A 54,809-nucleotide genomic window follows, 5' to 3' on the forward strand; every position below is an offset into this window, starting at 1 on the left:
GCCCAGGTGAAGGCCCCGACCGGCTGAGGGCCCAGCCCAGGTGAAGGCCCCGACCGGCTGAGGGCCCAGCCCAGGTGAAGGCCCCGACCGGCTGAGGGCCCAGCCCAGGTGAAGGCCCCGACCGGCTGAGCGCCCAGGCCAGGTGAAGGCCCCCGGTCGGCTGAGGGCCCCGACCGGCTGAGGGCCCCGACCGGTTGAGGGCTCGGGCCGTCAGCTGGCCCGGCCCGCGCGGGCTGCGACCGGCTCCCCCGCCCGTTCGCGGGCCAGCAGCCGGCGGATCTCGCGGGCCGCGGCGCCGCCCGCGCGGTTGGCGCCGATGGTCGATGCCGACGGGCCGTAGCCGACGAGGTGGACCCGCTCGTCGCGGACGGCCCTGGTCCCCTCGACCCGGATGCCGCCGCCCGGCTCGCGCAGCCGCAGCGGCGCCAGGTGGTCGACGGCCGCGCGGAACCCGGTCGCCCACAGGATGACGTCCGCCTCCACCGTGCTGCCGTCCGCCCAGACGGCGCCCGAGGGGGTGACCCGGTCGAACACGGGCCGGCGGTCCAGCACCCCCGAGGCGAGTCCGGCCCGCACGGCCTCGTTCAGGGGCAGGCCCGTCACGCTGACCACGCTCTGCGGCGGCAGCCCCCGGCGGACGCGCTCGTCCACCAGGGCGACCGCCGCCCGGCCCTCGGCCTCGCCGAAGCTCCCGTCGCGGAAGACCGGGGGCCGCCGGGTCACCCAGGTGGTCTCGGCGGCGACCTCCGCCACCTCCAGCAGGTGCTGCACCGCCGAGGTGCCGCCGCCCACGACGATCACGCGCGCCCCGGCGAACTCCTGCGGTCCCGGGTAGTTCGCCGTGTGCAGCTGCCGGCCGCGGAAGGTCTCCTGGCCCGGGTAGCGCGGCCAGAACGGCCGGTCCCAGGTGCCCGTGGCGTTGACCAGGGCCCGGGCCGACCAGGTGCCGGCCGAGGATTCGACCAGCAGCCGCCCGTCGGCGCCCTCGCGGACCGCCGAGACGTCCACGGGCCGCCGTACGCGCAGCCCGAACCGCTCCTCGTAGGCGGCGAAGTACTCCCCGATCACCTCGGAGGAGGGCCGCCGCGGATCGGCGCCGGTCAGTTCCATGCCGGGCAGGGCGTGCATCCCGTGGACCCGGCCGTAGGTCAGCGAGGGCCAGCGGAACTGCCAGGCCCCGCCGGGGCGGGGCGCGTGGTCCAGGACCACGTGGTCGATCCCCGCCCGGGCCAGGTGGTAGGCGCTGGAGAGGCCCGCCTGACCGGCCCCGACCACCACCACGTCGACGTCGGCGTCCGCGGCCGTGCCGGCCTCCCGCGTCACATTGTTCACGGTTCTACTAACTGCGGGATGCCGCCGGATCTTCCCCGCCCGTCGCGCGCAGCGTCGCCCGTACCGGTCCGGCCGGCTGCAAGGTCAGCCCCGGGAAGGTCCCGGCCCGCTCGTCCCCGCTGTCCAGGTGGAACCGCTGCCCCAGCACCGCCAGCACCATCGCGGCCTCCACCAGCGCGAACCGCGCGCCCAGACACGCCCGCGGCCCGCCGCCGAAGGGGATCCAGGCGTGCTCGGGCACCGGATGCGCGGCGTCCGCGTCCCACCGCTCGGGCCGGAAGGCCTCGGGGTCCGGGAACCAGCGCGCGTCCCGGTGCATCGACCACGGGCTGATCCACACCCCGGTCCCCGCGGCCACCCGGCGCCCGCCGATGCTCGCGCCCTCCCCGGCCACCGCCGAGATCAGCCAGATCGGCGGATAGATCCGCAGCGACTCCTTGACCACCTGCTGGGTCCAGGGCAGCCGCGCGTAGTCGTCGTACGTCGGCAGCCGCCCGCCGAGCACCCGGTCCAGCTCCTCCGTCAGCCGGGCCCGCGCCTCGGGCGCCCCCGACAGCAGCTGCCATGCCCAGGTCAGGGTGGTCGAGGTGGTCTCGTGGCCGCCGATGTAGAGGGTGATCGACTCGTCGCGCAGCTCCTTGCGGGACAGCGGCGCGCCGTGTTCGTCACGGGCCGCGAGCAGCCGGCTCAGCAGGTCGTCCCGTTCGGCCCCACCCGCCGAGGCCGCCTCGTGCTCCCGTATGACGTGCGCGATCTCCCGGTCCAGGACGGCCACGGCCTCCCGCATCCGGCGCCGCCCCGGCGTCCGCACCCACGGCGGCAGGAAGAGCGTCACCCCGCGGAACTCGGCCCCCAGCTCCCGCTGGGCCATGGCCATCGCCGCGCACCCAGTCCCCGTAGTCGTCGCGCAGGGACTCGAAGAAGGCCAGCGGATCACGGGCGAAGGCGGGCAGGTTCCCGAGCAGGGGCCACTGGCGCGGCCCGCTCCCGGCGCCCCGGGGCAGCGTGGTGGCGGTCACGCAGGCATGGTGGCAGCCGCCGTGCCAGGGCACCAGAGGGCCGCCCCACCCGCCGCCTACCGCCCCCGCGCCGCCCGCCCCGCCCTCCGGTCCGGGGTCAGGCCACGGCGCGCGCGGTCAGCCAGTCGAAGGCCGCGTCCGCGGTGAACTCCCGCTGCCCGCCCGGGAAGAGCAGTGCGGCCTGCGCGAAGGCCTCGTCGTGCGCGGTCTGCGCCACGTACGGGACCGCCACGCAGCCCATGCCGGCCGCGCGGGCCGCCAGTGCTCCCGGCGCCGCGTCCTCGATGACCACGCAGTCGGCGGGCGAGGCGCCCAGCCGGCGGGCCGCCTCCAGGAAGACGTCCGGGGCCGGCTTGCCGTGGGCGACCTCCTCGGCGGAGACCACCGTCGTCAGCAGGGCGTCCAGACCGGTGCCGGACAGCACCGCGTCGATCGCCTCGCGCGAGGAGCCGGAGGCCACCGCCATCGGCACCCCCTCGGCGCGCAGCCGCTCCACGAACTTGCGCATCTCGGGGAAGACTTCCGTCCCCGTCCGGGCCAGTTCCAGGTAGGCGGCGTTCTGTTCGGCGAGCAGCTGCTCCACCGGCGCCTGGATCGCGTACCGTTCCTTGAGGATCTCCAGCGTCTCCAGGGTGCCGATGCCGATGAACCGGGAGTGCTGCTCCCAGGTGAACTCGGGGACCCCGTGCCGCTCCAGGGTGCGGCGTCCCGACTCGTAGTAATTCGGCTCGCTGTCCACGAGGGTGCCGTCGAGATCGAATATGACGGAAATCATCCGTTGTGCCCGTCCTGCCGGTCGTGTCCTGTCCATATCATCCTGTCAGGTTTTGCGGGCGGCTCGTCCCACGGACTCGACCAGGGGCAGCAGCCGGTGCGCGACCCGCTCGCGCAAGGCCACCTCGGTGCGCGTGCGGACGACCCCCGGCAGCTGGATCAGCCGCTGGATCACGTCCTCCAGGTGCGCGTTGTCCCGGGCCGCCACGCGGGTGAGCAGGTCCCCGCCGCCGGTGATCGAGAAGGCCTCGATGATCTCGGGAACGGCAGCCAGCGCCTCACCCACGTCGTCCAGGTGCCCCTGGGTCACCTCGATGTGCACGAAGGCCAGTACGGGGTGCCCCAGCGCCGCGGGGGAGAGCGAGGGCCCCGTCCCGGTGATCACCCCGGTCCGCTCCAGCCGGTCCAGCCGGGCCTGGAGCGTGCCGCGGGCGACGCCGAGGATGCGGGCGTACTCGCGGACGCTGGTGCGCGGCTGCTCGATCAGCAGGCGCAGGATCCTCGTGTCGAGCTCGTCCACCGCCATGCCGCGACTGTACCAATGGCCCAGTTCATCCGGTGTGCGCTCGCGGCAGCAGCCGGTGTACGACGGCCACCGCGGCCACGACGGCCGCCGCGGGGAGCAGCAGCCCGCCCACCGTCCATCCGTCCCGCACCAGCAGCGCCCCGGTCAGCCCGCCGGTGAACATCGCCAGCACCGCCAGGGCCCGGCGCAGCCAGGCCCCCGTCCCGTAGCCGAAGGCACTGTCGTGGCCCAGCGCCGAGCTGCCGATCAGAGCGGTCATGGACCGGGTGACCAGGGTCGTCGGCACCCCGGGCACGTTCAGCCGCATGCTCGTCACCGTACGGATGCCCATCGCCGTCGCCAGCAGGCCGGTCACCAGCAGATGCGCGGGGGCCGGATGGCCGAACCTCGGCGCGACGTCCCATCCGACGGCCGCGGCGGCCAGGATCAGCACGGCCTCGGCCGACAGTCCGCACTCGACCCAGCGCCACCCCCAGGCCTCCGTCGCCGACTCCATCCGCGCCCCGCACACCACCCCGACGGCGAACGCCGCCAGCGACAGCGCGGACGACAGCGCGGGCAGGTTCGCCGCCCCCGCGAGCCCGAAGGCCAGGAAGAGGACGTTCCCCGTCTGCATGGCGGTGAACACCGGCCCGAGCGCGAGCAGGCTCACGGCCTCGATCAGCCCGGTGACCCAGGTCAGGACGATCAGGAGCCCGGTCAGCGACGGAGGCACCCCACGCGCACCCACCTTCATGCGCCCGACAGTGACACGCCCGACCCGGCCCTCGGTGCCGACATGCCGGACAGGGCCTAGGGTCCGGAGGATGAGCGACCTGCTGCTGGTGAGGCACGGCGAGACGGCGTGGAGCGCCGACGGGCGGCACACCGGGCGCACCGACGTCCCGCTGACCGCGCGCGGGGTCGAGGAGGCCATCTCCCTGGCCCCGTACTTCCGGGACCGCCACCCCGCGCTGGTCCTGACCAGCCCGCTGCGCCGGGCCGTGGCCACGGCCCAGCTCGCGGGGCTCACCGGCGGAATCACCGACTCCGACCTGTACGAGTGGGACTACGGCGGCTACGAGGGCGTCACCACGGCGGAGATCCAGCGGACCGTCCCCGACTGGTCCCTGTGGACCCACGGGGTGCCGCCCGGCGACGCGGAGCACCCGGGCGAGAGCGCAGCCCAGGTGGGCGCCCGCGCGGACCGCGTCCTGGCCCGGATCGCCCCGGTGCTGCGCGCCGACGGGGGCGGCGTGGTCGTCGTCGCCCACGGCCACTTCCTGCGCGTCCTCACCGCCCGCTACCTGCGCCTGGACCCCGAGGAGGGCCGGCTGTTCCTGCTGCGCACCGGCACGGTCAGCATGCTCTCCACGGAGCACGGGCTGCCCGTGATCGCCGGCTGGAACACCCGCCCGTAGCCGGCCGGAACACCTTCCCGTAGCCCGCCGGAATACCCGCCCGTAGCCCGCCGGAACACCTGCTCGCAGCCGGCCGGAACACCCGCCCGTGGCCCGCCGGCCCACCCGTGGCTCGCCCCCGGCCCCTCCCGCCTCGCGCGGCGGCCGGGCGCGGGCGACCATGCGTACATGGCCGAAGACAGTACGGGCCCGGGCGGTCCGCCAGCCGCGGCCCCGCAGCCGGGACTGAAGGCGAACGCGATCGGGTTCCTCGACGCGCTGGTCATCGGCCTGAACTCCACCTCGCCGGCGTACTCCCTGGCCGCCGTGCTCGGGCCGATCGTGGCCCTGGTCGGCATCTACGCGCCGGGCGTGATGCTGGCCTCCTTCGTCCCGATGCTGCTGATCGCCGCCGCCTTCTACTACCTCAACAAGGTCGACCAGGACTGCGGGACCACCTTCTCCTGGGTCACCCGCTCCATGGGCCCCTGGGCGGGCTGGCTCGGCGGCTGGGCCATCGCCATGACCGGCGTGCTCGTCATCGGCTCGCTGGCGGACGTGGCGGTCAACTTCGGCCTGCTCGCCGCCGGACTCGACAGCTGGGCCGCCAACGAGGTCATCCGGCAGGGCCTCACCGTCGCCGTGATCCTGGCCATGACCGCCGTCTGCGTCATCGGCACCGAGCTGTCCGCCCACCTCCAGGACATCCTCATCCTCGCCCAGGTCTTCTTCCTCCTGACCTTCGCGGCCGTCGCCATCTACCGCGTCTACGCCGGCACCAGCACCCTCGACGAGATCGAGCCGTCCCTCACCTGGCTCAACCCCTTCGGCGCCGGCGGAGCCGCACTGACCGGCGGGCTGCTGCTCGGCGTGTTCATCTACTGGGGCTGGGAGTCCGCGGTCAACCTCACCGAGGAGGTCGAGAACTCCGCCACCGCGCCCGGCAAGGCCGGCATCTGGTCGACGGTGATCCTGCTGCTGACCTACCTGTCCGTGGGATTCGCCGTCGTCGCCTACGCGGGAACCGCCTTCCTCGCCGAGAACGCCGCCGAGGAGGAGGCCGTCTTCGCCGTGCTGGCCCACGAGGTCATGGGCGGCTGGGACTGGATCGTCCTGCTCGCGGTCTGCACCTCGGCCCTCGCCTCCACCCAGACCACGATCATCCCCGCCTCCCGCACCGCCCTGTCCATGGCCCGCCGCCACGCGCTGCCGCCGGGCCTGGCCCACATCCATCCGCGGTTCAGGACCCCGGACGTGAGCACGTGGTGGGTGGCGGGCATCGCGATCGGCTGGTACCTCGTCGTCAACCAGATCAGCGAGAACGCGCTCCTGGACTCGCTGACCGCGCTCTCCCTGCTCATCGCCTTCTACTACGCGCTCACCGGCCTGGCCTGCGCCGTCTACTACCGGCGCCACCTGCTGGAGAACGCGCACAACTTCCTGCTCATCGGCCTCGGCCCGGTGCTCGGCGCGGCCCTGCTCTGCTGGCTGCTGGTGGAGTCGGTCGGCGACATGTCGAACCCGGAGAACTCGGCCGGCGGCGTCTCCTGGTTCGGGCTCGGACCGCCCCTGGTCATCGGCATCGCGATCGCCGTCGTCGGCGTGCTCGTCATGGGCTACTGGCGGCTGCGGGACGGCAGGTTCTGGCAGGAGCGCCCCGGGGTGGCCGATCCGGACCTCGTCCGCGGCCGGAAGAACTGAGAAGAACTGAGAAGAACTGAGGAGTCCCGATGTCCGTCGTCCTCGGATACGACGAGTCGCCCGGCGCGGAGCGGGCGCTGCGCGTGGCGCTGGAGGTGGCCACCGCCTTCGGGGAGCACCTCGTCCTCGTCTACGGGGCGGCCGCCCCGGGGGCCGCGGGCGAGGAGTACCGGGCGCACCGGGAAGCCGTCCGCCAGGCGGGCCGCAGCGCCCTGGCGCACGCCGTGGAGGCCGCCGACGAGGCGGGTGTGCCTTCGACGGTCGAGGTGGTCGACGACAGGCCGGCGCAGGCGCTGCTGGACGCCGCCAGGCGGCACGACGCGCGGGTCATCATCGTCGGCACGTGGGGCGACAGCCCGATCCGCGGCGCCCTGCTGGGCTCCACCCCGCACAAGCTCCTGCACCTGTCTCCGGTCCCGGTGCTCTGCGTACCGACGGAGCACGGCGGCGAATTGATCTGAAGAGCTGTCACTAGCGACCAACTTGGCCTGAAATCGCGCCATTTCATGTGTGACTATGCTCAATGCCTGAGTGATCAAAGCGTTTTGTCGATCACAGATGGGCAGAGTGGGGCGGCCGATCAACACCCCCACGTGACCGCAAGACCGGAGAACCGATGGACAGCAACCTCGTCATCCAGCCCCACGCTGGTGGCCGGGCGTTCGACGAGAGCCAAGTGCCGCTCTACTACAGCCGGAAAACGGCTGACATCCTCCACAAGTACGGTCCGGGACCGCGGGTCCACTTCCACATGGGCCTCTTCGCCCCCCGCGAGGCGCCGAACACCACGGTCTCCCAGCGCGTGCTCAAATGCCGCATCATCGAGTCCCAGGAGGCGATCGTCGACCACGCCGCCCGCACCTGGGGCGCGTACGCCACCCCGCCCGCGAGCCTCCTCGACATAGGCTGCGGCGTCGGCGGCGGCTCGCTCTACTGGGCGCAAGAGCACGGCGCCGCCGTCACCGGCCTGACGGTCGCGGCGGAACACGTGCCCCTCGTCGAGCAGTTCGCCCGGCAGGCCGGAGTGGGCGACCGCGTGACACCGCTGCTCGCGGACGTCCACGGGTTCAGCGCGCCGCGAAGATTCGACGCCGCCTACGCCTGCGAGAGCTCCGGCTACACGGACCGCGAGCGGCTCTTCGAGGTGGTGGCCGAGTCCCTGAAGCCGGGCGGCTGGTTCGGCATCCAGGAGCACTTCATCTGCCGTCCCGAGTGGACCGACTTCATCGACAGCTATTACAAGACGCGCCTGGGCACCCTCACCGAGTACATCGCCGCCGCCGAGGCCGCCGGGTTCGAGCTCGAGCAGGACGAGGACGTCACCGACCGGGTGGCCGAGTTCTGGGTCCAGTCCATGGCCTGGAACACTGCCGAACTGGACCGGATCGAGCACACCGGAACCCCCTCCGCCTGGACCCGCGAACGACTTCGGGAGTCGACCATCACGCACGGCAAGCTGTTCCGCATCTGGCGCGACCACGCGCTGGAGACCCGACTGCTGCTCTTCCGGCTGGGCGGGGGGAACTGACCGTGCCCCCCGTGTACGCCGAGGGCTCGCACCCCTCGCGCATCGGCTGGCAGCTGCCGCCGTTCTACTGCCCGTTCGAGAAGGGCCTCATCCACCCCGCCGCGGGGGAGATCGAGAAGCGGGCCATCGCCTGGATCGACACGTACGGGTTCTACCCGGACGCCACCGAGCGCGCCTGGGGGCTGGCCACCCGCGCCGCCGACTTCACCAGCCGGATCATCCCGTACGGCGCGGTCGAGCCGATGCTGCTCTTCAGCGAGTGGAACTACTGGGCCTTCGCCACCGACGACTGGCAGGACTCCAACACCGGAGCGTCGAGCACGGCGTCCGTCGCGGACCACGGCGCCCGGCTGGTCCGCACCGTCGAGGCCCCCGGCTCCGGCCTGCTGCCGCCGGGACCGCACACCGCCGCGCTGGAGGACCTCGCGGCCCGCACCCGGGAGATGCTCACCCCCGTCCAGCTGCGCCGCTTCACCGAGGGCGTCCGCGACTGGGTGGCCGGCGCCAGCTGGCAGACGGCCAACGCCGAGCGGGGCATCATGCCGGGCCTGAACGACTTCGTGGCGGCGCGGATCTCCAGCAACGGCACCCGCTTCACCCTCACGTGGTGCGATGTGGCGAACGGGATCGCCGTGCCGGGCGAAGAGCTGTACTCCGCGCCGGTCCAGGCCCTCACCGACGCGGCCGGGTTCATCGTCAGCTGCGACAACGACCTGTTCTCCTACAACAAGGACGACCACCACGTCCCGTGGGAACAGAACCTGGTCAACGTGCTGGCCGCGCAGGACGGGTGCACCCCGGCCGAGGCCCTGCCCGCCGCGTACGCGCTGCGGGACCGGACGGTGGCCCTGTTCGTCCGGCTGAGCGAACAGCTCGGCCGCGGCGCGGGCGAGCAGCTGCGGCGCTACCTCGGCTCGCTGGAGCACTGGATCGCGGGCGATCTGGAGTACCACTGCCGGGCGCCGCGCTACGCCAGCCCCCGCAACCGCAACGAACTCCCGGTGGACGGCGCCCGGTTCGACATCACCTGGACCGACACGCCCAGCGACGCGCGCGTCGAGCCGCCGCCGGTCCCGGCCCTCGCCTGGTGGTGGCAGCAGCTCGACGCCTGACGCGCGGATCAGCGACGGCGGCGGCCCAGCAGCCGGGCCCACCACGAGACCCGCAGGGTCGGCCGCTCCCCGGTAAGGGGGGCGGCCTGCGCCGGGGCCGCCGCCGGTGCCCGGGTGGTCCCGGTGACCGAGGTTCCCCGCGGCGTGAACCGCACCGGCAGGGTGACCAGGTGACGGGACATCAGGGAGGCCGTCCACCGCAGCTCGTCCTCGGGGACGGCCAGTTCCAGGTCGGGCAGCCGCGTGAGCAGCGAGTCGATCCCGGTGTCCGCGATGGCCCGGCCGATGTCCTGGCCCGGGCACTCGTGGGGGCCGCTGCTGAAGGACAGGTGGGAGCGATTGCCGTGGACGGGCACCGACAGGTCGGGGCGGATCTCCGGATCGACGTTCCCGGGCGCGAGCCCTAGCAGCAGCAGGTCCCCGGCCTTGATCTGGGCCCCGCCGAGCTCGGTGTCGCCGATGGCCCAGCGTCCCAGGATCGTGGTGAACGGAGGCTCGTCCCACAGGACCTGCTCCAGGGCGTCGGGCAGGGTCATGTGGCCGCCGGAGAGGTTCGCGCGGAACCGGCGGTCGGTGAGCACCACCCGCAGGGTGTTCGCGATCAGGTTGGCGGTCGACTCGAACGCCGCGATCATCACCAGGCGCAGGTGCTCGACGATCTCCTCGTCGGTCAGCGACGTCGCGTGCTCCGCCATCCACGTGGTGAAGTCCCGGCCGGGCACCGCCCGCTTGCGCATGACGAGTTCGCGCAGCGTGGCCGTCACGTACGCGTTGCTGGCGACGGCCGTCTCGGTGCCCTGGAGCATGTCGCGGGCGGCCTCGACGAGACGCGGGCCGTACGAGTCCGGCGCCCCGACGAGCTGGGTCATCACCAGCATCGGCAGCGGCTCGGCGAAGTCCGCGACGAGGTCGCCCTGCCCGGACTCGACGAACTGGTCGATCAGCTGGTCGGCGAAGCGCTTGACGTACCGCCGCACCCCGCGCCGGTCGAAGCGCTCCAGCGACTCGGTGACCGCACCGCGCAGCCGCTCGTGCTCCGCACCGTCGACCAGGTGGCACACGGGCTGCCACGCCGTCATCGGCGTGAGCGGGTGGTCGGCCGGAACCCGGCCCTCCTGCTGGTCGCGCCAGTGGCGCGGGTCCCGGGAGAACCGCGACGGGGTGCGGGTCGCGTCCAGGTTCTCGCGGTGGCCGAGCACCAGCCAGGCCGGCAGGTCGCCCTGGACCAGGACGGGCGCCACCGCGCCGTGCTCGGCGCGCAGCTTCTCGTACAGGCCCATCGGGTCCGCCTCGGCCTCGGGGCCGTAGAGCCGGTGCGCGGGGCAGCCCGGCGGCGGAGTCGAAGCGGCGGGGGAGGGGGTAGTGCTCACGATGCCTCCGGGGTCACGGCGAGGGAGTGCAGATAGCGCATCAGCGTCATCAGGACGTCACGGCTGGAGTCGCGCCGCCGGGCGTCGCAGAGCACCAGCGGGACGGCCGCGGGGAGGTCGAGGGCGCTGCGCAGCTCCTCGACGGGGTACTGGGGCGCGTCGGGGAAGGAGTTGACGGCGACCACGAAGGGCACCCCGCGCTCCTCCAGCCGGCCGATCACGTCGAAGCTGACCTCCAGCCGGCGGGTGTCGACCAGGACCACCGCGCCCAGCGCACCCTCGAAGAGCCCGCGCCAGAGGAACCAGAAGCGCTGCTGGCCGGGGGTGCCGAAGAGGTACAGCACCAGTTCCTCGTTGATGCTGATCCGGCCGAAGTCCATGGCCACGGTGGTGGACGTCTTGCGCTCCACCCCCGCGGTGTCGTCGACGCCGACCCCGGCCTGGGTCATCGTCTCCTCGGTGGTCAGGGGGCGGATCTCGCTCACCGCGCCGACCAGGGTCGTCTTGCCGACCCCGAAACCGCCCACGATCACCACCTTGACCGCGTCGGCGGCCGTGGCCGGCAGTACGTCCTCGCGCCGCGGCCCGGCGGGCGACGCCTCAGAGCTTTCGAAGTCCATCGATCACTGCCTCAATCAATGCCAGGTCGGGGAGTTGGGCGCGGGCCACGGGTGCGCGGGAGAGCACCTGGCCCGAGGTGAGCAGATCGTCGATCAGGACGGTGACCACACTCACCGGGAGGCCGAGGTACGCGGAGACCTCGGCCACCGAGAGGGGCGCCTGGCACAGCCGCATGATCGCCGCGTGCTCCGGCTGCATGCCGGGCCGTGGCCCCGACTTGGCGACGATCAGCGTGACCAGGTCGAGGCCGCTGGGAACTAACGGTCCGCTGCGACCGCCGGTGATGACGTAGAGCCGCTCGGGGCTGCCGTCTTCCCAGTTGGTGCCCGGGTCCTTCACGCGGTCTGCCTGTCGCTGCGCGGCGGGCTGCTGAGGTGCTCTCCGATCCGCGCCACGAGGTCGCGCATGCGCTGGCCCATCAGGCCGGCGTCGACGCCCTCGTCGGCCAGTACCGCCAGATAGGCCCCGGCGCCCGCCGCCATCAGGTAGAAGAAGCCGCCGTCCATCTCGATGACGACCAGCCGCATCCGGCCCTTGCTGTTGGGGAGTTCGGAGGCGACCGCGCCGGCCAGGCTCTGCAGTCCGGCGCAGGCGGCGGCGAGCCGGTCGGCCGTGTCGGTCTCCGCGCCGTACTGGGCCATGCGCAGGCCGTCGGCGGAGAGCACGATGACGTGCCGGGTCTGCGGAACGCTCTCGGCCAGGTCCTTGAGCATCCAGTCCATATTGGTCTGCTGCTGACTCATGGCTGTTCCCCCTTGCTCGCCGAGGCCGGCGAGGCGTCTGTGGTCTGGCTGTCCGCGGTGTGGCTCCCTGCGGTCCGGCTGTCCCCGGACAGACCGCTCTGGAAGGCGGCCAGCCACATCCCGGGCTGTGCTTCGGCCCGCTCCGGGACCTCGGCAGTGGTCTGCTGCACGTCTTCGGGCTCTTCGGGGGCCGTGGCGCGCGCCTTGCGGCGGCGCTGCGGCAGCCCGTTCAGGGTCCGTTCGGTCACGAAGGGCACCTCGTCCACGTCCGCCGGGACCTGCGGGCCCGTGGCCGGCCGGGGCGGCTGCGCGGGCGGCGCCTCCGCCGGTTCGAGGGCCGCGCGGGGCCCCGAGGCGGTACCGATGCCGTGCGCGACGCCCGTCGCGGTCGAGACGGTGGTGATCAGCCCCTGCGGGACGACGAGCACGGCCCGTACGCCGCCGTACGCGGAGGAGCGCAGCGACACCCGGAAGTCGTACGCCTGGGCGAGCCGGCCGACCACGGCGAGGCCCAGTCGCGGGGTCTCGCCCAGGTCGGTGAGGTCGATGCCCTCCTGAGCCTGGCGCAGCATGCGCTCGGCCCGCTTGCGGGCCTCCTCGCTCATGCTCAGGCCGCCGTCCTCGATCTCGATCGCGATGCCCGAGTTCACGTCGACGGCGGTCAGGTGGACCTTCGTCTGCGGCGGCGAGTAGCGGGTGGCGTTGTCCAGCAGCTCCGCCAGCGCGTGGATGAGCGGCTCGACGGCCGGGCCCACGACGGCGACCTGCGAGACGGAGTGCAGCTCCACGCGCTGGTAGTCGATGATCCGGGACATGGCGCCGCGCAGCACGCTGTACAGCGGCACGGCCTTGTTCCACTGGCGGCCGGGCCGCGCGCCGCCGAGCACGGCGATGGAGTCGGCGAGCCGGCCGATCAGCGCGGTGCCGTGGTCGAGCCGGAGCAGATCGCCGAACACGGCCGGGTCCTGGCCGTGCCGGTCCTCCATGTCCCGCAGTTCCTGGGCCTGTTGGTGCACGATCGCCTGGACGCGGCGGGCGATGTTCACGAAGGCGCGCTGCGCCGAGTCGCGCAGGTCCTCCTCGGCGACCACGGCGTCGAGCACCGAGCGCAGCACCGCGTGGTGGGCGGCCCGGAACGCGGGGGTCAGGCCGGGCTGGTAGGTGCTGGCATCCTCCAGCGAGGCGAGCACGTCCTCCGGGAACTCGCCCTTGCGCAGGCGCGTCACCACATCGGGCAACAACGCCTCGGCCAGCCGTACGGTCTCGGTCTGCTGCCGCGACAGGGCGGCCTCCTGCACGGCGACCGTGGTGCGCAGCGCCGCCACCGCCTTGCCGCGCCGGGCGGCCTCGCCGCACGCGAGCGCGACGGCGACGAAGGCCGCGGCACCGACCCACGCCACGGGCGTGCGGGCCGGTGCCGAGACCAGTGCCACGGTGGCCACCGCCAGTGCGGCGGTGAGCAGGGCGGGCAGCGCCCATACGACGGGTGAGGTGGGCCCTGGACTGCCGGGCGACGATCCCTCTCGAACCATCAGAACCCTCAAACGATCGAATGCGAAAGATCATTGGACAACAGCCCGGGATCTTATCCGTTCAGCGCTTGGCGCTTGACAACAGGTCAGGATGCGGACCCCGCCGTTCAGTTGGCATCGCGCGTCTTGTCCTGAAAGCGATCCATGCCCAGCCGGCCGCTCCGGTGTGCCCGCCCCGCCGTCCGCGCCGCCAGGCCCCGTGGGAACCGTGCCCGCCGCCCTTGCGCGAGGCCGCCGGGGCGCGGGTCGGGGCCCCTGCGATTCGGCTGATTTCCATCGGGTGGCCGGAAGATGGCCGGAACCCGTCGGAACTCACCTGTCGGCGGGCGGCGCCGGCCGGGGCCGCAGGCGTGCGGCCAGCACGGCGACGTCGTCCTCCGCGTGCTGCGCGTCGAGCCCGTCGCAGACCGCCGTCACGATGTCCTCGACCGGCGCCCCCGGCGCCAGGCGCAGGCCCGCGAGCCTGGCCAGCGAGGTGTCGATGTCCTCGCCCCGCCGTTCCACCAGACCGTCCGTGTACAGCAGCAGGGTCTGGTCGGCGGAAATCGGCCGGGCCAGTGCCTCGTAGCCGCCGATGCCCGTGCCCAGCGGCGGGCCCACCGGTACGTCGAGCAGCTCGCCCGTGCCGTCGCCCCCGAACACCGCCGGCGGCAGGTGCCCCGCGCTCGCGTAGAGGGCGATGCCGCGCGCGGGGTCGATCCGTACCAGCAGGCAGGTCGCGGGCCGCCGCCGGTCGTCCGCCGCGGACAGCGTGTCCAGCCGGCGCAGCACCCGGTGCGGGGCGAGCTCGGTGGAGGCGACCTCGCGCAGGATGGACCGGTAGGCGTTCATGTCGACGGCGGCGTCCAGACCGTGCCCCATGACGTCCCCGACCACCAGCAGGGTGCGGCCGAAGTGCAGCCGGACGGTCTCGAACCAGTCGCCGCCGACCAGGGAGCGCAAGCCCACCGGAAGGTAGCGGCTGGCGATGTCCAGGTTCGGGTGCGGCCGGCCCGGTTCGGAGACGAGGGCCCGCTGGAGGTCGAGCGCCGTCTTCTCGGTGGCCGCCTGCCGCCGCGCGTACCCGATGTGGACGCCCGCGAGCCGCGCCGCGAAGTGCAGCGTGGCCGTCTCGTGCTCGTCGAAGTCCTGCCCGGCCCGTACGGCCAGGAGCCTGCCGTACGCCTCGCCCCCGCCCGGCCCGGCCAGCGGGACCGACACCAGGTACAGGGGCCGCCCCTCGGCCCGCCCGGTCCAGATCTCCGCGGTGCGCCCGTGCTCCAAGGGCCGGACCGCGGGCGGGTCCTCGGGGGAGGGGTCCCGCAGCAGATCCGTCGCACCGGCCTGCGCCACCCGGCCCTGGACGCCGCCCCGGCCCGTCATGTCCACGGCGGCGGCGTCACACAGCGTCCGGAACAGGAATCCTGCGAGCTCCCGGCAGGTCCCCCGCTCATCACCGGACGTCCCGATCCGCTCCAGAGCCGCCTCCACGGCGCGCAGCCGCGCCTCCAAGCCGTCGCGCTCCGACACCATGCCAGCGTCACCCGTTCCCGGCCATGCCGCCCGTCGAGGGAGGCATGCCACCACCGTTCCACGTTTCGGCCACGAATATTCGGCGCGGGCGCGGACCTGACCGCACCCGGCCGAGCCGGTCCGTTGGCCCTCCCATGGCCGAAGATCACGACCCGTGACTGGGCCAATGGCACAGTCTACCGAGGTCGTGTTGAGCCAGTGGGCCCCCAGGTGCTTATCTGTGGCGTATCCATGTACTTACGGCGCCGCGCAGCGCCGGACGGCAACGAGGCCGGAACCGGAGCGCGGCGCCTTCGCCGTGCCCGTTTCGCCGCCCACCACCCCCGGGCGGCAGCGGGCCGGCGCGCACCACTGCAAGGGGGGCGGCACACCGCCGTGAAGAGGATGTTCGTGGCTCCTGACCCGGGGCGCCTGAGACTGCGCAACTCGGCCCGTGCGGTGATCGGCGTCGGCGCCGCCGTCGCCCTCGCGGAACTCTGCGGCCTCTCCCTGACCGCCTCCATCACCGGGGGACTGGCCGCCCTGCTCGCCCTCTTCACCGTGGTCGACGCGAGCGTCCGCGCCCAGCGCGTCACCACCGCCCTGCTGCCCGTGGCCGGATTCCCCGTCCTCGCGCTGGCCACCACCCTGCACGGGGTGCCGCTCGCCCGCGACGCCGCCTTCCTCGCCGTCGTGTTCGCCGGGGTCTACGCCCGCCGCCGGGGCCCGCGGGGCCACGCCCTCGGGATCTTCGGCTTCATGATGTTCTTCGTCACCCAGTTCCTGCACGCCGTCCCCGGACAGCTGCCCGAGCTGTACGCGGCCGTCGGCCTGGCCCTGCTCGCCTCCACGGCCGTGCGCTTCGTGCTGTGGCCCATCGAGCGGCGCACCCCGCCCGCTCCCGCCCAGCCCGGCCTGCCGGGCACCGGCCTCGCCCGCCCCACCACCCGCCAGGCCTTCCAGGCCACCGCGGCCTGCGCCTTCGCCCTCGCCATCGGCCAGGCCCTCTCCGAGGACCGCTGGTACTGGGCCGTGGGCACCGCCTGGTGGATCTTCGTGAACACCGCCTCGCGCGGCGAGACCCTCGTACGGGGCTTCCGCCGCGTCCTCGGCACCGTCCTCGGCATCGCCGCCGGGCTGCTGATCGCCGTACCGCTGCACGGCGCGCCCGCCCCGACCGCCGCGCTCGTCGCCGTGTGCGTCTTCGGGATCTTCTACACCGCGGCCCCCTCCTACTCCTGGATGATGTTCTTCGTCACCGTCATGGCCGGGCTGCTCTACGGCCTCCTCGGGGTCCTGCACCCCGGCCTGCTGCTCCTGCGCTTCCAGGAGACCGCGATCGGCGCGCTCGGCGCGGCCCTCGCCGTCGTGATCATCCTCCCGGTGACCACCCACGCCGCCAACGACGCCTGGATCCAGCGCGCCCTGCACTGCGTCCGCGCCTCCACCGCGGCCGCCCTGGACCGGCTCGCGGGCAACCCCGCGGCCGACCCCGCCCCGCACGCCGCCGAACTGGAACTGCTGCTCGGCCGGGTACGGATGGCCCTCGCGCCCCTCGTCCACCCGCTGAGCCCGCTGCGCGCCCGCAAGGCCAGGGCCCGGCAGGTCCTGGCGCTGCTCGACGAATGCGCCCGGGAGGTGCGCGGGCTGGTCGCCGTCGCCGCCGACCCGCAGGCCTCGCACGACGCCCGGCTGGCCGCCGCCTGCTGGCGCGTGGAGGCCGCCGTCGAGGCGCTCACCGCGCCCGACAGCACCCCCGAGCTCATCGCTCCGCCCCGGCCCCGGCCCGCCGCGCCCGCGGAACCGGTCCTCGCCCACCTGCACGGCCTCGAGCACGCGCTCGTCGCGCTCGCCGCCCCGCTGCGCACCGACCCGCGGGCCCCCCTGGTCATCAGCGCCTGAGCAGCCCCTCCCCGGCCGCCTCCAGCCCCGCCGGCAGCCGGCCGGCGGTGTGCACCACCCCCAGGGCCTGCGTGGCCCGGGTCAGCGCCACGTACAGGTCGCTGGGCTGGAGGCCGGCCGGCTCCACCACGATCACCGTGTCGAACTCCAGCCCCTTGGCCTGGCGCGGATCCAGCAGGACGACCTCCCGGGTCAGGTCCGGCTCGGCCCCGGCCCGTACCCCCGGCAGCCCGCCGGCCAGCGAGGCGTGCAGCTCCCGCGGCGCGATCACCGCGAGCCGCCCCTCCGCGGGCAGCTCCCGCCGCACCGCCTCCGCGACCGCCCCCGCCAGGTCCTCCGCCGCCCGGGCCCACGGGCGGACCCCGGTGGCCCGTACCGAGCTCGGCGGGGCGAAGCCCGGATCGCGGTCCCGCAGTACGGCCGCCGCCACCTCCATGATCTCGGCGGGCGTACGGTAGTTCACCCCCAGCCGGACCAGCTCCCAGCGCTCGCCCACGTACGGACGCAGGATGCGCTCCCACGAGCCGCAGCCCGCCTCCTCGGCGGTCTGGGCCGGATCGCCCACCAGCGTCATCGAGCGGGTCGGGCAGCGCCGCATCAGCAGCCGCCACGCCATCTCCGACAGCTCCTGCGCCTCGTCCACGATGACGTGCCCGAAGGCCCAGGTGCGGTCCGCGGCGGCCCGCTCGGCCGCGCTGCGGTGGTCGGCCTCCTCCTGGCGCTCGGCCATCCGCTCGGCGTCGATGATGTCGTGCGCCGCGAGGTACTCGTTCTCCTCGTCCTCGAACTCGTACGACCGCGAACCCTCCGACAGGTCCAGCACCCCCTGCGCGTACGCGATGCGCCGCTGGCGCTCGCGCTCCTCGGCGGCCCGCCGCGCGCTGTCGTCCTCTCCGAGCAGCTCCGCCGCCTCGTCCAGCAGCGGCACGTCGGCCGGGGTCCAGTCCGGCCGCGCCGACGGCTCGCGCCGGATCAGCTCCGCCTCGTGGGCCGGCAGGTGCGTGGGCTCGGCCAGGAAGTCGGCGACGAGCCGCTCGGGCGTGAGGGAGGGCCACAGGGAGTCGATCGCCGCGTGCACGGCCGGGCTCATCGCGATCTCCTTGCCCAGCTGGGCCACGTCGTCCGGACCCAGCAGGTTCGGGCCGCCGTACGGGTCCGCCCCCAGCCGGTCGGCGAGCTGCGCGGTGAGCGCGTCGATGATCCGGAAGGCGAAGGAGGGCCGGGCCTGGTTGTGCGGCAGCCCCGTGGCCCGGGCCCGGTCCCGCGCCTCGTGGGCCATCGTCCGGTCCAGCAGCAGCGTCCCGTAGTCGTCGTGGTCGATCTCCAGCGCGGGCTCGGGGACGGTGTCGTACTCCTCGCCGGTGCCCGCCGGCACCGACTCCGGCAGCCCCTGCCGGTCTTCGACGACCCGCGCAAGGACCGCCGCCATCGAGCCCCGGCCCTTCACCGCGGCCGCTCCGGGCCGGTCGGTGCCCGTCGCGTGGACCCCGGGATACAGCTCGCCCGGCGTGGCGAGCAGGACGCCCGTCTCGCCGAGCGCCGGCAGCACCCCGCCGATGTAGCCCAGGAACGCCGGGCCCGGCCCGACGATCAGCACCCCGCGCTTGGCGAGCAGCTCGCGGTGCGCGTACAGCAGGTACGCGGCCCGGTGCAGGGCCACCGCCGTCTTGCCGGTGCCCGGCCCGCCCTCGACGACCAGCACTCCGCGGTGCGGGGAGCGGATCACCCGGTCCTGCTCGGCCTGGATGGTGCGCACGATGTCGTGCATCCGGCCCGTCCGGGCGGCGTCCAGCGCGGCGAGCAGGACGGCGTCCGCGTCGGCGCCCTCGTACCCGGTGCGCTCCGCGTCGGTCAGGTCGAGGATCTCGTCGTGCAGGGCGGTGACCACCCGCCCGCGGCTGCTGATGTGCCGGCGGCGGCGCAGGCCCATCGGGGTGTGGCCGGTGGCGAGGTAGAAGGGCCGGGCCACCTCCGCCCGCCAGTCCAGGACCAGCGGCGTGCGCTCCGCGTCGTCCGCGCGGATTCCGATGCGGCCGATGTGGTGGTCACGGCCGTCGGAGAACTCCAGACGACCGAAACACAGGCCGTTCTCTCCGGCATTCAGCGCGGAAAGCAGGCCGGACTGCTCGGCGACCAGGACATCGCGCTCCAGACGCGCCTGAGCACCGTTCCCGACCTCCCGCAATGCCCCCTCGACAGCGCGTTCGGCCTGGTCACGCAGGTGGTCGAGGCGGACATAGAGGTCGGTGACGAATTGCTGCTCTTTCCGGAATTCCTCGGTTGACAATTGCACTCCTGCCGCGATACAGTGTCCTCGAAAGCTTCCTCATGTCTTCGTTTCCAGGCGAAGTCATGAACCATTCAATATACGCTCTCCCCTCCCTCGGCAGCGAATTCCGCCGGGGGATTTTTTGCGTACCGTGGATCTCATGACCACCGCACACGGCTCCGCCGACGGCATCGACTACCGCCTCGCCCGCCCCGAGGACGCGGGGGCCATCGAGGCCCTCGACGGCTCATTCACCACCGACACCGTCTTCGAGGTGGTCCCCGCGGACGGCGCCGGATTCGGGTTCCTGCTCCGCGAGGTCCCCGCGGACCCGCCCCTGTACAAGGAGTTCCCGCCCGAGGAGCACGACGAGCAGGGGTCCGGCGGCGGGGCGGGCGCCGGGGCGGACGCGCGGACGTACGTGGCGCTCGACGGCGGCCTGGTGTGCGGCTTCGCCGCCGTGGGCTACGCGGCCTGGAACCGGCGGCTGACCGTCGAGGACATCGAGGTCGCGCCCGGCCACCGGGGCCGCGGCATCGGCCGCGCGCTCATGGAGTGCGCGGCGCAATTCGCCCGGGAACGGGGCGCCGAACACCTGTGGTTGGAGGTGAGCTCCGTCAACGCCCCGGCCGTGCACGCCTATCGGCGGATGGGGTTCACCCTGTGCGGCCTCGACACCACCCTGTACGGCGGCACCCCCGCCTCGGGGGAGAAGGCGCTCTTCATGAGCCGGCCCTGCCGCTGACGGTGCTGCGCCGGATCGTACGCCTCTTCGAGTCCGGCCCGCAGTCCGATCCGTGAAGATCACTCGGAGGAGTGTTCCGGACGGCCCTTGCCCACGGCGCTGACCTGCGGCATGTACAACGGGTGATTGTGCACCGCACATTCATCCGGCATGTACAGGGTGGATCTGTTCGGACAGGGGGTAACGGCCCGGAATGGAAATACTTCAACAGCGCTCCACCACCGCTCAGGTGTGGGAAGCGGCCGAGGAGTTCATCCGACTCTTCCACAGGGAGAATCACGATGCCGGTGATCCGCGCAACCGGCTCGCCGCCGTACGGTCCGAACTGGCGGAGACCGGCACCTACCGGCACACGCCCGAGGAGCTGGCCCACGGGGCCCGGGTGGCCTGGCGCAACAGCAACCGCTGCATAGGCAGGCTCTACTGGAACTCCCTGCGGGTCCGCGACCGGCGGGAGACGACCGACGCCGAGGGCGTGGCCGCCGAGTGCTTCGAGCACCTGCGCGAGGCGACCAACGGCGGCCGGGTGCGGCCCACGATCACGGTCTTCGCCCCGGACGCCCCGGACCGTCCCGGCCCGCTGATCTGGAGCGAACAGCTCGTCCGGTACGCCGGCTACGGGGACCACCACTCCGTCACCGTCGGCGACGCCCGCAACGCCCCGCTGACCGAGTCCCTGCTCCGGCTCGGCTGGCCCGGCGGCGCCGGAACCCCCTTCGACCTCCTGCCGCTCGTGGTGCAGGGCGTCGACGACAAACCCCGCTGGTTCGACACCCCCCGCGACGCCGTCCTGGAAGTCCCGATCGGGCACCCCGACGACGAGGGCTGGGCGGCGTGGGGACTGCGCTGGCACGCCGTTCCCGCCATCTCCAACATGTGCCTGGAGATCGGCGGCATCCACTACCCGGCCGCGCCGTTCAACGGCTGGTACATGGGCACCGAGATCGGCGCCCGCAACCTCGCCGACACCGACCGGTACAACCTGCTGCCCGCCGTGGCCCGCCGGCTCGGCCTGGACACCTCCAGCGACCGCTCGCTGTGGAAGGACCGCGCCCTCGTCGAGCTCAACCGGGCGGTCCTGCACTCCTTCGACCGCGCCGGGGTGACCATCGCCGACCACCACACCGAGTCCCGGCGCTTCCTGTCCCACCTGGAACGGGAGGAGCGCAAGGGCCGGGACGTGGGCGCGGACTGGTCCTGGATCGTGCCGCCGATCTCCGGCTCGGCGACCCCGGTCTTCCACCGCACCTACGAGGACCGGCCGAGCAGCACCGCCTACGTCCACCACCGGGGCGCCCAGGACCGGGCCCAGGGACGGGATTTGGTATAGACCTTCTGTTACCGTCGGCTCCGGACGGATCCGGAACGGCGGAGAGGAACAGCCCGTGGACGGCGCGGAGAAGACGGACCAGAGCGGCGGACACCGGGCCTACATCGGCTCGTTCACCTCGGGGGGCGGCCGCGGTGTCACCACCGCGGCCGTGGATCCGGCCACCGGGGCCCTGACCCCGCTCGCGGCCACCGGCGCCGCCGTCGCGGACCCCTCGTACCTGGCCCTGGCCCCCGACACGGGCGTGCTCTACACGGTGAGCGAGACCGGGCAGGGAGCCGTGGCCGCCTTCACGCCCACCGCCGAGGGCCTCGTCCCGCTCGGCGGGCCCGTCCCCGTCGGCGGCTCCGGGCCCACGCACCTCAGCCTGGCCGGCGGCCGGCTGCTCACCGCCAACTACACCTCGGGCGGGGTCAGCAGCCTCCCGCTCGCCGCCGACGGCAGCCCCGGCGGCCCCGCGGCCGTCCTCGCGCACGAGGGTTCGGGCCCCGACCCCGACCGGCAGGAACGGCCGCACGCCCACCAGGTGCTGCCCGACCCGAGCGGCCGGTGGGTGCTCAGCGTGGACCTCGGGACCGACTCGGTACGGGTCTGCGCGCTCGACCCGGCCACCGGCGGACTGCTGCCGCACACCGAGACCGTCCTGCGGGCCGGAACCGGACCCCGGCACCTCGCCTTCCACCCGGACGGCACGGTCGCCTACGTCCTGCACGAGCTGGAGCCGCAGCTGACCGTCTGCCGCTGGAACGCGACCGCCGGGCAACTGGAACCGGTCGCCGAGGTTCCGATCGCCTCCGCGGGCCCCTCAGGGGCCGTACGGGCCTACCCCTCGGCGGTCGTCGCCTCGCCCGACGGCCGGTTCGTCTGGGCGGCGATCCGCGGGACGGACGCCATCGCCACGCTCTCGCTGGCCGCGGGTGCCGAGAAGCCGGAGCTCACCGGTGTCGTCGGCTGCGGCGGCAGCTGGCCGCGGGACCTCGCGGCCGACCCCGCCGGGCGCCGCCTGTACGCGGCCAACGAGCACTCGGGGGACGTCACCTGGTTCGACGTCGACCCCGGGACCGGGCAGCCGCGCCGGGCCGGCTCGGTGGCCGTGCCCGCCGCCACCTGCGTGGTCTTCGGCTGACCCCGGCACGCGTACGGCCCCCGCCGAAACCGGCGGGGGCCCGTACGTCGTGGCGTGCGCGAGCGGAATCAGTGCGCCGAGGCGCCCTGGGTGAGCCCGAGGGCCGCGGAGTACTGCGCGACGGCGAGCTTGCCGAGCGCGCCGTAGGCGCCCAGCACCTCGGAGGCGGCGCAGTCGGCTTCCTTGCAGGCGGTGTCCAGCAGCCCGTCGGCGGCCTCCGGGCCGATCAGGTACGGGGCGAGCGCGAGCTGCGTGGAGCCCTCGCGGCGCAGCTGCTCGGCGACGGCGGCCACCGAGCCCTCCTCGTCGAGCGCGGCGGCCTTCACCGGCACGGCGAGCCGGGCGGCGAGCAGCATCCCGGTGATCCCGGCGGCCTGCACGGCCTCCTCGCCACCAGTGGTGGCCAGCACGATGCCGTCGGCGGCGGTGGTCACGGTGAACAGGCGGGCGCGGTCGGCGCGGGCCAGACCGGCCTCGGACAGGCGCACGTGCAGGCCCTCGGCGAGCAGCGGGTGCGGGCCGAGCACGTCGGCCAGCTCGGCCGCGGCCGAGGAGTCCATCAGCGCCTGGCGGATCCGGCGGAGCAGATCGCCGTCGGGGCCGGCCAGCAGCGGGACCACCACGGCGTCCGGGCCGGTCGGCGCGGGCACCTCGTGGCCGGCTGCGCGGGCGAACTCCGCACGCGCGGCACGCTCGGTCGCGACGGCGGTCAGCGCGCCGGACAGGGACGGGAACTCGGAGGCGTCGTCACCCTCGAGGAAGCCGATGCGGGCGTCGAGGCCCGGCAGCTCGGAGCGGCCGATGCTGATGATCTCTTCCGCCAGCCCGCGCGAGGCGGCCGAAGGGACACCGGGCACGGCGAGCACCAGCGCGGGCGCGCCCTCGGGCGCCGCCGCGGGCTCGGGCCGGCGGTGCCGTCCGGTCTGGCGGGGTCGCGGCATTCGTACGGGCAGGCCATTTGCGGGCCCAGTGGGGGAGCTCATGGCGCCGCATGCTACTGGCTTATCGGAACCGGGTGTTCGGGCAGGGCCTGCTCCGGTGGCATCTGTCCGTATTTATCCGGTGAAGGGCCGACAGGGTCAACTGACGGACGGCAAGCGCCAGTCCACAGGCTGTGATCCCTGGTCCGTCAGCAGCTGGTTCGTCCTGCTGAACGGCCTGGACCCGAAGAACCCGTAATCGGCAGACTTGGGGGAGGGGTGGGAGGACTCCACCACCGGCAGTTCGCCGAGGAGCGGCCGCAGGTTGCGGGCGGCCCGGCCCCAGAGGATGGACACCAGCGGCTTGCCGCGCGCGGCGAGCGCCCGGATGGCCTGGTCGGTGACGGCCTCCCAGCCCTTGCCCTGGTGGGCGTTGGACCTGCGGGGCGCGGTCGTCAGCGAGCGGTTCAGGAGCAGCACGCCCTGCCGGGTCCACGGGGTGAGGTCGCCGTTCGCGGGGCGGCCGGTGCCGAGGTCCCGGTGCAGTTCGAGGAAGATGTTGTCGAGGCTCGGCGGCACGGGCCGCACCTCGGGCGCGACCGAGAAGGACAGGCCCACCGCGTGCCCCGGGGTGGGGTACGGGTCCTGGCCCACGATCAGCACCTTCACCTCGTCGAAGGGCTGCTGGAAGGCGCGCAGGACATTGGCCCCGGCCGGGACGTAGGTCCGGCCCGCCGCGATCTCGGCGCGCAGGAAGTCGCCCATCGCGGCGATCTGCCCCGCCACCGGCTCCAGAGCGCGGGCCCAGCCCGGCTCGACGATCTCGTTCAACGGTCGTGCTGCCACGGTGGATCACTCTACTGGCCGATCGTCGCCGCCCGCACACAGAGCACGTCGGGCAGGTGCTCGGCCAGCAGCTGCCAGCTCTCGCCGTCGTCGTGGCTCGCGTACAGCTCGCCGTTGCGGTTGCCGAAGTAGATCCCCGCCGGGTCGGCGTCGTCCGTGCACAGCGCGTCGCGCAGCACCGTGCCGTAGTGGTCCCCGTCGGGCAGGCCCTTGGTGAGCGGCTCCCAGCTGGCGCCCGCGTCGCGGGTGCGGAAGACCCGGCACCGGTGCCCGGCCGGCACCCGGTCGGAGTCGGCGTTGAGCGGGAAGACGTAGGCGGTGTCCGGGCGGTGCGGGTGGGCGGCCACCGCGAAGCCGAAGTCGGAGGGCAGCCCGGCGCCGATGTCGGTCCACCGGGTCCCCGCGTCGTCGCTGCGGTAGACGCCCCAGTGGTTCTGCAGGTACAGCCGGTCCGTGTTCCCGGCGTCCTGGGCGATCTTGTGGACGCACTGGCCGAACTCGGGGTGCGGATCGGGCAGGAACACCGCGGACACGCCGTCGTTGGAGGGCTCCCAGCTGGCTCCGCCGTCCTTGGTCCGGAACACCCCGGCGGTGGAGACGGCCACGGTGACCGCGTCCCGGTCGCGCGGATCGGTGATCACGGTGTGCAGGCCCTCGCCCCCGCCGCCCGGCTGCCAGCTGCTCCGGCTCGGGTGCTCCCACAGCGGGCGGACCAGCTCGAAGGACTCGCCGCGGTCCACCGAGCGGAACAGCGCGGCCGGCTCGGTGCCCGCGTAGACCACGTCCGGGGCCTCCGGTCCGGCGGGCTGGAGCTGCCAGACCCGCTCCAGCGAGGCGCCGGTGTCCTTCGGGAACCGCACCGCGGCCACGGCGGGCTCCTGCCACGTCGCCCCGAGGTCGTCGGAGCTGAACACGGACGGTCCCCAGTGCGAACTGTCCCCGCCGACGAGCAGCCGGGGCGCCGGACCGCGCCGGTCGACGGCGACCGCGTACACGGCCTGGGCGTTGAAGTGGGGGCCGTCGAACTCCCACGGCGCCGCGCCGCGGCGGCGGCCGATGAAGAGCCCCTTGCGGGTACCCACGAGCAGCAGTACGTCGGCCATGGCCGGTACCTCCGGACTTCGTCGTCCATGTTTTCGGAGCTTTTCGGCCAGTCTGCACCCGCCCACTGACAGCGGCCCGGCGGGCGGCGCGGTGTTCCGAGGGACTGGTCGATGCCGATCATTTACAACTCATTTACGATCGGGAAATGGTTGCTACTTGCATGTAGGTGTTCGGAATGGATTGACTTCAGGCCACCACTGCCGCACGCGAGAGGACGTACGTGGCAACCGAGCACCTCTCCCCGCTCGACCTCGCCTTCTGGCGGATCGAATCCGCCGCCCACCCCATGCACCTCGGGGCCCTCGCCGTCTTCTCGGCGGCCGACCGCGGATCCGGCCCCGCCGGGAACGGCACCGGGCACGCCTCCGGGCGCGGCGCCGGGCGCAGCGCCGGGAACGCGGCCGAGCACGCCGCCGAACTGCTCACCGCCCGCTGCGCCGCAGTGCCCGGCCTGCGCCGCCGGATCCGGGACGTCCTGCTGCCGGTCGGCGCGGCCGCCTGGTCGCCCGATCCCCGGTTCGACCCGGCGCGGCACGTCTTCCTCCACCGCACGGACGAGCCCCTCGCGCACGCCGCCGCCGGCCCGCTGATGGCGCGGCCGCTGGACCGGGAACTGCCGCCCTGGGAGGCGCACGTACTGGCCGGGCCCGACCCGGACTCCTTCGCCGTGCTGTTCAAGTTCCACCACGCCCTCGCCGACGGCCTGGGCGCGCTCGCCCTGGCCGCGGCACTGTTCGACGAGGGCCCGGAGCTGCGGCAGCCCGCGCGGCCCGGCTCCGGGCGGCGGCCCGTGCCCGAGCAGCGCGCCGGGTCCGCCCTGCGGCGGCTGCCCGGAGTCCTCGCGGCCCGGGTCCAGGAGGTCGGCCAGGCCCTGGAGATCGGCGCCGCCGTGGCCCGCGCCGGGCTGCCGCTCGGGGTCCCCGGGGTGCTCACGGCGGGGACCGCCGGCACGGGAGCCCGTACGGTCGCGGGCCTCGCGCTCGACCTGGACGAGGTCGCCCTCGTCCGCAAGGCCGCCGGGGGCACCGTCAACGACGTGCTGATCTCCGTGGTCGCGGGCGGTCTGCGGCGCTGGCTGGAGGGCCGGGGCGACCCGGCGCCCGTCGGGCCCGGACCGCGGGCCCTGATCCCCGTCTCCCGCCGGGGCCGGCCCGGGGGCGGCGGGGGCAACCGGCTCTCCGGATACCTGCTGCGGCTTCCGCTCGCCGAGCGCGACCCGCTGCTGCGGCTGGACCGCGTACGGGCGGCGATGGACCGCAACAAGGACGCCGGGCCGGCCCGCGGCGCGGGCGCCGTCGCCCTGCTCGCCGACCACGTCCACCCGCTCGGCCACCGCCTCGGCGGCCCGTTCGTCGCCCAGGCCGCCCGGCTGCTCTTCGACATCCTGGTCACCAGCGTTCCGCTGCCCGGCCTGACCTTCTCCCTCGGCGGGAGCCGGGTCCGCGAGGTCTACCCGCTCGCCCCGCTGGCCCACGGCCAGTCCCTGGCCGTGGCCGTCTCCACCTACAAGGGAATCGCCCACTACGGCCTGGTCGCCGACGCGGCGGTCGTCCCGGACCTGCCCGCGCTGGCGGAGGCACTGCGCGCGGAGCTCGACGCGCTTGTACGAGAGGTCTCGTAGTACGAGAGGATTCGTAGTACGGTGAGTCTCGTACTTAGCCGCCGATCCCCGGTGCGCCCGGTGACGTCTGGAGAGCCCTGATGAGTGCTGCCCCCGCTGCCTTCGCTGCCCTGTTCGCGCCGTACACGCTGCGCTCGGTCACCGTCCCGAACCGCGTGTGGATGGCCGCGATGTGCCAGTACAGCGCCGACCCCGTCGGCCCGACCGCGGGCGTGGCACACGACTGGCACTTCGCCCACTACGCCGCGCGCGCCGCCGGCGGCACCGGCCTGATCATCCAGGAGGCCACCGCCGTCTCCCCGGAGGGCCGCATCTCCCCGTACGACCTCGGCATCTGGAACGACACGCAGGTCGAGGCGCTGCGCCGGATCACCGGCTTCCTGAAGGCCCGGGGCACCGTCCCCGGCATCCAGATCGCCCACGCCGGACGCAAGGGCTCCACCGGCCGCATCTGGAACGGCGGCGGCCCCGTCGGCCCCGAGGAGCACGGCTGGCAGACGGTCGCGCCCAGCGCCGTGCCCTTCGCCGAGTCCCACCCGGTCCCGCACGAGCTGACGGCCGGTGAGATCCGCGAGATCGTCGGGCAGTTCGCGGCCGCGGCCGAGCGCGCCCTCGCGGCGGGCTACGAGGTCGTGGAGATCCACGGCGCCCACGGCTACCTGATCGGCGAGTTCCTCTCCCCGCACAGCAACAGGCGCACCGACGAGTACGGCGGCTCCTTCGCCAACCGCACCCGCTTCGCCCTCGAAGTCGTCGACGCCGTACGGGCGGTGTGGCCCGAGGAGCTCCCGCTGTTCTTCCGGATCTCCGCCACCGACTGGCTCGAGGAGGACGGCTGGACCGCCGAAGAGACGGTCCGGCTGGCCGGGCTGCTCCAGGAGCACGGCGTGGACCTCCTCGACGTCTCCACCGGCGGGCTCGCACCCGGGGCGAAGATCCCGGTCGGACCCGGCTACCAGGTGCCCTTCGCGGCGCGGGTCAAGGCCGAGACGAGCCTGCCCACGGCCGCCGTCGGCCTGATCACCGAACCGGAGCAGGCCGAGAAGATCCTGGCCAACGGCGAGGCCGACGCGGTCCTGCTGGGCCGGGAGCTGCTGCGCGACCCGTACTGGGCCCGCCGCGCGGCCGCCGAGCTCGGCGCGGAGATCCGTACCCCGGCCCCGTACGACCGGGCCTGGTGAGGCGCCGGCTCCGGCGGCGCCGATCCTGCCCGGCCCGGCTCATACGATGACTCTCGTACGATGGGGGCCCGACCAAGGCGAACGAGCGGAGCAGGGACATGACGGAACGTGACGCGGCCCGCGCCCTCGCCCACCCCGAGGCGGCCGGAATCCGCCTGGAGGGCGTGCTGCACGCGCTCTCCGACCCGGTCCGGCTCTCCATCGTGCGGGACCTGGACGGCTCGGGCGCGGCGCTGGCCTGCTCCGCCTTCGACCTGCCGGTCACCAAGTCCACGACCACCCACCACTTCCGCGTTCTGCGGGAGAGCGGCGTCGTACGGCAGACCTACCGCGGCACCACCAAGCTGAACGCCCTGCGCCGCGAGGAGTTGGAGGAGCTCTTCCCCGGCCTCCTCGACAGCGTCCTCACGGCCGCGGCGGCCGAGGAAACCCGGCTGGCCCGGGCCTGAGCCGACCGGGGCCGAGGGGCCGAGCCGTTCGAAAGAGACGGCCTAGGTGTATTGACCCGCAGCGTTGTTCACACGGCTGATGGGCGGGTGTCCGCCGAGTGCGGTGTGGCAGCGGTGGTGGTTGTAGGCGTGGAGGAAGTCTGTCAGGGCTTCGGTCCGCTCCTGGGTACTGGTGTAGGTCCGCTGGTATGCCCACTCGTCCAGCAGGGTGCGGTTGAAGCGTTCGACTTTGCCGTTGGTCTGGGGCCGGTAGGGCCGGGTTCGTTTGTGGGTGATCCCTGCCTCTGCCAGGGCTTGGGTGAACAGCTTCGACTTGTAGCAGGAGCCATTGTCGGTCAGGACCCGCTCGACGGTGACTGCGTGACCGGCGAAGAACGCGTTCGCCCGCGTCCAGAAGCCGACGGCGGTCTCCTTGCGTTCGTCGTTCAGGACTTCGCTGTAGGCCAGGCGGGAGTGGTCGTCGACCGCGGAATGGACGTAGGAGTAGCCGATCACTGGTGTGCTGCTCTTGCGTTGGTCCGTGGTGGCCTGGCGGTTGCGGTCGCCTGCCGTGCGGCCCACGACGCGCCAGCCGCCGCCGTCGGGGATGTTGCCGAGTTTCTTGATGTCGACGTGGACGAGTTCGCCGGGCCGTGCTCGTTCGTAGCGGCGGACCGGCTCTCCGGTGGGCCGGTCGAGCCAGGCCAGCCGGTTCAAGCCGTGCCGGGTCAGGATCCGGTGCACGGTCGAGGTCGGCAGGCCCAGGATCGGCCCGATGCGGGCGGGGCCGAGCTTGCGGTCGGTTCGCAGCCGGCACACGTCCGCTTCAGTGTTCGCCGGCGTGCGGTGCGGGGTCGAGACCGGCTTGCTGGAGCGGTCGGCGAGCCCGGCGTCGCCCTCGACCCGCCAGCGGCGGACCCACTTGTGGGCAGTAGCTCTGGAGATGCCCATCTCGGCCGCGACGTGTGCGACGGGGCGGCCCGAGCGGACACGTTCGACCAGCAGTCGCCTACCAAAGACAGTCAGCCGGGCATTACGGTGGGACACGAAGACCTCCGTGCGGTGAGTTCCTAGACAGCTCCCACCACACCGGAGGTCTTCGCCATATTCAAGACCCGCCGAGTGTCAACAACGCTCGTGATCAATACACCTAGGCCAGCCCGGCCGCGCCCAGCAGGCCCTGCCAGTCGGGGATCTTCACCGAGCGGCGGCCCAGCGAGCGGCCCAGGTCGGCCTCGGCCGCCTCCACTGCCAGCCAGCCCGGCCACTCCACCGGGCGCAGACCCGCAGCGCGCAGCGCGTCCAGCGGGTCGCTGGACAGCTCCCGCCGGGCCAGTACCCCCGCGTCCTGGAGCAGCGAGGACGCGGTCTCCTTGGCACAGGGCCGGTTCGTGCCGATCACCCCGGTCGGGCCGCGCTTGATCCAGCCCGCCACGTACTCGCCGACGGAGGCCCGGCCCGCGCGCATCACCCGGCCCGCCGCGTGCGGGACCGTACCCGTCGCCGGATCGAAGGGCAGGCCCGCCAGCGGGACGCCCTTGTACCCCACCGAGCGCAGCACCAACTGCGCCCCGATCTCCTCGAACACGCCCGTCCCGGTCACCCCGCCGCGGCCGTCCGGGGCCGTCCGCTCGAAGCGCATGCCGCTCACCCGGCCGTCGGGCCCGCCCAGGATCTCCACCGGGCGCAGGTAGAACCGCAGGTCGATGCGGCGCCCCGCGTCGCCCGGGCCCCGCTCCGCCCAGCCGCGCAGCACCTCGAGGTTGCGCCGGGCCACCGCGGGCAGCGCCGCGGCCGCTGCCGGGTCCCCGTAGACCGGGTCGAGGGCCCCCTCGGCGGGGTCCACCACGGCGTCCACCCCGGGCAGCGTGCCCAGCTCGCGCAGCTCCTTGGTGGTGAACTTGCCCTGCGAGGGACCGCGCCGGGCCACCATCGCCACCCGCCGCACCCCGCTCTCGGCGAGCGCGCCGAGCGCCGGCTGCGGCATGTCCGTCGGCGCCAGCTCCGCCTCGCCCCGGGCCAGGATCCGCGTCACGTCCACCGCCACGTTGCCCGCGCCGACCACGACCGCCGAGTCCACCGAGGCCAGCCCGAAGGCCTCGGCGACGGCGTCCGGGTGCCCGCTGTACCAGGACACGAAGGCCGTCGCGGAATGCACCCCGGCCAGCTCCTCGCCGGGGATCCCCAGCATCCGGTCGCGCGCCGCGCCCACGCAGTACACCACCGCGTGGTACAGCTCCAGCAGCCGCCCCGTGGACAGCAGCTCCCCGCCGACCTCGACGTTCCCGAGGAAGCGGACCCGCTCGTCCTCGAGCACGGTGCGCAGGCTGCCCTGCAGCGACTTGATCTTCTCGTGGTCGGGCGCGACCCCGTACCGCACCAGCCCGTACGGTGCCGGCAGCCGGTCCAGTACGTCGACCCGCACCCCCGGCACCTCGCGCTGCTGCACCAGTGTCTGGGCCGCGTAGACCCCGCTGGGGCCTGATCCGACGACGGCGATACGAAGCACGGCGGAGCTCCTCCCGCAGGTGGTCCCAGCATGACACCGGGTGCCCGGGCCGTCAGCCCATCGCGCGCATCCGGTGGACCTCGGCGGTCTGCGTGGCCACCACCTCGGTGGCCATCTCCTCGACCGCCACGTTGTTGCCGCCTGCCAGCGCCTGCCCCGCCATCTTGAGGGCGCCCTCGTGGTGCGCGGTCATCAGCTTCAGGAACAGCCGGTCGAAGTCGGCGCCCGCGGCCCCGGTCAGCTCCCGCAGCTGCTCCTCCGTCGCCATGCCGGGCATCGCGGCGTGGTCGTGGCCGTGCCCGCCGGAGCCGGCGGGCGGGGCGGGATGGAGGGTCTGCCACCGCTCCATCGCCCCGATTTCGGGCTGCTGGGCGGCCGCGATCCGCTCCGCCAGGCGCTTGACCCCGTCGGCGGAGGCCCGCTGCGGGGCCAGCGCGCTCATCGTCAGCGCCTGCCGGTGATGTTCGATCATGCCCTGTACGTAGGCGTGGTCGGCGGCGTTCGGACTGTCGTCGGGCTGCTCCGCCTCGGCCTGCTCGGGGGTGAGGGTGCGGGCCTTCTCGCCCGGCTTGCCCGGTGCGACGACCACGGCTCGGCCGTCCCCGGCGCCCGCGGCCCCGCCGGACCGGTCCTCGTCCTGGCAGCCGGTGAGCACCAGCAGCAGGCCCGCGGCGACGGCCGCCGCGGTGAACCGGCCCCGCCCTGTTCCCGGGGCCTCGGGCCTCCGGGGGTCTTTTGCCATGTCCATGGAAAGGAAGATACTGCCGGGGTCCGGGTTCCGTTCCCCCATCGAACGGAACCGACCGGACTCCCATGGGAGGGCACAGTGAGCTCGTTCCACAGCACGAGAGTGCGCAAAGGGAGGGTGGCGGCGGCCGTCGCGGCGGCCGGGCTGCTCGCCACGCTCCTGACCGCCGGACCGGCGGCCGCCACCCCCGACCCGGGTGATCTTGCCCCGGGCGGCGGCAGCCGGCAGGACGCGGGCCTCGTCGAGGGCCGGGAGATCGCCCCCGGCGAGATCCCCGGCCAGGACGAGATCGTGCACAGCAAGAACATCAAGCACCTGGCGAACGTCCCCCTCGCCGCGGGCGCGACGATCAACACCGACCTGGCCTTCCAGGGCAAGTACGCCTACGCGGGCAACTACAACGGCTTCACGATCTACGACATCGCCAACCCGAGGGCGCCGAAGACCGTCAGCCAGGTGCTGTGTCCCGGCGGCCAGAACGACATCTCCGTCCACGGGGACCTGCTCTTCCTCTCCACCGACTCCTCGCGCAGCGACGACTCCTGCAACAGCGTCTCGCAGCCCGCCACGGAGAAGTCCTCGTGGGAGGGCATCAAGATCTTCGACATCAAGGACAAGAAGAACCCCAAGTACATCAAGTCCGTCGAGACCAACTGCGGTTCCCACACCCACACCCTGGTCCCGGACGGCCGTGACATCTACGTGTACGTCGCCTCGTACTCCCCGAACGAGGCCTTCCCCGACTGCAAGCCGCCGCACGACGGCATCTCGGTGGTGAAGGTCCCGAAGAAGGCACCGACCAAGGCCGCGGTCGTGGCCTTCCCGGTGCTGTTCCCGGACGGCGGCAACCCGGGCGGGCCCACCAACCCCGGCGTCTCCAAGACCACCGGCTGCCACGACATCACCGTGCTGCCCTCGAAGAACCTCGCCGCCGGCGCCTGCATGGGCGACGGCATCCTCTTCGACATCAGCCGGCCCGAGCAGCCGAGGGTCATCGACCGCGTGCAGGACAACGTGAACTTCGCGTTCTGGCACTCGGCGACCTTCAACGAGCGGGCGAACAAGGTGGTGTTCACCGACGAGCTCGGCGGCGGTGGCGGCGCCACCTGCAACGCGGCCACCGGCCCCGACCGCGGCGCCGACGGGATCTACGACATCACCGGCCGCGGGGACCAGCGCAAGCTCGCCTTCCGCAGCTACTTCAAGATCCCGCGCCACCAGGCCGACACCGAGAACTGCGTGGCCCACAACGGCTCGCTGATCCCGGTCGGCGGCGGCCGCGACATCATGGTGCAGGCCTGGTACCAGGGCGGCGTCTCGGTGTGGGACTTCACCGACTCCGCCCGGCCCAAGGAGATCGGGTACTTCGAACGCGGCCCGCTGACCACCGACGCGCTCGGACTCGGCGGCTCCTGGTCGGCGTACTACTACAACGGCCACATCTATTCGAACGACATCGCCAAGGGCTTCGACGTGCTGAGGCTCGACGACTGGCGCACCGAGAGCGCGAAGTGGGTGTGGATGGACCGGCTCAACGTCCAGACGCAGCCCGAGTACCACTGACTCAGTGAATCGTTCCGCCGGGCGGCCCGCCGTCCGGCGGAACGCCGAGCTCCCAGTCCAGTCCGTAGCGCTGGAACAGCTCGGCCCGCAGCCGGGCCGACGGCATGGGCGCACCGGGCAGCAGCACCGCCACCACCGCGCCCATCAGCAGGGCCCGCAGCAGCGGGTAGTCCGCGTCCACGTCCGGTGAGCCGTACCTAGTGACGGTGTCCCGCAGCAGCTCCGCCAGCCGCTGCTGCTCCGGGCACTGCACGAATCCCTCGGCCGTGAGGATGCCCGCCATGTGGGTGCGCATCAGCAGCGGCTGGTCCCGGGCCAGCCCGAGGATCGCGTCGATGGCGCGCGCCAGCCGCTCCCGACCGTCGTCGCTGCGCGGCTCGCGCTCCAGGGCCGCGTCCAGGGTGAGGTGCATCAGCCGGTGCACCGCGGATTGCAGCAACTGCCGTTTGCCCGGGAAGTAGTACGAGACCAGGCCGCGTGCCGCGCCCGCCCGGTCGGCGATGTCGCCGAGGGTCGTGGCCTCGTAGCCGCGCTCGGCGACGAGCTCGACCGTGGCCTGGAGCAGCCGCTCCCGGGAACGTCTGCGCAATTCTTCATTGACCGATGCGCTGCGCGGGGACATGCTTACTCCTGCGTTGACTGGCTCGGAGCCAATATACTCAGCGCGCGGGGCCGCCTGCTCTGGGTGACACGGGGGATCGCCCAGGGCAGGCACACTCCCGGCCGGGCCCTGGTACGGCGATGGCGACTGCCACCAAGGCCACGCCCAGCAGCCAGCCCCCCAGTACGTCCGACGGCCAGTGCACCCCGAGGTAGAGCCGGGTGAAGCCCACCCCGAGCACCGAGACCACGGCCGCGGCCCAGGCCGTGACCACCGCCCATCGCGGGGTCCCGCGGGGGAGCAGCCACAGCAGCAGCCCGCACACCACCGTCGCCGTCATCGCGTGGCCCGAGGGATAGGCCGCGAAATCCGCCCGGTCCACCGGATCCGGCCACTGTGGACGCTCCCGCCCCACCAGCGCCTTCAGGCCCTGCTGCACCCCGGTCGCCACGAGCGCGGCCACCGCCAGCCGCAGCGCCCGCCCCCGCCGGCCGCGCAGCCACAGCACGACGCAAGCCGCGGCGGCCATGGCCCGCATGGCCCAGGGGTCCCACACCCAGTCGCTGAGGATCCGCATCGTCAGGGTGACCCCGGGATGGCCGACGGCATGGCGGTGGAGATCCCGGACCACCCGTTCGTCGAACGAGAGGAGGGGCGTCCAGCGCGCCACCACCAGCGCCGTCAGTACCGCCGCGAGCAGCGCACAGCCGATGCCCGCCCGGCGCAAGTGATCGTTCCGCATAGGGAGATCCTCGCACCGACCGCCCCGGTACCCTTACGCCGCGCGGGCCGCTACCCCAGCGCGCTCAGCCCGGGGACGAAGGCCACCAGCAGCGGTACCGCCGGGACCAGGGAGGCCAGCGCCGTCAGCCGCAGCCGGCTCATCGCGGACAGCCGGGGCGCCGCCGACAGCAGCCGGCGCACCCGCTCCTGGACGTGCGCCTGCGGGGCCGCGGAGGGTCCGAACACCCCGCGGTCCTCGTTCAGCCCGACCAGGGCCAGCGCGACCGTGAGCCGGCCGTACCGCCGGGAGGCCACGTCGTCGGCGGCCAGTTCGACCAGGCGGTGCATCTCCGCCTCGAACGCCGCGAAGACCGGGACCTGCGGGAAGCCCCCGGCCAGGGCCCGCGAGCAGTGCAGCAGCCAGTCGTGCCGGGCCGCCGCGTGCCCCTGCTCGTGGGCCAGCACGGCATCGAGCTGGCTGCCCTTCAGCCGGCCCAGCGCCGCCGTCGTGACCACCAGCTGCGGGGCCGCCCCCGGAAGCCACCAGGCGTCCGGCCGCGGGCCCTCCAGGACGACGAGCCGCGCGCCCGTGGGCTCCTCCCCGGGCAGCAGCGGGGCCCGCACCAGCAGTTCGCTGCCCTGCGCGCGCCGCCGGGCCCGCGCCCCGAGCACCTCCCGGGCCAGCATCGCGGCGGTCCACAGCGCCCCGCCCGCCAAGGCGAGCGCGGTGCCGGCGGCCCAGGGGCCGCCGGAGGAGCCCAGCGCGTAGGCGTCGACGACCCCGTGCGGGGCGGCGGCGAAGAGCCGGCCGCGCACCGCGTGCCAGGCCGCGGCCGCGCTCAGCAGCATCGACAGCCCGAAGCACAGCAGTACCGCGCCCACCACGCACTGCCAGGCCCACAGGGCCACCACGGGTTCGCGCTCGGGCCAGCGGGCGCGGGCCAGCAGCCGGGGGGCCAGTACCGCGGTCAGGGCGCCGAGCAGCAGGAGGGCGACGGGGACCATCATGGCCGCCAGCCTATGAGCGCGGGGATACCTGCGGGTACGGCCTGGGGGCATTGGTGACGCAGGACACGTGCCGCGCGCCCTCACATCATGAGCAGCATCGCCAACATCCCCATTCCCATGGCCAGTCGGCAGGCCCGGGACAGCTCGGCCGACGCCACCGGGTAGCCGCCCGGGTAGCCGCCCTGCGCGTCGCCGCCCGCCGTCACCAGCCGGGCCCCGCCGAGCAGGACGTACCCGGCGAAGTAGAGCAGCAGCAGCCCGGTGACCAGGGACGGCCCCGCACCGTGTCCGTGGCCGGCCGCCGCCGTCAGCGCCATGTAGGCCATGGCCAGCGAGCCCACCAGGTGGTGCGCGTGGTGCACCCCGCCGCGCAGCAGCCACACCGCGTGCAGGGCGGCGGCGCAGAACACCGCGCCGAGCACGAGCGCCTGCCACCCGTCGCGGTCCCCGAGGGGCACCGCCATCAGCGCCATGCCGAAGGCCATCACGGCCTCTCCGGCCGCGGCCCCGCCCGATCTGCGCACCTGCCGCAGGCAGTACGCCCCGCTCACCGCGCACAGGACGACGAGCAGCCAGGCGGAGGCGGTATCGGCGGAGGACATCGCGGAACCGTGCACGGCGGAACCTCCCGGTTCGTCGGCGTCAGAGGAAGGGATGCCCCTCTCACGGCGCCTTCACGCGGCCCCGGGATAGGCTCTCCCTGCCGTCTTCGGCATGTCACATGCCACCGCGCAGAACGGAGTCACCGATGTCGACCGCCAACCCCGCCGCCCTCAGCTTCCGCAGTGCCGTCGAAGCGGACGTGAGCGAGCTGGTGGTCCTCGTGGAGTCGGCGTACCGGGGCGACGCCAGCCGCGCGGGCTGGACCACGGAAGCGGACTACCTGGACGGGCAGCGCACCGACGCCGATGGTGTCCGCAAGATCATCGACGCGGCCGACAGCACCCTGGTGGTCGTCGAGCGCGCGGGGGAGACCGTCGCCTGCTGCCAGCTCGAACACCGTGGCGACTACGTCTACTTCGGGATGTTCGCGGTCCGCCCCGGGCTCCAGGGCGCGGGCCTCGGCAAGGAGATCCTGGCCGAGGCCGAGCGCCGCGCCCGTGACACGTGGGGCGCCAAGGAGATGCGGATGACGGTGGTGAACGTACGGGAGGAGCTCATCGCCTACTACGTGCGCCGCGGTTACCGGCGCACCGGCGAGCTGAGCCCCTTCCCCTACGGTGACGAGCGCTTCGGCGTCCCGCTCCGCGACGACCTGGCCTTCGAGCTGCTGGTCAAGGCGCTGTAGCCGGACCGCCCGCTCCTACGCGGTGAAGCGGCCCGTGCTGCGGATCTCCGGGAAGTCGGTGACGGCGCCGTCCAGTTCGAGGGCCCGCGCCAGCCGCAGCAGGTCGAGGGTGTTGACGGCCCGGCCGGTCACCCGCAGTCCGGAGGCGTGCGCCGCTTCGACGGCCGCCAGGCTGAGCCGCCGGATGTCCAGGGCGACCGCCGCCGCACCCGCGGCGGCGGCCCGGCGCACGAGGTCCTCGGCGCCCTCGTCGGGAGCGGCCGCGTGCAGCACGGTCCGCACGCCCGGCACCAGCCGCGCGACCTCGGCGAGCAGCGCGTCGTCGGAGGAGGCCACCTCCACCCGGGCGGTCAGGTCGCGGCGCAGCAGCAGTTCGGCGAGCGCCCCGGCCGCGGCCCGGTCCCGTACCGACACCTGGAGCGGGGTCCGGACCGCATCCAGGACGTCCTCGAACACGGGCACGCGCTCGCCCTGACCGGCGTCCAGTCCGCGCAGTTCGGCCAGGGTCAGGTCGGCGACGGCCCCCGAGCCGTCGGTGGTCCGGTCCACCTCGGGGTCGTGCAGGGCGACGAGGGCGCCGTCCTTGCTCAGCTGGACGTCCAGAGCGATGGCGTCCATGCCGGAACGTTCCGCTCGGAGGTACGACCGCAGGGTGTTCTCCGGTTCGACACCCATGACCCCGCGGTGACCGATGGTGAGGAAAGTCAAGGTTCTCTCGCTTCCGTCGACGGCGGCTCCCCGCGCGGACGCGGTGTCCCGACCGGCCGCGCGCGATGAGGACGCATGCTAGTGCGCCGGAGGTGCGAAGGGACCGCCCGTGCAAGGCCCCGCGGAGGCGCACCGGCCGCTTCCCGTCGGGGTTGTGGGCCCCCGCGCGGCCGGTGGCGCCGCCGTCGCCGTCACCCGGGCGTGGGCGCGTCCCCGTCGGCTTGACGGGCCCCGTCGGCCGGTTCGTCCAGGGCGGCCAGATCGGCGAGGAGGGCTTCGCCGAGCTCCAGCTCCGCCAGGTGCTGCCGCTCGCTCCAGCGCAGCGCCAGCGCGGGGAAGGCCCACTCCGGGACCTCGCCCGCCTGTGCCACGGCCTCTCGTACGGCGGCCAGCTCGGCCCGGGTGCGCTCCAGGTGCTCGCCGACCATCGCCCGCAGCCGCTCGGGATCGGCCAGGTGGCCGAGCCAGACCCGCAGCAGCAGCCCGTGCTTGAGCACCGGGGGCCCGGCCTCGGCCGTACCGGAGGCCCAGCCGGCCAGTGCCTCGCGCCCCGCGTCGGTGATGGCGTAGCGCCGCTTGGCCCTGGCCTCCTCGGGCCCCGAGCGCGCGGAAGCCGCGTAACCCAGCTCCTCCAGGCGGCGCAGTTCGGCGTAGATCTGGCTGATGGCGGGCGACCAGTAGAAGAAGCGGAGCGAGGAGTCCGCCCACTTCTTCAGCTCGTAGCCCGTGCGCTCCCCGGGGAAGGAAAGAAGGCCGAGAACCGCCCACGCGGTCGGCGGCAGCTCCCGCTTCCCGGGCGAGCGCCGGCCCGACTGCCGCTTCCCCGCCTCTTGCTTCTTTGGCACCTGACTACTAGTCATATTCCTCATTGAAGTAAGACCGGACACGGGACGCAACCCTGGAGGCACCGTGAAATTCTCCGTGATCTTCGAAGCCCAGCTCGCCGACCCGACCGTGGAGCGGGAGCACCAGGTGATCCGCGACTGCGTGGAGCAGGCCGTGCTCGCCGAGCGGATGGGCTTCGACCGGATCTGGGCGGTCGAACACCACTCGCTGAAGTGGTACGCACACATGTCCGCCCCTGAAATCTTCCTGACCTGGGTCGCGGCCAGGACCAGCACCATACGCATCGGGCACGGAGTCGTGTGCATGCCCTTCAACTTCAACCACCCGGTCCGGGTCGCCGAACGGGCGGCGATGCTCGACCTGCTCTCCGGCGGGCGGCTCGACCTCGGGGCCGGGCGCGGGGGCACCGAGCAGGAGACCTCGCTGTGCGGGGTGGACCGGGAGCGCACCACCGCGGAGGTGGAGGAGGCCCTGCGGATCATCGGCAGGGCCTGGCAGGAGGAGGAGCTGGAGTACCACGGCCCGCTGATCGACATCGACCCGCACCCGATCCTGCCCCGGCCCGCGCAGACCCCGCATCCGCCGCTGTTCCTCGCCTGCAGCCGCGGCGAGACCCTGGTGCAGGCCGCCGAGCTGGGGATCGGGGCCCTGGTGATGGGCTTCGCCGGACCCGAGTCGATCGCGGGGATGCGCGCCGTCTACGACGCGGCGGTCGCCGCGCGGGACGGGAGCCGCTTCGTGTCCACCGCCGTCAACGACCACTTCTCGGTGCTGTGCCCGACCATCGTGCTCGACGACCGGGAGGAGGCGCGCCGGATCGGCATCCGCGGCCAGCGGTTCTTCGCGCAGTCCATCGGCCACTGGTACGGCGGCGCGGGCATCCCCGACGAGGCCGTCGTGGCGGGGGCCGACGAGGCCGCGCGGATGCGCGAGGCGGCCGAGCAGGTGGTGGCCCGGCTGCACGAGCTGGACATCCCGGTGCGCCCCACCTCCACCGCCACCTTCAACGCCGACCACGCCTACGGCAGCGCCGACGACGCCATCGCGTACGTGGAACGGCTCAGGGACGCGGGGGCGGACGAGATCATGTGCCTGATCCAGATGGGCACCGTGGAGCAGGAGGCCTGCCTGGAGACCCTGCGCCAGTGGGGCGAGAAGGTCATCCCCCACTTCCGGGGCCGGCCGTGACCGCCCCCGGGCCCGCTGCGGACGGCGGCCCCGACCCCGCCGTCCGGCCCTACCTCGACGCGCTCACCTCCGGCTTCCCCGACCTCGGCGGGAGCGTCACCGACGCCCGCGAGGCCCGCCGCATCCTGGCGGCCGCGCCCCGGCCCCCGGCCGACCCGCCCCGCGTCGGGGCCGTCGAGGACCGCACGGTCCCCGGCCCGCCCGGAGCCCCGCCGGTCGCGGTACGGGTCTACCTGCCCGACCCCGACGAATGGCCCGGGCCGCGCCCCACCGTGGTCTTCCTGCACGGCGGCGGCTTCGTCCTGTGCGACCTGGACACCCACGACACCACCGTCCGCACCCTCTCCCGGGCGGCCGGCGCGGCCGTGGTCTCCGTGGACTACCGGCGGGCCCCCGAGCACCGCTTCCCGGCCGCCGCCGAGGACGCCCACGCCGCCCTGTGCTGGGCCGGCGGGCACCTCGGCGAGCTGGGCGGGGACCCCGGCGCCCTGGTCGTCGCGGGGGACAGCGCCGGGGGCAACCTCGCCGTCGCCGCGCTGCTGATGGCCCGGGACCGCCGGCAGTACGGCGGACCGCCCGTCGCCCTCCAGGCGCTGGCCTATCCCGTGCTCGACGCCGCCCAGGACTCCGCGTCGTACCGGACCTACGCCGCGGGCTGCTTCCTGACCGCCGCGCACCTGCGCTGGTTCTGGGAGCAGTACCTGGGTCCGGGCGGCGACGGCGGGCACCCGCTGGCCTCCCCGCTGCGCGCGGACCTCACCGGGCTGCCGCCCGCGCACCTGCTGCTCGCCGGGTGCGATCCGCTGCGCGACGAGGGACGGGCCTACCACCGGCGGCTGGCCGAGTGCGGCGTCCCGTCCGTTCTGGACGAGCATCCCGGGATGTTCCACGGGTTCCTGGCCCTGGCCGGGGTCCTGCCGCAGGCCCGGGAAGCCATGGCGCGACTGGGCGGAGCCATCAATTCCACGCTGAAGGACCGGAAGACTTCCGGTGAAGCGGGGGGTGTCGCAGGATAATTTCCCGAGATCCCTCTTGAACGGGAGAGCCTCCGCCGTTTACGCTGCCTTGACGTGAGGTTCTCCTGTGGAGGAAGTGACATGACGGAAACTCTTGTGCCGGGTGCCCGCGGTGCCGTGATAGCCGCCGGGGCGCGGGTGGTCGACCACCCCGCGTGGCCCGCGCTCAAGGCCGCCGTGGAGGAGATCCGCCCCTGGCAGGCCAAGGACGGCTCCATCGACTTCGAGGCCGCCGCTGCCCCCACCCGCTCCGAGGCCGCGGCCGCGGTCGAGTGCGTGATCGAGGGCGTCGAGGCGCTCTCGCCGCAGCTCCCGCACGCCACGGCGTACCACCAGGCGCTCGTCGGGGACCTGCGCAAGTGGGCCGCCGACGGCTTTGGGGTGCCCGACTTCCTCGACTCGCTGCTGGCCTTCCAGCCGGCCGCCGAGCGCACCGACGGGCTCCAGCACCTCGTGGTCTTCCCCATGTACACGCAGAACGGCAACCCGGACCGCAACCTGGAGGCCGTCGTCCTGCGCATGGTGTGGCCCGAGTGGCTCGCCGAGCTCGAGCGCACCCGGTACGACAACCCGCTCTTCCTCGGCATCACCTTCGAGGACTTCACCCCGGGCTACGACACCAACTCCGCCGTGCTCTTCCCGGAGACCATCGCCGTGCGCGAGGCCCCCGAGCGCTTCACCTGGGGCGGCATCTTCTGCGACCGCGAGGCCGCCCGCTACCGCAAGGTCACCGAGGCCGCGGTCGACATCCTGGGCATCGAGCTGCCCGAGGACATCGCCGCCATGATCGGGGACCAGGAGCGCTGCGAGAAGGCCTTCGTCCTGTGGGACATGGTCCACGACCGCACCCACAGCCACGGCGACCTGCCGTTCGACCCCTTCATGATCAAGCAGCGCCAGCCGTTCTGGATGTACGGCCTGGAAGAGCTGCGCTGCGACCTCACCGCCTTCAAGGAGGCCGTGAAGCTGGAGTCCGAGGGCAACGAGCACGGCCGCGACGTCCAGTACGCCGTCCTGTTCGACCGGATGTTCCGCTTCCCCGTCTCCGGCGACCGCACCCGCAACTACGACGGTCTCGGCGGCCAGCTGCTCTTCGCGTACCTCCACAAGCACGACGTCGTGCGCTGGACGGACAACAAGCTGAAGATCGACTGGATGCGTGCCCCGCAGGTCACCAACCAGCTGTGCGCCGAGATCGAGGACCTCTACCGGGCCGGCATCGACCGCCCGAAGCTCGTCCACTGGTTCAAGGCCTACGAGCTGGTCTCCACGTACCTGGCCCCGCACCCGGGATCCAAGTGGGCCAAGGGTCCCGACGCCCTCGACATGACGCAGCCTCCGCGCAAGCTCGTGGACGACGTGCTTCCCGACGAGTTTCCGCTCAGCATGTTCTATGAGGCGCTCGCCAAGAAGCTCAAGGGCGTGATCGCCTCCACCAAGGGCATCACCGCCCTCAACGCCGAGCACGCCGAGCGGGTCGCCGCGTGAGCGACCGCCCACAGGAGGCTGTACAGATGAACGGCTCCGGGAACGGCAACGGAAAGCTGCACGGAGCGGTAGTGGCGGTGGCCGGGGCCGGTGGCCCCGCCGGCCGCGCCACCCTGCTCCGCCTCGCCGAGGCGGGTGCCGTGGTCGTCGCGTCCGACGCCGATCCGGCGCGGCTCGCCGAAGCGGTCGACGCCGCGCGCTACGCCCACGGCGGCGCCACCATCACCGGTGACACCGTGGACCTGCTCGACCTGGCCGCCACCCAGGCCTGGGCCGAGCAGACCGAGAAGGAGTTCGGCCGGATCGACGGGCTGGTCCACCTCGTCGGCGGCTGGCGCGGCAGCAAGACCTTCACCGATGTCGACCTCGCGGACTGGACCTTCCTGGAGAAGCTCCTCATCCGCACGGTCCAGCACACCTCGCTCGCCTTCCACGACGGACTGCTGCGCAGCGACCGCGGCCGGTACGTCCTGGTCAGCCAGTCCGGCGCGCACAAGCCGGTCGCCAACAACGCCGCGTACAACGCCGGCAAGGCGGCCGCCGAGGCCTGGACCCTGGCCCTCGCGGATTCCTTCCGCAAGGCGGGGGGCGAGGACGGCCCCGGCGCGGCGGCTGCGATCCTGGTCATCAAGGCACTGGTGCACGACGCGATGCGCGCCGAGCGTCCCAATGCGAAGTTCGCGGGCTTCACCGACGTCAAGGAGCTGGCCGAGGCCATCGCCGGCGTCTGGGAGCGACCCGCCATCGATGTGAACGGACAGCGTCTGTGGCTCACTCCGCAACCGTGAGAACCGATGCCGGGAAGACCGACGCCCGGCGCCACCACAACCCGGCGGTTCGCGGTTTCGCAAGCGACAACTACGCGGGGGTCCACCCCGAGGTCCTCGCCGCCGTCGCGCTGGCGAACGGCGGCCACCAGGTCTCGTACGGCGAGGACGAGTACACCGAACACCTGCAGAAGATCTTCCGCAGCCACTTCGGGCCGTACGCACAGGCCTTCCCGGTCTTCAACGGCACGGGCGCCAACGTCGTCGCCCTGCAGGCCATGACCGACCGGTGGGGCGCCGTGATCTGCGCCAAGAGCGCCCACATCAACGTGGACGAGGGCGGCGCGCCGGAGCGGATGGCGGGCCTCAAGCTGCTCGCCGTCCCCACCCCGGACGGCAAGCTCACCCCCGAGCTGATCGACCAGGAGGCCTGGGGCTTCGAGGACGAGCACCGGGCGATGCCCCAGGTCGTCTCGATCACCCAGAACACCGAACTCGGCACGGTCTACACCCCGGACGAGATCAGGGCGATCTGCGAGCACGCGCACGGCCTGGGCATGAAGGTGCACCTCGACGGCGCCCGGATAGCCAACGCCGCGGCCTCGCTCGACGTGCCGATGCGCACCTTCACGAACACCGTCGGCGTGGACGTGCTGTCGTACGGCGGCACCAAGAACGGCATGATGTTCGGCGAGGCCGTGGTGGTGCTCAACCCGGACGCGGTCCGGCAGATGAAGCACATCCGCAAGATGTCGATGCAGCTCGCGTCCAAGATGCGGTTCGTCTCGGTCCAGCTGGAGGCGCTGCTCGCCAAGGACCTGTGGCTGCGCAACGCCCGGCACGCCAACGCGATGGCGCAGCGCCTCGCGGCGGGCGTGCGCGAGACGGACGGCGTGGAGATCCTCTACCCGGTGCAGGCGAACGCGGTGTTCGCGCGGCTGCCGCACGAGGTCACGCGGCGGCTCCAGGAGCGCTACCGCTTCTACTTCTGGGACGAGGCCGCCGGCGATGTCCGCTGGATGTGCGGCTTCGACACCCAGGAAGAGGACGTCGACGGCTTCCTCCAGGCGCTGAAGGAAGAGCTGGCGCGCTGACCCCGGCCGTCCGCCCTGCCCCGTCCCACCCCGCATAAATCGATAGGTGTGCGGAAGGTCGCATAGGTATGCTCCTGGATCATGGAACTGATCCAGGAGCAGCCCGACCTGGCCGCCTATCTGGCGGCTGACGAAGCCGTGGACCACGAGCACCCGCTGGTCCGTGAGACCGCCGACGCCTTCTGGACCGCCACGGACGGCGACCCGTACGCCTACGCCGAAGCCGTCTTCGAGTTCGTCCGCGACGCCGTCCCGCACTCCGCCGACTCCGGTGACCCGCGCGTCACCTGGCGCGCCTCCGACGTCCTGGCCACCCGCAACGGCATCTGCTACGCCAAGTCCCACGCCCTCGCCGCCCTGCTGCGCGCCCAGGGCATCCCGGCCGCCCTGTGCTACCAGCTCCTCGCCGACGACGACGGATCGAATCCGGTCGTCCACGGCCTCGTCGCGCTCCGGCTCCCCGGCGCCGCGAGCTGGTCCCGGGTGGACCCGCGCGGCAACAAGCCGGGCGTGGACGCCCGGTTCAGCCTCGACACGGAGCAACTGGCCTTCCCCGTACGCCCGGAGCTCGGCGAGATCGACTACCCCGGCCTGTACGCCGCCCCGCACCCGGCCGCGCTCAAGGCGCTCCAGGACTCCGCCGACCGGCCGCAGTTGTGGGAGAACCTGCCGACGGGTCTGTGACCGCGGCCGCCCGAGCGGGCTTCCCGGCCCCCGTCAGCACGTGCAGCAGGGCCGCCGCGAGCTGGAGTCCGGCGATCCCGGTCAGCAGCGTCCACGCGGGTGCTTCGGCCGCGAAGCCCACCAGGGCCGCCCCGGCCGACGCCGCCGTCACCTTCAGCCCGGCGCCCAGGGTGAACACCTGCGTCCGGACCGCGTCGGGGGCGTGCTCCGAGCGGATCCGCAGGGTGGCCGTGAGCAGCGGCCCGTCGCACACCCCGGCCACCGCGAACAGGGCCACCGTGGCGGCCAGGGAGGGCGCGAACGCGGCGGCGGCCAGCGCCGCCCCGGTCCCGGCCAGCGCCCACCGCACCAGCCGGCCCGGCTCCACGGCCGTCATCCGGCCCAGCGTCAGCGAGCCGGCCAGGGCGCCCAGCGCGAAGGCCGTCATCAGCACGCCCCCGGCGCCCGGGCTGCCGAGCCCGGCGGCCAGCAGGACCGAGGTGGTGGTGAGCGAGCCGATCCCCACGAACGCCAGGGTCGTCGCCGAGGTGACCGCCCGCAGCTCCCGGACCCGCCACAGGGCGGCGAGCCCGGCCCCCAGCCCGGCCCGGGGCCCCTCCTGGGGCGCGCCCGCGCCCGGGATCCCATACGGGAGGGTCGCGGCGAGCGCGGCCGCCAGCGCGCCCGACACCGCCAGCACCGCCATGGCCGGAGCCGCCGAGCCCAGTGCCGTGGCCAGGCTGACCGCCGCCGGCGCGGTCACCGAGGCCGCGTTGTAGGTCGAGGCGTCCCAGCCGTAGGCGCGGTCGCGCCCGGCGCCCGCCGGGACCAGCCCGGTGACCAGGCTCGACAGCCCGCCCGTCACCATCGGCCCGCAGCTGCCGCCGAGCGCCGCCACCGCGAGCACCAGTGGCAGCGGGGCCCGCCCGAGCAGCAGGGCCAGCGCCACCACGGCGGCCGTGAACCCGGCCAGGGTGCCGACGTGGAAGAGCCGGGGCCGGGCGGTGCGGCCCGCGGCGGCGCCCGCGAGCGGAGCCGCCAGTACGTGCGGCGCGAGCCAGGCCGTCAGGACGAACGCCCCGTACGAGGCGCTCCCGGTGCGCTCCAGGGCGAGCAGGACCACGGCCATGCCCATGCCCTCGGAGGCGAACCGCGCGGCGAGCGCCGCCGCCAGGTACCGCCCGAACCCGCTCATCCCGGCCCCTCCCCGCTGCGGTAACGTGATAACAGCTCAAGACGTTACGTCATTCGGGTGTACGGGGAAAGGATCCAGGCATGGCGGACCCGCGAGGGGGCTTCTCGGCGGCCCGGCGGCTGATCGACCTCGCCGAGGCGGTCCGCGCGGACCCCGAACTGCCGCGCACCGCGCTCGCGGAGCTGCTCGCCGGGCACGGGGAGCGCCCGGCGGACCTGACCGGGGAGGCGTTCCCCGAGGCCGGCGCCGCCGAACTGCGGGCCGCCGCCCGGCGGATGGCGGAGGTCCTGCGCGAGAGCGACGAGGACCGGGCCGCCGGGGCCCTCAACGCGCTGCTGGAGGAGTGCGCCACCCGGCCCCGGCTCACCCGGCACGACGGGTACCCCTGGCACCTGCACGTGGACCGCGGCGGGGAGGCGGGCTGGGGCGACTGGTTCCTGGCCTCGGGCGCCCTCGCGCTCGCCCAGCTGCTCACCGAGTACGGCCGGATCGCGTGGGGGTCCTGCGCCGCCGAGGGCTGCGGGCGGTTCTTCCTCGCCACCGGGCCGGGCAGCGTGCGCCGCTACTGCTCGACCACGTGCGCCGGCCGCTCGCGGGTGGCGGCGCACCGCCGCCGCAAGCGCGAAGCCTGACGGGGCGGGATCGCCGCCGCGGCCATGCACGTCGCCGAGACCTCGAGGATCCAGGGCCGTGACCTGTACCCGCAGTTCAAGGACCGCTTCCGGCACGCGCTGGGCTTCCACGCCACGTACGAACTCGGCGAGGCCGTGCCGTCCTGCGCCGAGAACCCCAACTGAGCGTCGGCGGCAGGCGCAAGCGCGGCCCCGCCCCCTCGGAAGGGGGCGGGGCCGCGCGACGCGGTGCCGTCAGCCGGCTTCCTTGACCTGGGCCGCGGTCGGAGCGGTGCCGCCCAGGTGGGCCGGCAGCCACCAGGAGTCGGAGGCGTCCTTGGGCTTGTCCGGGTAGGCGCGCTGCGCCGCGTCGAGCAGCTCCTGCACGCGCTCGCGCAGGCGGCGGGTGATGGCCCCGGCGTACTGGTCGGCGGGCGCCTCGATCGGCTCGCCGACCCGCATCGTCACCGGGATGTGGCTGCGCTTCAGGTTCTTCGGACGGCCCTTGGTCCACAGCCGCTGGGTGCCCCACAGCGCCACCGGGATCAGCGGGACCCCGGCCTCCTGGGCCATGCGAGCCGCACCCGACTTGAAGCTCTTGAGGGTGAAGGACTGGGAGATCGTCGCCTCGGGGAACACCCCGATGATCTCGCCGGCGCGCAGGGAGTCCAGGGCGTGCTCGTAGGCCGTCTCACCCTGCTTGCGGTCCACCGGGATGTGCTTCATCGCGCGCATCAGCGGACCGGACACCTTGTGCCGGAACACCGACTCCTTCGCCATGAAGCGCACCAGGCGCTTCTGCGGCCGCGCGGTCAGGCCGGCGAAGATGAAGTCGAGGTAGCCGATGTGGTTCGACACCAGGACCGCCCCGCCCTTGCGGGGGATGTTCTCGGTGCCCTTCATGTCGATCCGGATGTCCAGCGCGCGGAACAGTCCGTGCGCGGCGCCGATCACGGGAGGGTAGACGAGCTCAGCCATGGTGGGGAGACCCCGCTTTCTGCCTGGGGAGGTGCTCCCGGCTGGAAGTTACGGAAGCGTAGGTACGCGACCCATGGGGGATCGTGCCCCAAACGCGGGCTGCTGGCCAGCCCAGACGACCGTGCCCGGCGAGATTCTCGTCACGCCGGGAATGCGGCTGCTCCGCAGGGCGCTGCGATCAGAGTACGAGCGTACGAGCATGGGGTGCGTAAGCGAAGACGGCGAGGGGAGCGCGGGTGCGCGGGCAGGACGAGGGGCACCACGGCGGCGCGGGCGGCGGCCGGGGCCCGCTGGGCGCCGCGGAGCTGGGCGCGGAGCCCGGCGAGCGGGCCAGCCTGGTGCAGTTCTCCAGCGCCTTCTGCCAGCCCTGCCGGGCCACCCGGCGGATCCTCGCCGAGGTCGCGGGGATGGTCGAGGGGGTCGCGCACATCGAGATCGACGCCGAGGACCGGCTCGAACTGGTCCGCGCCCTGGGGATCGAGAAGACCCCGACCGTGCTCGTCCTGGACGCGGCGGGCCGGATCGTGCGGCGGGCGGCCGGGATGCCGCGCAAGGCGGACGTGATCGCGGCGCTGGGCGCCGCCGTATGAAGCGGGCGCCGGTGCACGCGCCGCCGCGCGGGCCCGCACGCAGCGTGACGCGCCTGACATCTGACGGATCCCGCTTGACTGTGTACACGGGAGATCGCCACGCTGGCCGTATGCCGTTTGAACTCCTGCTCTACGGACGGGCCCATGTGGATCTCGTCCGCTACGCGAGCGCGCGCTGTCAGGGTCGCTGAACGTCCCGATCCCCGATCCCCGACAGCGCCCGCGTGCTCCGCGGCAGAAGGAAGTACCCCGATGACCGCTCCTGCGGCCCCGACGACCTCGTCCCTCCAGCCCGCCGGCCACCCCGGCTCGCCCGACCTCCTGCGCTCCGTGTTCCGACGGCACGCCGCCGGGGTCGCGGTGATCACCGCGGAGACCTGCGGGCGCCCGGCGGGCTTCACCGCCACTTCGCTCAACTCCGTCTCCGCGGACCCGCCGTTGCTGTCCTTCACCATCGGCACCGGCTCCTCCAGCTGGCCCGCGGTGCGCGACAGCGACCACCTCGGAGTCCACATACTCGGCGAGCACCAGCGGGAGCTGGCGGGCCTCTTCGCCCGGAGCGGGGCGGACCGTTTCGGCGCGGCCACCGGCTGGACCACGGGGCCGCACGGCGTCCCCGTACTGGACGGAGTGCTCGCGTGGCTGGTGTGCCGGGTGGTGGCGAGGGTGCCCGCGGGCGAGCACCGTGTGATCATCGCTGAGGCGGTTGCGGGGGATCCGGCCGGAGAGGGTCGCCCCCTGCTGTACCACCAAGGTCGCTTCAACGCGCTGCGCGACTGAATCGTCCCTGTTGGGGCGGGTCGGGCGGCGTTGGACAGATCACAGTTCGCCGAGCTTGCGCCTTCGCGGGACCCACGGTGTACTGACGAGTAACATTCCCTTCGGAGCGCGGGCCGCCCCGACCGGGATCCGCCCGACAAGGCGCCTATGCTGCCTGCACAAGGCGGTACCAGAAAAGACGATGCGGTAGGAGAGCCGGCGTGAGCCTGAGGATCGTTGTCTGTGTGAAGTACGTGCCCGACGCCACCGGCGACCGGCAGTTCACCGAGGACTTGACCGTCAACCGTGACGACGTCGACGGCCTGCTGTCGGAGCTCGACGAGTACGCCGTCGAGCAGGCGCTGCAGATCGCCGACGAGGCCGACGACGCGGAGATCACCGTCCTGACGGTGGGTCCCGAGGACGCCAAGGACGCGCTGCGCAAGGCGCTGTCGATGGGCGCCGACAAGGCCATCCACGTCGAGGACGACGACCTGCACGGCACCGACGTCATGGGCACCTCGCTGGTGCTCGCCAAGGCGATCGAGAAGGCCGGCTACGACCTGGTCATCACCGGCATGGCCTCGACGGACGGCACCATGGGCGTGCTCCCGGCGATCCTGGCCGAGCGCCTGGGCGTCCCGCAGGTCACCCTGCTCTCCGAGGTCAAGGTCGAGGACGGAACCGTCACGGGCCGCCGCGACGGCGACACCGCGAGCGAGCAGCTGGAGGCCTCCCTCCCCGCGCTCGTCTCGGTGACGGACCAGTCGGGCGAGGCCCGCTACCCGTCCTTCAAGGGCATCATGGCCGCCAAGAAGAAGCCGGTGGAGTCCTGGGACCTGGAGGAGCTGGACATCGAGGCCGACGAGGTCGGTCTGGAAGGCTCCTGGACCAAGGTCGACTCCGCGGCGCAGCGCCCGGCGCGCACCGCCGGCACGATCGTCAAGGACGAGGGCGAGGGCGGCAAGCAGCTGGCCGAGTTCCTGGCCGGCCAGAAGTTCATCTAAGAACCTCGGCCAACCCCTCCATAGCCCCCAGACACTTCGCAATAGCAGGAGAGCAGTCCCATGGCTGAAGTTCTCGTCTACGTCGACCACGTGGACGGCGCCGTCCGCAAGCCCACCCTCGAGCTGCTGACGCTGGCCCGCCGCATCGGCGAGCCCGTCGCCGTCGCCCTGGGCGCCGGTGCCGACGCCACCGCCGCGGTGCTCGCCGAGCACGGCGCGGTCAAGGTCCTCACCGCCGACGCCCCCGAGTTCACCGAGTACCTCGTGGTACCGAAGGTGGACGCGCTCCAGGCCGCGTACGAGCTTGTGTCCGCCGCCGGCTCCCTGGCCGCCGTGCTCGTCCCGTCCTCCGCCGAGGGCAAGGAGATCGCGGCCCGCCTCGCGGTCCGCATCGGCTCCGGCATCATCACCGACGCCATCGACCTGGAGGCGGGTGACGAGGGTCCGGTAGCGACGCAGTCCGCCTTCGCCGCGTCCTTCACCACCAAGTCCCGCGTCTCCAAGGGCACCCCGGTCATCACCGTGAAGCCGAACTCGGCCCCGGTCGAGGCCGCTCCGGCCGCCGGCGCCGTCGAGGCGCTCGCCGTCACCTTCGGCGCCCTGGCCACCGGCACCAAGGTCACCGGCCGCACCCCGCGCGAGTCGACCGGCCGCCCCGAGCTGACCGAGGCCGCGATCGTGGTCTCCGGCGGCCGCGGCGTCAACGGCGCCGAGAACTTCCACATCATCGAGGACCTCGCGGACTCCCTCGGTGCGGCCGTCGGCGCCTCGCGCGCCGCCGTCGACGCGGGCTGGTACCCGCACTCCAACCAGGTCGGCCAGACCGGCAAGTCGGTCTCCCCGCAGCTGTACATCGCCTCCGGCATCTCGGGCGCGATCCAGCACCGGGCCGGCATGCAGACCTCGAAGACCATCGTGGCCATCAACAAGGACGCCGAGGCCCCGATCTTCGACCTGGTCGACTACGGCGTGGTCGGCGACCTCTTCACGGTCGTCCCGCAGCTGACCGACGAGATCAAGGCGCGCAAGGGCTAGTCCCTGACCTGCGTATCTCTCCGTCTCCGGGGCCGTGTGGTGTTTCTCACCGCACGGCCCCGAGTCGTTTCCCCGGGACGGCCGGGGGACCATTGACTGAGCGGAACCCCGTGACTAAATTCTGCTATGCGGATCTAAGCTTCCGTGAAGCGGAAAAGAGGAGAGTGCACGATGGGTCAGCAGGAGAAGGTGGCGACGAGCCTCGCAGGCGCGGTCAGCGAGGGCATCAGCGCCTCCCTCGCCCCGGTGGACGCGGAACTCGCGCGCCACTACCCGGGCGACCCCGGCACCCGCCAGCCCATCCACACCGTCTACGTACCGGGCGACGTGTTCGCCGCGGACACCATCCGCTCCTGGGGCGACCAGGCGCTCGCGGCGCTCGACGAGCACGCCCCGGACGCCGCGACCTTCGCCAAGGTACTGGGCATCTCCGACGAGCTCGCCGTACCGGTCTACGACCGCGTCCGCGCCAAGCTCGCCTCCGAGCCGATCGAGGACCTCCGCGTCGACTTCGAGGACGGTTTCGGCGTCCGCTCCGACGAGGAGGAGGACCAGGCCGCGGCCCGCGCCGCCCGCCTCGTCTCCGAGGCCTTCTCCAACGGCACGAACGCCCCGTACATGGGCATCCGCATGAAGTGCATGGAGTCCAACGTCCGCGACCGCGGCATCCGCACCACCGACATCTTCCTCTCCGGCCTGCTGGAGCACGGCGGCCTCCCCGAGGGCCTCGTCCTGACCCTGCCCAAGGTCACCTACGCCGAGCAGGTCAGCGCCTTCGTCAAGCTGCTGGAGGCCTTCGAGACCGCCCGCGGCCTGCGCCCGGGCCGGATCGGCTTCGAGATCCAGATCGAGACCAGCCAGTCCATCGTCGCCTCCGACGGCACCGCCACGGTCGCCCGGATGATCGAGGCCTCCAAGGGCCGCGCCACCGGCCTGCACTACGGCACCTTCGACTACAGCGCCTGCGTCGGCGTCTCCGCCGCCTACCAGTCGAGCGACCACCCGGCCGCCGACCACGCGAAGGCCATCATGCAGGTCGCGGCCGCCGGCACCGGCGTACGCGTCTCCGACGGCTCGACCAACGTGCTGCCGATCGGCACCACCGAGCACGTCCACGAGGCCTGGAAGCTGCACTACGGCCTGACCCGCCGCGCGCTGGCCCGCGCCTACTACCAGGGCTGGGACATGCACCCGGCGCACCTGCCGACCCGCTACGCGGCCGTTTTCACCTTCTACCGCGAGGGCCTCGAAGCCGCCGCCGCGCGCCTGAAGGCGTACGTCGCCAAGATCGAGGGCGACGTGATGGACGAGCCCGCCACCGCCAAGGCCCTGGCCGGCTACCTGGTGCGCGGCCTGGACTGCGGCGCGGTCGGCGCCGAGGAGGTCACCGCCCTGACCGGCCTGACCCGCGCGGAGCTGGACGCCTTCGCGATCCCGCGCCGCTCGGCGACCCTGACGGCGACCGCCTGAGCCGGGTGATCCGCATGAGGCCCGGCCGGGGACGCCCCGGCCGGGCCCCGCGGTGTCCGGGCGCGTTTGGCCGGGCCGGTGACGGTCAGTCCGCGGGCGGGAATTCGCCCGAGCCGCGGGGGATGAGGCGGGTCGGGAGTTCGATGCGGGCCGGCGGGAGGCCGGCTCCCGCCAGGCGCTGGAACAGGCGGTCCGTGGCCACCCGGCCCAGGGCCGCCGGGTCCTGGGCGACCACCGTCACGCCCGGGCGCAGCAGGTCGGCCAGTTCGAAGTCGTCGAAGCCGACCAGGGCCACCGGGTGCTCCTGCCCCCGCACGCGCTCCCGCTCCGCGAGGACCCGTACGAGCGTGACCGTCACGCGGTTGTTCCCGGCGAACACGGCCGACACCGCCTCCGGGCCCGCGAGCATCGACCGGGCCGCCGCCGCGACCCGTTCGGGGGCCGTGGAGCCGAGCGAGACCCAGGATCCGGCCACCGGAAGACCCGCGTCCGCCATCGCCGCCCGGTAGCCGCGCAGTCGCTCCGTCGCCGTGTGGATGCGCGGGTGGTCGCCGATGAAACCGATCCGGCGGTGGCCGCCCGCGATCAGGTGCGCCACCCCGTCCCGGGCCCCGCCGAAGCTGTCCGACAGGACGACGTCCGCGTCGATCCGGCCGGCCGGGCGGTCCACGAACACCGTGGCCACACCCGCCCTGATCTCCGGCTCCAGGTAGCGGTGGTCGTCGCCCGCCGGAATCACGACCAGCCCGTCCACCCGGCGCGCGCACAGCGCGAGCGCCAGCTCCCGCTCCCGCTCCGGGTCTTCGGCGCTGGAGCCGTTGATGAGCAGCGCCCCGTGCGCGCGGGCCACTTCCTCCACCGCCCGGTTCAGCGGGCCGTAGAACGGGTCGGCGAGGTCCTCCAGGACCAGACCCACCGTCGCGGTACGGCCCTTGCGCAGCACGCGGGCGCTGTCGTTGCGGCGGAAGCCCAGGGCGTCGATGGCCTCCTGGACCCGCCGTTCGGTGTCGGGGGTGACTCCGGCCTCGCCGTTGACCACGCGCGACACCGTTTTCAGGCCCACGCCCGCCCGGGCCGCCACGTCCTTCATGGTGGGCCGGTTTCCGTAACGGGGGTCGGACGGGCGGCGGGTGTGGGGCACGGCGGGGAAACCTCCGGAGGTGTCGGGGCGGGGCGCTGACCTTGAGGATAAGCACTCGGCCGATAGTGAGGTTTCCGTGCCAGGGTGGGACGGGCAAGCCACTGGGGGCTCCGGACGAGCCATGGGGAGAGGGGTAGACGTGATTGTCTGGATCAACGGCTGTGTCGGCATAAGGCCAGGTCGGCGTCCTGCCTGCTTCTATTCGCTCTGAAACCTGGCCTTACTTAGCTATAGCTAGCCTTGGCTAGTCTTGATTAGGAAGATCTTTCTCCCATCCGTCTCCCATGGGGGACGGATGGGAGACGGCTGCGATGGAGCTCTAGATCCGGGACCGTTCGGTCAACCAGGGGCGCCGTGAGCTATCGACGCCGAGGGGACTCGGGCCCGCCGGGCTGCACCCAACAAGGCGATCAACGGCGTTCTGACGCTCATGGCTTCCAGGGCGCGAGCCCGAAGGACTCCCGCAGCGAGAGGGCTAACACTAGGGCGCGGCTGGGAAGGGCCACACGGGCTGCTCTGACTGCCGAGGTCGCCTCACTACGATCACGGCCGACATAGCCCCGTCGGCCAGTGTCTCTGCGAAGCGCCGCGCACTGGTTGCCCCAGCTAGCGGCGGATCGATTCCACCGTGAACGCGGCGGTGTCGTGATCGGTGCCGACGTTGACCCAGCCGGTGTTCGCCGCGAGGTCGTAGACCCCGTACGGGATCGCCTTCCCCAGCTGCGGGTCGGCGAAGTCATGCATGGTCACCGGTACCGGATCACCGGCCGGTCGCCACTGGCGGCCGTCGTTCTTGAAGTCACCGACGAGTTACTTCTTCTTGGTGTCCACGCTGATGACCGGCTGGCCGGCGTCCCGGTGCTTGCGGGCCTGCTCGTTGAGGTAGCGGAACTGTGCGTCCCGGTCGACGTGCTGGCTGCCGTTGGCCTGCAGGCTGAAGCCTTCCTCCCGCAGCAGACCTGCGACGGTGTCCGCGCTGACCCGGTGCCCGGCCCGGGTCAGTTCCCTCGCAAGTGCACGGGTTGACTTCACCGTCCATCGCAGCGGCGGCATCGGATCACCCCGCACATTCGGCTCGACCAGCGCCAGCAGAGCCGGCCGTAGCCCCGGATTGAGTTCCGCGACCCGTTTGCGGCCCCCGTCCGGACGCCGCACCCGGCCCAGGGGATCCGCGCTGGCCTCCAGCTCGAACACGCCTTTGCGGACCGTCGTC

54 protein-coding genes and 1 pseudogene (1 of these 55 only partly in view) are annotated in these 54,809 nt (G+C 73.3%); 27 read left to right on the plus strand and 28 right to left on the minus strand.

Annotated features, from left to right (window positions below; translation table 11 throughout):
- Positions 1-210: 210 nt before the first annotated feature.
- From ACFWP3_RS07360 to ACFWP3_RS07380, 5 genes are all read right to left on the minus strand, one after another.
- Positions 211-1,332: an FAD-dependent oxidoreductase gene (locus tag ACFWP3_RS07360; RefSeq protein WP_384217128.1), complete on the minus strand. Its 1,122-nt coding sequence runs from the start codon at positions 1,330-1,332 to the stop codon at positions 211-213.
- Between the two features lie 7 nt (positions 1,333-1,339).
- On the minus strand, positions 1,340-2,209 hold the full coding sequence (locus ACFWP3_RS07365; protein WP_384217130.1) for a cytochrome P450: 870 nt from the start codon (positions 2,207-2,209) through the stop codon (positions 1,340-1,342).
- A 239-nt stretch (positions 2,210-2,448) separates the two neighbouring features.
- Positions 2,449-3,126, minus strand: coding sequence for an HAD family hydrolase (locus ACFWP3_RS07370; RefSeq protein WP_384217133.1), 678 nt, complete (start codon positions 3,124-3,126; stop codon positions 2,449-2,451).
- A gap of 45 nt (positions 3,127-3,171) precedes the next feature.
- Positions 3,172-3,651 carry an Lrp/AsnC family transcriptional regulator gene (locus ACFWP3_RS07375; protein WP_384217136.1) on the minus strand — a complete coding sequence of 160 codons (480 nt, stop codon included), beginning with the start codon at positions 3,649-3,651 and terminating at the stop codon, positions 3,172-3,174.
- Between the two features lie 25 nt (positions 3,652-3,676).
- Positions 3,677-4,366, minus strand: coding sequence for a YoaK family protein (locus ACFWP3_RS07380; protein WP_384217138.1), 690 nt, complete (start codon positions 4,364-4,366; stop codon positions 3,677-3,679).
- Between the two features lie 91 nt (positions 4,367-4,457).
- Between ACFWP3_RS07380 and ACFWP3_RS07385 the strand changes: the two genes are divergently transcribed.
- The 5 genes from ACFWP3_RS07385 (at position 4,458) to ACFWP3_RS07405 (ending at position 9,371) form a co-directional block, all read left to right on the plus strand.
- Positions 4,458-5,051, plus strand: coding sequence for a histidine phosphatase family protein (locus ACFWP3_RS07385; RefSeq protein ID WP_384217141.1), 594 nt, complete (start codon positions 4,458-4,460; stop codon positions 5,049-5,051).
- Between the two features lie 168 nt (positions 5,052-5,219).
- Complete coding sequence (locus ACFWP3_RS07390; RefSeq protein ID WP_384217143.1) at positions 5,220-6,731, plus strand: APC family permease; 1,512 nt, start codon at positions 5,220-5,222, stop codon at positions 6,729-6,731.
- Between the two features lie 29 nt (positions 6,732-6,760).
- A complete protein-coding gene (locus ACFWP3_RS07395) occupies positions 6,761-7,192 on the plus strand; it encodes a universal stress protein (RefSeq protein WP_384217145.1) in 432 nt (143 codons plus the stop codon).
- A gap of 155 nt (positions 7,193-7,347) precedes the next feature.
- Entirely contained in the window at positions 7,348-8,259 is a 912-nt protein-coding gene (locus ACFWP3_RS07400) for an SAM-dependent methyltransferase (protein WP_384217148.1), read from the plus strand.
- A 2-nt stretch (positions 8,260-8,261) separates the two neighbouring features.
- On the plus strand, positions 8,262-9,371 hold the full coding sequence (locus tag ACFWP3_RS07405; protein ID WP_384217150.1) for a terpene synthase family protein: 1,110 nt from the start codon (positions 8,262-8,264) through the stop codon (positions 9,369-9,371).
- A gap of 8 nt (positions 9,372-9,379) precedes the next feature.
- Here ACFWP3_RS07405 and ACFWP3_RS07410 read toward each other — a convergent pair whose 3' ends face one another.
- The 6 genes from ACFWP3_RS07410 to ACFWP3_RS07435 all read right to left on the minus strand — a co-directional run bounded on the left by ACFWP3_RS07410 (position 9,380) and on the right by ACFWP3_RS07435 (position 15,149).
- The gene (locus ACFWP3_RS07410) at positions 9,380-10,741 is read right to left on the minus strand and encodes a cytochrome P450 (RefSeq protein ID WP_384217153.1); all 1,362 of its coding nucleotides are present in this window, start codon (positions 10,739-10,741) and stop codon (positions 9,380-9,382) included.
- Positions 10,738-11,361: an ATP/GTP-binding protein gene (locus tag ACFWP3_RS07415; protein WP_384217155.1), complete on the minus strand. Its 624-nt coding sequence runs from the start codon at positions 11,359-11,361 to the stop codon at positions 10,738-10,740. The genes ACFWP3_RS07410 and ACFWP3_RS07415 overlap by 4 nt, the downstream gene beginning before the upstream one ends.
- Positions 11,342-11,701 carry a DUF742 domain-containing protein gene (locus tag ACFWP3_RS07420; protein WP_384217158.1) on the minus strand — a complete coding sequence of 120 codons (360 nt, stop codon included), beginning with the start codon at positions 11,699-11,701 and terminating at the stop codon, positions 11,342-11,344. Before ACFWP3_RS07420 ends, ACFWP3_RS07415 begins: the two co-directional genes overlap by 20 nt.
- The gene (locus ACFWP3_RS07425) at positions 11,698-12,105 is read right to left on the minus strand and encodes a roadblock/LC7 domain-containing protein (protein ID WP_384217159.1); all 408 of its coding nucleotides are present in this window, start codon (positions 12,103-12,105) and stop codon (positions 11,698-11,700) included. Before ACFWP3_RS07425 ends, ACFWP3_RS07420 begins: the two co-directional genes overlap by 4 nt.
- Positions 12,102-13,637 (minus strand): sensor histidine kinase, encoded by a 1,536-nt coding sequence (locus ACFWP3_RS07430; protein WP_384217162.1) that lies wholly within the window; start codon positions 13,635-13,637, stop codon positions 12,102-12,104. The genes ACFWP3_RS07425 and ACFWP3_RS07430 overlap by 4 nt, the downstream gene beginning before the upstream one ends.
- A 312-nt stretch (positions 13,638-13,949) precedes the next feature.
- Positions 13,950-15,149, minus strand: coding sequence for a PP2C family protein-serine/threonine phosphatase (locus ACFWP3_RS07435; RefSeq protein WP_384217164.1), 1,200 nt, complete (start codon positions 15,147-15,149; stop codon positions 13,950-13,952).
- Between the two features lie 384 nt (positions 15,150-15,533).
- On the opposite strand from ACFWP3_RS07435, the gene ACFWP3_RS07440 reads away from it, so the two are divergent.
- Positions 15,534-17,030, plus strand: coding sequence for an FUSC family protein (locus ACFWP3_RS07440; protein WP_384217166.1), 1,497 nt, complete (start codon positions 15,534-15,536; stop codon positions 17,028-17,030).
- Here the strand turns inward: ACFWP3_RS07440 and ACFWP3_RS07445 are convergent.
- Positions 17,020-19,317, minus strand: coding sequence for a HelD family protein (locus ACFWP3_RS07445; protein ID WP_384217169.1), 2,298 nt, complete (start codon positions 19,315-19,317; stop codon positions 17,020-17,022). The two genes, ACFWP3_RS07440 and ACFWP3_RS07445, sit on opposite strands and share 11 nt — an antisense overlap.
- 142 nt (positions 19,318-19,459) lie before the next feature.
- On the opposite strand from ACFWP3_RS07445, the gene ACFWP3_RS07450 reads away from it, so the two are divergent.
- From ACFWP3_RS07450 to ACFWP3_RS07460, 3 genes are all read left to right on the plus strand, one after another.
- A complete protein-coding gene (locus tag ACFWP3_RS07450; RefSeq protein ID WP_384217171.1) occupies positions 19,460-20,044 on the plus strand; it encodes a GNAT family N-acetyltransferase in 585 nt (194 codons plus the stop codon).
- 193 nt (positions 20,045-20,237) lie between these two features.
- Positions 20,238-21,374: a nitric oxide synthase oxygenase gene (locus ACFWP3_RS07455; protein ID WP_384217173.1), complete on the plus strand. Its 1,137-nt coding sequence runs from the start codon at positions 20,238-20,240 to the stop codon at positions 21,372-21,374.
- Between the two features lie 55 nt (positions 21,375-21,429).
- Positions 21,430-22,500 carry a lactonase family protein gene (locus ACFWP3_RS07460; RefSeq protein ID WP_384217176.1) on the plus strand — a complete coding sequence of 357 codons (1,071 nt, stop codon included), beginning with the start codon at positions 21,430-21,432 and terminating at the stop codon, positions 22,498-22,500.
- 68 nt (positions 22,501-22,568) lie between these two features.
- Here the strand turns inward: ACFWP3_RS07460 and ACFWP3_RS07465 are convergent, their stop codons facing one another.
- The 3 genes from ACFWP3_RS07465 to ACFWP3_RS07475 all read right to left on the minus strand — a co-directional run bounded on the left by ACFWP3_RS07465 (position 22,569) and on the right by ACFWP3_RS07475 (position 25,369).
- Complete coding sequence (locus ACFWP3_RS07465) at positions 22,569-23,483, minus strand: sirohydrochlorin chelatase (RefSeq protein ID WP_384217178.1); 915 nt, start codon at positions 23,481-23,483, stop codon at positions 22,569-22,571.
- 96 nt (positions 23,484-23,579) lie between these two features.
- A complete protein-coding gene (locus tag ACFWP3_RS07470) occupies positions 23,580-24,266 on the minus strand; it encodes a uracil-DNA glycosylase (RefSeq protein WP_384217180.1) in 687 nt (228 codons plus the stop codon).
- Positions 24,267-24,277: 11 nt separating this feature from the next.
- Positions 24,278-25,369: a WD40/YVTN/BNR-like repeat-containing protein gene (locus tag ACFWP3_RS07475; protein ID WP_384217182.1), complete on the minus strand. Its 1,092-nt coding sequence runs from the start codon at positions 25,367-25,369 to the stop codon at positions 24,278-24,280.
- Positions 25,370-25,590: 221 nt separating this feature from the next.
- Here ACFWP3_RS07475 and ACFWP3_RS07480 point away from each other — a divergent pair, with 221 nt between their 5' ends.
- The 3 genes from ACFWP3_RS07480 to ACFWP3_RS07490 all read left to right on the plus strand — a co-directional run bounded on the left by ACFWP3_RS07480 (position 25,591) and on the right by ACFWP3_RS07490 (position 28,621).
- Positions 25,591-26,991: a wax ester/triacylglycerol synthase domain-containing protein gene (locus tag ACFWP3_RS07480; RefSeq protein WP_384217184.1), complete on the plus strand. Its 1,401-nt coding sequence runs from the start codon at positions 25,591-25,593 to the stop codon at positions 26,989-26,991.
- A gap of 80 nt (positions 26,992-27,071) precedes the next feature.
- Positions 27,072-28,172, plus strand: a complete 1,101-nt coding sequence (locus tag ACFWP3_RS07485; protein WP_384217187.1) for an NADH:flavin oxidoreductase/NADH oxidase — start codon at positions 27,072-27,074, stop codon at positions 28,170-28,172.
- 98 nt (positions 28,173-28,270) lie between these two features.
- Complete coding sequence (locus tag ACFWP3_RS07490) at positions 28,271-28,621, plus strand: ArsR/SmtB family transcription factor (protein ID WP_384217189.1); 351 nt, start codon at positions 28,271-28,273, stop codon at positions 28,619-28,621.
- Positions 28,622-28,663: 42 nt separating this feature from the next.
- Here the strand turns inward: ACFWP3_RS07490 and ACFWP3_RS07495 are convergent, their stop codons facing one another.
- The 3 genes from ACFWP3_RS07495 to ACFWP3_RS07505 form a co-directional block, all read right to left on the minus strand.
- Entirely contained in the window at positions 28,664-29,647 is a 984-nt protein-coding gene (locus ACFWP3_RS07495) for an IS481 family transposase (protein WP_384217192.1), read from the minus strand.
- 103 nt (positions 29,648-29,750) lie between these two features.
- Entirely contained in the window at positions 29,751-31,109 is a 1,359-nt protein-coding gene (locus ACFWP3_RS07500; RefSeq protein ID WP_384217194.1) for an FAD-dependent oxidoreductase, read from the minus strand.
- A 52-nt stretch (positions 31,110-31,161) separates the two neighbouring features.
- Complete coding sequence (locus ACFWP3_RS07505) at positions 31,162-31,851, minus strand: DUF305 domain-containing protein (protein ID WP_384217341.1); 690 nt, start codon at positions 31,849-31,851, stop codon at positions 31,162-31,164.
- 84 nt (positions 31,852-31,935) lie between these two features.
- On the opposite strand from ACFWP3_RS07505, the gene ACFWP3_RS07510 reads away from it, so the two are divergent.
- Positions 31,936-33,420, plus strand: coding sequence for an LVIVD repeat-containing protein (locus ACFWP3_RS07510; RefSeq protein ID WP_384217196.1), 1,485 nt, complete (start codon positions 31,936-31,938; stop codon positions 33,418-33,420).
- 1 nt (position 33,421) lies between these two features.
- Here ACFWP3_RS07510 and ACFWP3_RS07515 read toward each other — a convergent pair whose 3' ends face one another.
- From ACFWP3_RS07515 to ACFWP3_RS07530, 4 genes are all read right to left on the minus strand, one after another.
- Complete coding sequence (locus ACFWP3_RS07515; RefSeq protein WP_384217198.1) at positions 33,422-34,042, minus strand: TetR/AcrR family transcriptional regulator; 621 nt, start codon at positions 34,040-34,042, stop codon at positions 33,422-33,424.
- 37 nt (positions 34,043-34,079) lie between these two features.
- Positions 34,080-34,763 carry a phosphatase PAP2 family protein gene (locus ACFWP3_RS07520; protein WP_384217201.1) on the minus strand — a complete coding sequence of 228 codons (684 nt, stop codon included), beginning with the start codon at positions 34,761-34,763 and terminating at the stop codon, positions 34,080-34,082.
- Positions 34,764-34,813: 50 nt separating this feature from the next.
- Positions 34,814-35,752 (minus strand): M56 family metallopeptidase, encoded by a 939-nt coding sequence (locus ACFWP3_RS07525; protein WP_384217203.1) that lies wholly within the window; start codon positions 35,750-35,752, stop codon positions 34,814-34,816.
- An 80-nt stretch (positions 35,753-35,832) separates the two neighbouring features.
- On the minus strand, positions 35,833-36,354 hold the full coding sequence (locus tag ACFWP3_RS07530) for a DUF5134 domain-containing protein (RefSeq protein WP_384217206.1): 522 nt from the start codon (positions 36,352-36,354) through the stop codon (positions 35,833-35,835).
- A gap of 146 nt (positions 36,355-36,500) precedes the next feature.
- On the opposite strand from ACFWP3_RS07530, the gene ACFWP3_RS07535 reads away from it, so the two are divergent.
- Entirely contained in the window at positions 36,501-37,040 is a 540-nt protein-coding gene (locus ACFWP3_RS07535; protein ID WP_384217208.1) for a GNAT family N-acetyltransferase, read from the plus strand.
- Between the two features lie 15 nt (positions 37,041-37,055).
- On the opposite strand, the gene ACFWP3_RS07540 is transcribed toward ACFWP3_RS07535, so the two are convergent.
- Together ACFWP3_RS07540 and ACFWP3_RS07545 are read right to left on the minus strand one after the other, a co-directional pair.
- Positions 37,056-37,748 carry a glycerophosphodiester phosphodiesterase gene (locus tag ACFWP3_RS07540; protein WP_384217210.1) on the minus strand — a complete coding sequence of 231 codons (693 nt, stop codon included), beginning with the start codon at positions 37,746-37,748 and terminating at the stop codon, positions 37,056-37,058.
- Positions 37,749-37,939: 191 nt separating this feature from the next.
- Positions 37,940-38,593 carry a helix-turn-helix transcriptional regulator gene (locus ACFWP3_RS07545; RefSeq protein ID WP_384217213.1) on the minus strand — a complete coding sequence of 218 codons (654 nt, stop codon included), beginning with the start codon at positions 38,591-38,593 and terminating at the stop codon, positions 37,940-37,942.
- A gap of 64 nt (positions 38,594-38,657) precedes the next feature.
- On the opposite strand from ACFWP3_RS07545, the gene ACFWP3_RS07550 reads away from it, so the two are divergent.
- The 6 genes from ACFWP3_RS07550 to ACFWP3_RS07575 all read left to right on the plus strand — a co-directional run bounded on the left by ACFWP3_RS07550 (position 38,658) and on the right by ACFWP3_RS07575 (position 44,831).
- Entirely contained in the window at positions 38,658-39,782 is a 1,125-nt protein-coding gene (locus ACFWP3_RS07550) for an LLM class flavin-dependent oxidoreductase (RefSeq protein ID WP_384217215.1), read from the plus strand.
- The gene (locus tag ACFWP3_RS07555; RefSeq protein WP_384217217.1) at positions 39,779-40,798 is read left to right on the plus strand and encodes an alpha/beta hydrolase; all 1,020 of its coding nucleotides are present in this window, start codon (positions 39,779-39,781) and stop codon (positions 40,796-40,798) included. The genes ACFWP3_RS07550 and ACFWP3_RS07555 overlap by 4 nt, the downstream gene beginning before the upstream one ends.
- Before the next feature lie 81 nt (positions 40,799-40,879).
- Positions 40,880-42,286: a DUF6421 family protein gene (locus ACFWP3_RS07560; protein WP_384217219.1), complete on the plus strand. Its 1,407-nt coding sequence runs from the start codon at positions 40,880-40,882 to the stop codon at positions 42,284-42,286.
- Between the two features lie 26 nt (positions 42,287-42,312).
- Complete coding sequence (locus ACFWP3_RS07565) at positions 42,313-43,074, plus strand: SDR family NAD(P)-dependent oxidoreductase (RefSeq protein WP_384217221.1); 762 nt, start codon at positions 42,313-42,315, stop codon at positions 43,072-43,074.
- Positions 43,053-44,147, plus strand: coding sequence for a threonine aldolase family protein (locus ACFWP3_RS07570; RefSeq protein WP_384217223.1), 1,095 nt, complete (start codon positions 43,053-43,055; stop codon positions 44,145-44,147). Before ACFWP3_RS07565 ends, ACFWP3_RS07570 begins: the two co-directional genes overlap by 22 nt.
- A gap of 81 nt (positions 44,148-44,228) precedes the next feature.
- On the plus strand, positions 44,229-44,831 hold the full coding sequence (locus ACFWP3_RS07575) for a transglutaminase family protein (RefSeq protein ID WP_384217225.1): 603 nt from the start codon (positions 44,229-44,231) through the stop codon (positions 44,829-44,831).
- Here ACFWP3_RS07575 and ACFWP3_RS07580 read toward each other — a convergent pair.
- Positions 44,767-46,005, minus strand: a complete 1,239-nt coding sequence (locus ACFWP3_RS07580; RefSeq protein ID WP_384217227.1) for an MFS transporter — start codon at positions 46,003-46,005, stop codon at positions 44,767-44,769. The two genes, ACFWP3_RS07575 and ACFWP3_RS07580, sit on opposite strands and share 65 nt — an antisense overlap.
- Before the next feature lie 80 nt (positions 46,006-46,085).
- On the opposite strand from ACFWP3_RS07580, the gene ACFWP3_RS07585 reads away from it, so the two are divergent.
- A complete protein-coding gene (locus ACFWP3_RS07585; protein WP_384217230.1) occupies positions 46,086-46,637 on the plus strand; it encodes a CGNR zinc finger domain-containing protein in 552 nt (183 codons plus the stop codon).
- Between the two features lie 24 nt (positions 46,638-46,661).
- Positions 46,662-46,802 (plus strand): hypothetical protein, encoded by a 141-nt coding sequence (locus ACFWP3_RS07590; RefSeq protein ID WP_384217232.1) that lies wholly within the window; start codon positions 46,662-46,664, stop codon positions 46,800-46,802.
- Between the two features lie 69 nt (positions 46,803-46,871).
- Here the strand turns inward: ACFWP3_RS07590 and ACFWP3_RS07595 are convergent, their stop codons facing one another.
- Entirely contained in the window at positions 46,872-47,594 is a 723-nt protein-coding gene (locus ACFWP3_RS07595) for a lysophospholipid acyltransferase family protein (RefSeq protein WP_384217234.1), read from the minus strand.
- 236 nt (positions 47,595-47,830) lie between these two features.
- Between ACFWP3_RS07595 and ACFWP3_RS07600 the strand changes: the two genes are divergently transcribed.
- The 5 genes from ACFWP3_RS07600 (at position 47,831) to ACFWP3_RS07620 (ending at position 52,455) form a co-directional block, all read left to right on the plus strand.
- Complete coding sequence (locus tag ACFWP3_RS07600) at positions 47,831-48,184, plus strand: TlpA family protein disulfide reductase (protein WP_384217237.1); 354 nt, start codon at positions 47,831-47,833, stop codon at positions 48,182-48,184.
- A gap of 252 nt (positions 48,185-48,436) precedes the next feature.
- Complete coding sequence (locus ACFWP3_RS07605) at positions 48,437-48,964, plus strand: flavin reductase family protein (RefSeq protein WP_384217239.1); 528 nt, start codon at positions 48,437-48,439, stop codon at positions 48,962-48,964.
- Positions 48,965-49,164: 200 nt separating this feature from the next.
- Positions 49,165-49,950: an electron transfer flavoprotein subunit beta/FixA family protein gene (locus tag ACFWP3_RS07610; protein WP_384217241.1), complete on the plus strand. Its 786-nt coding sequence runs from the start codon at positions 49,165-49,167 to the stop codon at positions 49,948-49,950.
- Positions 49,951-50,010: 60 nt separating this feature from the next.
- Positions 50,011-50,985, plus strand: a complete 975-nt coding sequence (locus ACFWP3_RS07615; protein ID WP_384217243.1) for an electron transfer flavoprotein subunit alpha/FixB family protein — start codon at positions 50,011-50,013, stop codon at positions 50,983-50,985.
- A gap of 171 nt (positions 50,986-51,156) precedes the next feature.
- Positions 51,157-52,455, plus strand: a complete 1,299-nt coding sequence (locus ACFWP3_RS07620; RefSeq protein WP_384217245.1) for a DUF6986 family protein — start codon at positions 51,157-51,159, stop codon at positions 52,453-52,455.
- 85 nt (positions 52,456-52,540) lie between these two features.
- Here ACFWP3_RS07620 and ACFWP3_RS07625 read toward each other — a convergent pair whose 3' ends face one another.
- Both ACFWP3_RS07625 and ACFWP3_RS07630 read right to left on the minus strand, forming a co-directional pair.
- Entirely contained in the window at positions 52,541-53,545 is a 1,005-nt protein-coding gene (locus tag ACFWP3_RS07625; protein ID WP_384217343.1) for a LacI family DNA-binding transcriptional regulator, read from the minus strand.
- Between the two features lie 660 nt (positions 53,546-54,205).
- Positions 54,206-54,809, minus strand: a pseudogene (locus tag ACFWP3_RS07630) (ISAzo13 family transposase); its annotated part runs 124 nt beyond the window's last position; the annotation flags it as partial.

Source organism: Streptomyces sp. NPDC058525 (genome assembly GCF_042719495.1).
Lineage (GTDB): Bacteria > Actinomycetota > Actinomycetes > Streptomycetales > Streptomycetaceae > Streptomyces.

Excerpts from the sequence above, each read along its gene's own strand:
- ACFWP3_RS07365 (WP_384217130.1), bottom strand. The coding sequence starts at position 2,209 with ATGGCCATGGCCCAGCGGGAGCTGGGGGCCGAGTTCCGCGGGGTGACG.
- ACFWP3_RS07370 (WP_384217133.1), bottom strand. The coding sequence starts at position 3,126 with ATGATTTCCGTCATATTCGATCTCGACGGCACCCTCGTGGACAGCGAG.
- ACFWP3_RS07375 (WP_384217136.1), bottom strand. The coding sequence starts at position 3,651 with ATGGCGGTGGACGAGCTCGACACGAGGATCCTGCGCCTGCTGATCGAG.
- ACFWP3_RS07385 (WP_384217141.1), top strand. The coding sequence starts at position 4,458 with ATGAGCGACCTGCTGCTGGTGAGGCACGGCGAGACGGCGTGGAGCGCC.
- ACFWP3_RS07390 (WP_384217143.1), top strand. The coding sequence starts at position 5,220 with ATGGCCGAAGACAGTACGGGCCCGGGCGGTCCGCCAGCCGCGGCCCCG.
- ACFWP3_RS07395 (WP_384217145.1), top strand. The coding sequence starts at position 6,761 with ATGTCCGTCGTCCTCGGATACGACGAGTCGCCCGGCGCGGAGCGGGCG.
- ACFWP3_RS07400 (WP_384217148.1), top strand. The coding sequence starts at position 7,348 with ATGGACAGCAACCTCGTCATCCAGCCCCACGCTGGTGGCCGGGCGTTC.
- ACFWP3_RS07415 (WP_384217155.1), bottom strand. The coding sequence starts at position 11,361 with ATGGACTTCGAAAGCTCTGAGGCGTCGCCCGCCGGGCCGCGGCGCGAG.
- ACFWP3_RS07425 (WP_384217159.1), bottom strand. The coding sequence starts at position 12,105 with ATGAGTCAGCAGCAGACCAATATGGACTGGATGCTCAAGGACCTGGCC.
- ACFWP3_RS07430 (WP_384217162.1), bottom strand. The coding sequence starts at position 13,637 with ATGGTTCGAGAGGGATCGTCGCCCGGCAGTCCAGGGCCCACCTCACCC.
- ACFWP3_RS07435 (WP_384217164.1), bottom strand. The coding sequence starts at position 15,149 with ATGGTGTCGGAGCGCGACGGCTTGGAGGCGCGGCTGCGCGCCGTGGAG.
- ACFWP3_RS07440 (WP_384217166.1), top strand. The coding sequence starts at position 15,534 with ATGTTCGTGGCTCCTGACCCGGGGCGCCTGAGACTGCGCAACTCGGCC.
- ACFWP3_RS07450 (WP_384217171.1), top strand. The coding sequence starts at position 19,460 with ATGACCACCGCACACGGCTCCGCCGACGGCATCGACTACCGCCTCGCC.
- ACFWP3_RS07455 (WP_384217173.1), top strand. The coding sequence starts at position 20,238 with ATGGAAATACTTCAACAGCGCTCCACCACCGCTCAGGTGTGGGAAGCG.
- ACFWP3_RS07465 (WP_384217178.1), bottom strand. The coding sequence starts at position 23,483 with ATGAGCTCCCCCACTGGGCCCGCAAATGGCCTGCCCGTACGAATGCCG.
- ACFWP3_RS07475 (WP_384217182.1), bottom strand. The coding sequence starts at position 25,369 with ATGGCCGACGTACTGCTGCTCGTGGGTACCCGCAAGGGGCTCTTCATC.
- ACFWP3_RS07485 (WP_384217187.1), top strand. The coding sequence starts at position 27,072 with ATGAGTGCTGCCCCCGCTGCCTTCGCTGCCCTGTTCGCGCCGTACACG.
- ACFWP3_RS07490 (WP_384217189.1), top strand. The coding sequence starts at position 28,271 with ATGACGGAACGTGACGCGGCCCGCGCCCTCGCCCACCCCGAGGCGGCC.
- ACFWP3_RS07505 (WP_384217341.1), bottom strand. The coding sequence starts at position 31,851 with ATGGCAAAAGACCCCCGGAGGCCCGAGGCCCCGGGAACAGGGCGGGGC.
- ACFWP3_RS07515 (WP_384217198.1), bottom strand. The coding sequence starts at position 34,042 with ATGTCCCCGCGCAGCGCATCGGTCAATGAAGAATTGCGCAGACGTTCC.
- ACFWP3_RS07520 (WP_384217201.1), bottom strand. The coding sequence starts at position 34,763 with ATGCGGAACGATCACTTGCGCCGGGCGGGCATCGGCTGTGCGCTGCTC.
- ACFWP3_RS07525 (WP_384217203.1), bottom strand. The coding sequence starts at position 35,752 with ATGATGGTCCCCGTCGCCCTCCTGCTGCTCGGCGCCCTGACCGCGGTA.
- ACFWP3_RS07530 (WP_384217206.1), bottom strand. The coding sequence starts at position 36,354 with ATGTCCTCCGCCGATACCGCCTCCGCCTGGCTGCTCGTCGTCCTGTGC.
- ACFWP3_RS07535 (WP_384217208.1), top strand. The coding sequence starts at position 36,501 with ATGTCGACCGCCAACCCCGCCGCCCTCAGCTTCCGCAGTGCCGTCGAA.
- ACFWP3_RS07560 (WP_384217219.1), top strand. The coding sequence starts at position 40,880 with ATGACGGAAACTCTTGTGCCGGGTGCCCGCGGTGCCGTGATAGCCGCC.
- ACFWP3_RS07565 (WP_384217221.1), top strand. The coding sequence starts at position 42,313 with ATGAACGGCTCCGGGAACGGCAACGGAAAGCTGCACGGAGCGGTAGTG.
- ACFWP3_RS07575 (WP_384217225.1), top strand. The coding sequence starts at position 44,229 with ATGGAACTGATCCAGGAGCAGCCCGACCTGGCCGCCTATCTGGCGGCT.
- ACFWP3_RS07580 (WP_384217227.1), bottom strand. The coding sequence starts at position 46,005 with ATGAGCGGGTTCGGGCGGTACCTGGCGGCGGCGCTCGCCGCGCGGTTC.
- ACFWP3_RS07585 (WP_384217230.1), top strand. The coding sequence starts at position 46,086 with ATGGCGGACCCGCGAGGGGGCTTCTCGGCGGCCCGGCGGCTGATCGAC.
- ACFWP3_RS07590 (WP_384217232.1), top strand. The coding sequence starts at position 46,662 with ATGCACGTCGCCGAGACCTCGAGGATCCAGGGCCGTGACCTGTACCCG.
- ACFWP3_RS07595 (WP_384217234.1), bottom strand. The coding sequence starts at position 47,594 with ATGGCTGAGCTCGTCTACCCTCCCGTGATCGGCGCCGCGCACGGACTG.
- ACFWP3_RS07605 (WP_384217239.1), top strand. The coding sequence starts at position 48,437 with ATGACCGCTCCTGCGGCCCCGACGACCTCGTCCCTCCAGCCCGCCGGC.
- ACFWP3_RS07615 (WP_384217243.1), top strand. The coding sequence starts at position 50,011 with ATGGCTGAAGTTCTCGTCTACGTCGACCACGTGGACGGCGCCGTCCGC.
- ACFWP3_RS07620 (WP_384217245.1), top strand. The coding sequence starts at position 51,157 with ATGGGTCAGCAGGAGAAGGTGGCGACGAGCCTCGCAGGCGCGGTCAGC.
- ACFWP3_RS07625 (WP_384217343.1), bottom strand. The coding sequence starts at position 53,545 with ATGAAGGACGTGGCGGCCCGGGCGGGCGTGGGCCTGAAAACGGTGTCG.